This window comes from Paraburkholderia agricolaris, from assembly GCF_009455635.1.
Lineage (GTDB): Bacteria > Pseudomonadota > Gammaproteobacteria > Burkholderiales > Burkholderiaceae > Paraburkholderia > Paraburkholderia agricolaris.
The window spans coordinates 3,616,166-3,673,836 of record NZ_QPER01000002.1 but is presented as its reverse complement, the minus strand read 5'-3'; the positions used below and the strand labels follow the sequence as shown (position 1 = coordinate 3,673,836).

At 63.5% G+C, this 57,671-nt stretch carries 50 protein-coding genes (2 of these 50 running past the window's edge); 27 read left to right on the top strand and 23 right to left on the bottom strand.

The features are described 5' to 3' along the window. On the bottom strand, window positions 1–82 hold the beginning of the coding sequence (locus tag GH665_RS37655; protein WP_028196163.1) for a hypothetical protein. Its footprint begins 314 nt before the window's first position; only the first 82 of its 396 coding nucleotides appear in the window; it begins with the start codon at window positions 80–82; its stop codon lies beyond the left edge, outside the window. 200 nt (window positions 83–282) lie between these two features. On the opposite strand from GH665_RS37655, the gene GH665_RS37650 reads away from it, so the two are divergent. Beyond that, a complete protein-coding gene (locus GH665_RS37650; RefSeq protein ID WP_153142063.1) occupies window positions 283–1,809 on the top strand; it encodes an AMP nucleosidase in 1,527 nt (508 codons plus the stop codon). Between the two features lie 62 nt (window positions 1,810–1,871). Here GH665_RS37650 and GH665_RS37645 read toward each other — a convergent pair whose 3' ends face one another. Both GH665_RS37645 and GH665_RS37640 read right to left on the bottom strand, forming a co-directional pair. After that, window positions 1,872–2,402: a chromate transporter gene (locus GH665_RS37645; RefSeq protein ID WP_153142062.1), complete on the bottom strand. Its 531-nt coding sequence runs from the start codon at window positions 2,400–2,402 to the stop codon at window positions 1,872–1,874. After that, window positions 2,399–2,968, bottom strand: a complete 570-nt coding sequence (locus tag GH665_RS37640) for a chromate transporter (RefSeq protein WP_153142061.1) — start codon at window positions 2,966–2,968, stop codon at window positions 2,399–2,401. Before GH665_RS37640 ends, GH665_RS37645 begins: the two co-directional genes overlap by 4 nt. Window positions 2,969–3,065: 97 nt before the next feature. Between GH665_RS37640 and GH665_RS37635 the strand changes: the two genes are divergently transcribed. Beyond that, window positions 3,066–3,983, top strand: a complete 918-nt coding sequence (locus tag GH665_RS37635) for a transcriptional regulator GcvA (protein WP_153142060.1) — start codon at window positions 3,066–3,068, stop codon at window positions 3,981–3,983. Window positions 3,984–4,082: 99 nt separating this feature from the next. Here the strand turns inward: GH665_RS37635 and GH665_RS37630 are convergent, their stop codons facing one another. Further along, window positions 4,083–4,826, bottom strand: coding sequence for an LOG family protein (locus GH665_RS37630; RefSeq protein WP_153142059.1), 744 nt, complete (start codon window positions 4,824–4,826; stop codon window positions 4,083–4,085). 1 nt (window position 4,827) lies between these two features. Between GH665_RS37630 and polA the strand changes: the two genes are divergently transcribed. From polA to GH665_RS37615, 3 genes are all read left to right on the top strand, one after another. Beyond that, on the top strand, window positions 4,828–7,569 hold the full coding sequence (polA, locus tag GH665_RS37625; protein ID WP_153142058.1) for a DNA polymerase I: 2,742 nt from the start codon (window positions 4,828–4,830) through the stop codon (window positions 7,567–7,569). A gap of 189 nt (window positions 7,570–7,758) precedes the next feature. Then, entirely contained in the window at window positions 7,759–9,108 is a 1,350-nt protein-coding gene (locus GH665_RS37620; protein WP_046571987.1) for an NAD(P)/FAD-dependent oxidoreductase, read from the top strand. Window positions 9,109–9,205: 97 nt separating this feature from the next. Then, window positions 9,206–10,078 (top strand): dienelactone hydrolase family protein, encoded by an 873-nt coding sequence (locus GH665_RS37615; protein ID WP_153142057.1) that lies wholly within the window; start codon window positions 9,206–9,208, stop codon window positions 10,076–10,078. A gap of 133 nt (window positions 10,079–10,211) precedes the next feature. Here GH665_RS37615 and GH665_RS37610 read toward each other — a convergent pair whose 3' ends face one another. Further along, complete coding sequence (locus GH665_RS37610) at window positions 10,212–11,081, bottom strand: sulfurtransferase (RefSeq protein WP_153142056.1); 870 nt, start codon at window positions 11,079–11,081, stop codon at window positions 10,212–10,214. Window positions 11,082–11,291: 210 nt separating this feature from the next. Then, window positions 11,292–12,398, bottom strand: coding sequence for an aromatic ring-hydroxylating oxygenase subunit alpha (locus tag GH665_RS37605; RefSeq protein WP_153142055.1), 1,107 nt, complete (start codon window positions 12,396–12,398; stop codon window positions 11,292–11,294). Window positions 12,399–12,685: 287 nt separating this feature from the next. On the opposite strand from GH665_RS37605, the gene GH665_RS37600 reads away from it, so the two are divergent. From GH665_RS37600 to folE2, 4 genes are all read left to right on the top strand, one after another. Further along, entirely contained in the window at window positions 12,686–12,994 is a 309-nt protein-coding gene (locus GH665_RS37600) for an exodeoxyribonuclease VII small subunit (protein ID WP_030102170.1), read from the top strand. After that, window positions 12,991–13,872 (top strand): polyprenyl synthetase family protein, encoded by an 882-nt coding sequence (locus tag GH665_RS37595; RefSeq protein WP_028196175.1) that lies wholly within the window; start codon window positions 12,991–12,993, stop codon window positions 13,870–13,872. The genes GH665_RS37600 and GH665_RS37595 overlap by 4 nt, the downstream gene beginning before the upstream one ends. A gap of 85 nt (window positions 13,873–13,957) precedes the next feature. Then, window positions 13,958–15,865 carry a 1-deoxy-D-xylulose-5-phosphate synthase gene (dxs, locus tag GH665_RS37590; protein WP_153142054.1) on the top strand — a complete coding sequence of 636 codons (1,908 nt, stop codon included), beginning with the start codon at window positions 13,958–13,960 and terminating at the stop codon, window positions 15,863–15,865. Window positions 15,866–16,218: 353 nt separating this feature from the next. Next, on the top strand, window positions 16,219–17,025 hold the full coding sequence (folE2, locus tag GH665_RS37585) for a GTP cyclohydrolase FolE2 (protein WP_153142053.1): 807 nt from the start codon (window positions 16,219–16,221) through the stop codon (window positions 17,023–17,025). 79 nt (window positions 17,026–17,104) lie between these two features. On the opposite strand, the gene tsaD is transcribed toward folE2, so the two are convergent. Continuing rightward, window positions 17,105–18,133 carry a tRNA (adenosine(37)-N6)-threonylcarbamoyltransferase complex transferase subunit TsaD gene (tsaD, locus tag GH665_RS37580; RefSeq protein WP_153142495.1) on the bottom strand — a complete coding sequence of 343 codons (1,029 nt, stop codon included), beginning with the start codon at window positions 18,131–18,133 and terminating at the stop codon, window positions 17,105–17,107. 121 nt (window positions 18,134–18,254) lie between these two features. On the opposite strand from tsaD, the gene GH665_RS37575 reads away from it, so the two are divergent. From GH665_RS37575 to GH665_RS37545, 7 genes are all read left to right on the top strand, one after another. Beyond that, window positions 18,255–19,472, top strand: a complete 1,218-nt coding sequence (locus GH665_RS37575; protein ID WP_028196179.1) for a BaiN/RdsA family NAD(P)/FAD-dependent oxidoreductase — start codon at window positions 18,255–18,257, stop codon at window positions 19,470–19,472. A 68-nt stretch (window positions 19,473–19,540) separates the two neighbouring features. Continuing rightward, entirely contained in the window at window positions 19,541–19,753 is a 213-nt protein-coding gene (rpsU, locus tag GH665_RS37570; RefSeq protein ID WP_028196180.1) for a 30S ribosomal protein S21, read from the top strand. Window positions 19,754–20,001: 248 nt separating this feature from the next. Continuing rightward, on the top strand, window positions 20,002–20,448 hold the full coding sequence (locus GH665_RS37565; protein ID WP_028196181.1) for a GatB/YqeY domain-containing protein: 447 nt from the start codon (window positions 20,002–20,004) through the stop codon (window positions 20,446–20,448). A 78-nt stretch (window positions 20,449–20,526) separates the two neighbouring features. Continuing rightward, on the top strand, window positions 20,527–22,395 hold the full coding sequence (dnaG, locus tag GH665_RS37560; protein ID WP_153142052.1) for a DNA primase: 1,869 nt from the start codon (window positions 20,527–20,529) through the stop codon (window positions 22,393–22,395). Between the two features lie 93 nt (window positions 22,396–22,488). Then, window positions 22,489–24,879 carry an RNA polymerase sigma factor RpoD gene (gene rpoD / locus GH665_RS37555; RefSeq protein ID WP_153142051.1) on the top strand — a complete coding sequence of 797 codons (2,391 nt, stop codon included), beginning with the start codon at window positions 22,489–22,491 and terminating at the stop codon, window positions 24,877–24,879. Window positions 24,880–25,746: 867 nt separating this feature from the next. Then, a complete protein-coding gene (locus tag GH665_RS37550) occupies window positions 25,747–28,062 on the top strand; it encodes a hypothetical protein (RefSeq protein WP_153142050.1) in 2,316 nt (771 codons plus the stop codon). A 211-nt stretch (window positions 28,063–28,273) separates the two neighbouring features. After that, on the top strand, window positions 28,274–29,308 hold the full coding sequence (locus GH665_RS37545) for a J domain-containing protein (RefSeq protein WP_153142049.1): 1,035 nt from the start codon (window positions 28,274–28,276) through the stop codon (window positions 29,306–29,308). A gap of 48 nt (window positions 29,309–29,356) precedes the next feature. Here GH665_RS37545 and GH665_RS37540 read toward each other — a convergent pair whose 3' ends face one another. The 4 genes from GH665_RS37540 to GH665_RS37525 form a co-directional block, all read right to left on the bottom strand. Further along, window positions 29,357–29,710 (bottom strand): hypothetical protein, encoded by a 354-nt coding sequence (locus GH665_RS37540; RefSeq protein ID WP_153142048.1) that lies wholly within the window; start codon window positions 29,708–29,710, stop codon window positions 29,357–29,359. 150 nt (window positions 29,711–29,860) lie between these two features. Next, the gene (locus GH665_RS37535) at window positions 29,861–33,172 is read right to left on the bottom strand and encodes an autotransporter (RefSeq protein ID WP_246216505.1); all 3,312 of its coding nucleotides are present in this window, start codon (window positions 33,170–33,172) and stop codon (window positions 29,861–29,863) included. Between the two features lie 110 nt (window positions 33,173–33,282). Further along, a complete protein-coding gene (locus GH665_RS37530) occupies window positions 33,283–35,397 on the bottom strand; it encodes an ATP-binding protein (RefSeq protein ID WP_167531064.1) in 2,115 nt (704 codons plus the stop codon). 224 nt (window positions 35,398–35,621) lie between these two features. Beyond that, on the bottom strand, window positions 35,622–36,236 hold the full coding sequence (locus GH665_RS37525) for a GNAT family N-acetyltransferase (RefSeq protein ID WP_153142046.1): 615 nt from the start codon (window positions 36,234–36,236) through the stop codon (window positions 35,622–35,624). Window positions 36,237–36,549: 313 nt separating this feature from the next. Between GH665_RS37525 and GH665_RS37520 the strand changes: the two genes are divergently transcribed. Continuing rightward, window positions 36,550–36,891, top strand: a complete 342-nt coding sequence (locus GH665_RS37520) for a hypothetical protein (protein WP_153142045.1) — start codon at window positions 36,550–36,552, stop codon at window positions 36,889–36,891. Window positions 36,892–36,936: 45 nt separating this feature from the next. Here the strand turns inward: GH665_RS37520 and GH665_RS37515 are convergent, their stop codons facing one another. The 11 genes from GH665_RS37515 to sctU form a co-directional block, all read right to left on the bottom strand. Then, window positions 36,937–37,404: a CesT family type III secretion system chaperone gene (locus tag GH665_RS37515; protein ID WP_153142044.1), complete on the bottom strand. Its 468-nt coding sequence runs from the start codon at window positions 37,402–37,404 to the stop codon at window positions 36,937–36,939. Window positions 37,405–37,562: 158 nt separating this feature from the next. Next, window positions 37,563–37,715, bottom strand: a complete 153-nt coding sequence (locus GH665_RS37510) for a hypothetical protein (RefSeq protein WP_217361938.1) — start codon at window positions 37,713–37,715, stop codon at window positions 37,563–37,565. Window positions 37,716–37,846: 131 nt separating this feature from the next. Next, window positions 37,847–38,089 (bottom strand): type III secretion protein, encoded by a 243-nt coding sequence (locus tag GH665_RS37505; RefSeq protein WP_167531063.1) that lies wholly within the window; start codon window positions 38,087–38,089, stop codon window positions 37,847–37,849. Window positions 38,090–38,108: 19 nt separating this feature from the next. After that, window positions 38,109–39,362, bottom strand: a complete 1,254-nt coding sequence (locus tag GH665_RS37500) for a secretion protein (protein WP_153142041.1) — start codon at window positions 39,360–39,362, stop codon at window positions 38,109–38,111. A gap of 155 nt (window positions 39,363–39,517) precedes the next feature. Next, window positions 39,518–40,450, bottom strand: coding sequence for a hypothetical protein (locus GH665_RS37495; protein ID WP_153142040.1), 933 nt, complete (start codon window positions 40,448–40,450; stop codon window positions 39,518–39,520). Further along, window positions 40,447–40,710, bottom strand: coding sequence for a type III secretion system export apparatus subunit SctS (gene sctS, locus GH665_RS37490; RefSeq protein WP_064266295.1), 264 nt, complete (start codon window positions 40,708–40,710; stop codon window positions 40,447–40,449). Before sctS ends, GH665_RS37495 begins: the two co-directional genes overlap by 4 nt. Window positions 40,711–40,741: 31 nt before the next feature. Beyond that, window positions 40,742–41,392 carry a type III secretion system export apparatus subunit SctR gene (sctR, locus tag GH665_RS37485; RefSeq protein WP_153142039.1) on the bottom strand — a complete coding sequence of 217 codons (651 nt, stop codon included), beginning with the start codon at window positions 41,390–41,392 and terminating at the stop codon, window positions 40,742–40,744. Then, entirely contained in the window at window positions 41,376–42,683 is a 1,308-nt protein-coding gene (sctQ, locus tag GH665_RS37480) for a type III secretion system cytoplasmic ring protein SctQ (RefSeq protein WP_246216504.1), read from the bottom strand. Before sctQ ends, sctR begins: the two co-directional genes overlap by 17 nt. Before the next feature lie 22 nt (window positions 42,684–42,705). Next, window positions 42,706–43,356, bottom strand: coding sequence for a type III secretion system protein SctP (gene sctP, locus GH665_RS37475; protein WP_153142038.1), 651 nt, complete (start codon window positions 43,354–43,356; stop codon window positions 42,706–42,708). A 29-nt stretch (window positions 43,357–43,385) separates the two neighbouring features. Next, entirely contained in the window at window positions 43,386–45,470 is a 2,085-nt protein-coding gene (sctV, locus tag GH665_RS37470) for a type III secretion system export apparatus subunit SctV (protein ID WP_153142037.1), read from the bottom strand. Between the two features lie 26 nt (window positions 45,471–45,496). Next, entirely contained in the window at window positions 45,497–46,585 is a 1,089-nt protein-coding gene (gene sctU, locus GH665_RS37465) for a type III secretion system export apparatus subunit SctU (protein ID WP_153142036.1), read from the bottom strand. A 428-nt stretch (window positions 46,586–47,013) separates the two neighbouring features. On the opposite strand from sctU, the gene GH665_RS37460 reads away from it, so the two are divergent. The 10 genes from GH665_RS37460 (at window position 47,014) to sctC (ending at window position 56,723) form a co-directional block, all read left to right on the top strand. After that, complete coding sequence (locus tag GH665_RS37460) at window positions 47,014–47,595, top strand: HrpB1 family type III secretion system apparatus protein (RefSeq protein ID WP_153142035.1); 582 nt, start codon at window positions 47,014–47,016, stop codon at window positions 47,593–47,595. Between the two features lie 29 nt (window positions 47,596–47,624). Further along, window positions 47,625–48,014: a type III secretion protein HrpB2 gene (locus GH665_RS37455; RefSeq protein WP_153142034.1), complete on the top strand. Its 390-nt coding sequence runs from the start codon at window positions 47,625–47,627 to the stop codon at window positions 48,012–48,014. Window positions 48,015–48,050: 36 nt separating this feature from the next. Then, on the top strand, window positions 48,051–48,842 hold the full coding sequence (gene sctJ / locus GH665_RS37450) for a type III secretion system inner membrane ring lipoprotein SctJ (RefSeq protein WP_246216545.1): 792 nt from the start codon (window positions 48,051–48,053) through the stop codon (window positions 48,840–48,842). Further along, complete coding sequence (locus GH665_RS37445) at window positions 48,842–49,555, top strand: type III secretion protein HrpB4 (RefSeq protein ID WP_153142033.1); 714 nt, start codon at window positions 48,842–48,844, stop codon at window positions 49,553–49,555. The genes sctJ and GH665_RS37445 overlap by 1 nt, the downstream gene beginning before the upstream one ends. Next, the gene (gene sctL, locus GH665_RS37440) at window positions 49,540–50,313 is read left to right on the top strand and encodes a type III secretion system stator protein SctL (RefSeq protein ID WP_153142032.1); all 774 of its coding nucleotides are present in this window, start codon (window positions 49,540–49,542) and stop codon (window positions 50,311–50,313) included. The genes GH665_RS37445 and sctL overlap by 16 nt, the downstream gene beginning before the upstream one ends. Before the next feature lie 7 nt (window positions 50,314–50,320). Continuing rightward, a complete protein-coding gene (sctN, locus tag GH665_RS37435) occupies window positions 50,321–51,700 on the top strand; it encodes a type III secretion system ATPase SctN (protein WP_153142031.1) in 1,380 nt (459 codons plus the stop codon). Window positions 51,701–51,711: 11 nt separating this feature from the next. Further along, a complete protein-coding gene (locus tag GH665_RS37430) occupies window positions 51,712–52,224 on the top strand; it encodes a type III secretion protein SctO (protein ID WP_153142030.1) in 513 nt (170 codons plus the stop codon). A gap of 19 nt (window positions 52,225–52,243) precedes the next feature. Next, a complete protein-coding gene (gene sctT, locus GH665_RS37425) occupies window positions 52,244–53,059 on the top strand; it encodes a type III secretion system export apparatus subunit SctT (RefSeq protein WP_153142029.1) in 816 nt (271 codons plus the stop codon). A gap of 289 nt (window positions 53,060–53,348) precedes the next feature. Beyond that, a complete protein-coding gene (locus GH665_RS37420; RefSeq protein ID WP_153142028.1) occupies window positions 53,349–54,803 on the top strand; it encodes a helix-turn-helix transcriptional regulator in 1,455 nt (484 codons plus the stop codon). Between the two features lie 75 nt (window positions 54,804–54,878). Beyond that, window positions 54,879–56,723, top strand: coding sequence for a type III secretion system outer membrane ring subunit SctC (sctC, locus tag GH665_RS37415; protein WP_153142027.1), 1,845 nt, complete (start codon window positions 54,879–54,881; stop codon window positions 56,721–56,723). Here the strand turns inward: sctC and GH665_RS37410 are convergent. Then, window positions 56,710–57,671: the 3' portion of a response regulator transcription factor gene (locus GH665_RS37410; RefSeq protein ID WP_153142026.1), read on the bottom strand. Its footprint extends 70 nt past the window's final position; only the last 962 of its 1,032 coding nucleotides appear in the window; the start codon falls outside the window, past its right edge — the gene reads right to left on this strand; its stop codon occupies window positions 56,710–56,712. The genes sctC and GH665_RS37410 overlap by 14 nt on opposite strands.

Below are 57,671 nucleotides of genomic sequence, written 5' to 3'. Positions count from 1 at the left end.
TGTCATCGACAGGCTGGGCAGCCATCGCGGCGTTGCCAAAGGCGAGGGCCAGTGCAACGGCGACGGGAAGGAACGGCTTCATGGTGATTCTCCAATATGGTGCCCCGATTCTAGCAAATCCAGCCTTGCCCCCGGGCGCGATCACCTTATTTTGCGCCGCTTTCGCGCGGCGTGCGCGCAATCTTGCGGTCGCCGCGGCGGCAGTTACGGTAGGTGCCGCGAGGTCATTTGGCGATCACGGGTTCCGTGGTAATGTCATCTCATCAATCGAGGTGAATGAAGATGAACAACGATACCAATCAACGCGCGGTGCAGACTCCCGCCAACAGCTTCCCAACCGAATCCTTTGACGACGCGACCGAGGCCGTCACGCGCCTGTCGGCGATCTACGAAGCGAACACCTCGTTCCTGCGCGACGTCTTCGCGCGCTATCGCCGCAACGAACTGTTCGAACGCCGCGTGCGGGCCTGCTACCCGTTCGTCAGGGTACGCACCGAAGTCAACACGCATATAGACTCGCGCCGCTCGTATGGGTTCGTCGCGGGTCCGGGTGTGTTCGAGACGACTGTCACCCGGCCCGATCTGTTCGGCAATTACTATCGCGAGCAATTGCGCCTGCTGGCGAAGAACCATCACGTGAAGATCGAAGTCGGCGTGTCCGATCAGCCGATTCCGATTCACTTTGCCTTTTCCGAAGGCATCCATCTCGAGGGCGATCTGGATCGCGAACGCCTGTTCCTGATGCGCGATGTATTCGATACGCCGGACCTCGCGCTGCTCGACGACCGCATCGTCAACGGCACGTATGAACCTCTGCCGGGCGAGCCGCATCCGCTAGCGCTATTCACGGCGGCGCGGGTGGATTTCTCGCTGCATCGGCTGAAGCATTACACGGCGACTTCGCCCACGCATTTCCAGAATTACGTGCTGTACACGAACTACCAGTTCTATATCGACGAGTTCGTCAAACTCGGCCGCACGATGATGGCGCATACCGACGACGAAGAGTTGCGCGCTTATCGCAGCGAATACACCTCGTTCGTCGAGCCGGGCGACGTGATCACGTACAACGAGAATCTCGGCGAGCAGGCGCAGGAAGGCACGGCGCCGCCGCGTCTGCCGCAGATGCCCGCGTATCACCTGAAGCGGGCCGATGGCAGCGGCATCACGATGGTCAACATCGGCGTCGGGCCGTCGAACGCGAAGACGATCACGGACCACATCGCCGTGCTGCGCCCGCATGCGTGGGTCATGCTCGGCCATTGCGCGGGTCTGCGCAATACGCAGCGGTTGGGCGACTACGTGCTGGCGCACGGTTATGTGCGCGAGGATCACGTGCTCGACGACGATTTGCCGCTGTGGGTGCCGATTCCCGCCCTGGCCGAAGTGCAGGTGGCGTTGGAGCGTGCGGTCGCGCAGGTCACGCAACTGGATGGCGTCGAATTGAAGCGTGTGATGCGCACGGGCACGGTGGCGAGCGTGGATAACCGCAACTGGGAGTTGCGCGATCATCGTGAACCGGTGCAGCGGCTGTCGCAAAGCCGCGCGGTCGCGCTCGATATGGAAAGTGCGACGATCGCCGCGAACGGATTCCGTTTCCGCGTGCCTTACGGCACCTTGCTATGCGTGTCGGACAAACCTTTGCATGGCGAATTGAAACTGCCGGGCATGGCGGATCAGTTCTATCGCGCACAAGTCGATCAGCATCTGCAGATCGGTGTGAAGGCGATGGAGTTGTTGCGGATGAATGGCCTGCATCGCTTGCATAGCCGGAAGTTGCGCAGCTTTGCGGAAGTGGCGTTTCAGTAAGCGCCGGTAAGGGACGATGAGGCCAGGGCGAGCATCTGCTCCGCTCGCCCTGGTCTCAAGACTCAAAACTGCCCAAACCCCGTCAGCCCGATCAAACTCCCCGCCGCCAGCAGCCACAGCGGATGAATCCGCGTTTTCAGCGCCAGCACAGCGGTAAAAGCGCAGATTGCCCACGCAATCGCCGTCGGGTTCGACGCCTCGGCGATCAGCGCGGCGCTCGCCGCGACGATGCCAGCCGTCACCGGCACCAGACCCATTTGCGCGTAACGTCGCCACGGGCGGTCCTTGAATCGATCCCACGCATGCAGCGCGAGAATCGTGACGAGCGACGATGGCCCGAACTTCGCCACCGAAGTCACCAGCATGCCCGCCCAACCCGCCACATGCCAGCCGATCAGCGTGACGATCATGAGATTCGGCCCCGGCGCCGCTTGCGCGAGCGCGAACAGCGCGCTGAACTCGCTGGCCGGCATCCAGTGATGCACATCCACCACCTGACGCTGCATCTCCGGAAGAATCGTATTGCCGCCGCCGAACGCCAGCAACGAAAGCTGGCTGAAAATGATGGCAAGCGAAATGAGCGTGTCGTTCATCGTGCGGCCCTCGATGCGATGTAGATGCTAAGCGGCGTGAGCACCAGCATCGTAGGCAGAAGCGGCAGACGCATGATGGCAATCGCGATGAATCCGAGCGCCGCGATAAGCGCGGCCATGGGTTTATTCCGCAGTGGCAGCAGGATCTTCACGGCCATCGAGATCAGCAGGCCGGACGCCGCCGCCGCGAGACCGGCAAACAGGTGGCGAACGTGCGGGTCGTTTTGCGTGTGTTCGTACAGCACGCCAAGGCCGATTACCACTAGCGACGGCCCCGCGATCAAGCCGAGCAAACCCGCCAGCGCCCCCGGCACGCCGCGAAAGCGCATCCCGATCGCCACTGAAAGATTGATGACGTTGCCGCCCGGCAAGAATTGGCATAAACCGAGCAAATCGGTGAATTCCGCGCCGGTCAGCCAGCGCCGTTGCTCGACCAAGGCGCGCCGCGCGAGCGGCAGCGCACCGCCAAACGAGATCAGCCCGAGGCCGAGAAAGCCGCCAAAGATCTCCCGCAATGTGGGCGTGGGCGCGAGATCCATCTCGGCCGAGGTGAGTTCATGATCCATTTCGCTACGCTTCCAGTTCAAGCTCAGGAGATTAGCGCCGAACCGGTTCCGGGCAAAACGATTTTTGAGCGCGCCTTTGTGATCTAGAATCACAAGCATGGCCCGTAATCTCCCTCCTTTTCCGGCGCTCCGCGCGTTCGAAGCCGCGGCGCGGCATGAAAGCTTCACTGCCGCGGCGAACGAATTGCATGTGACGCACGGTGCAATTAGCCGGCAGGTTGCTGCTTTCGAAACCTGGCTCGGCGTGCAGGTGTTCCATCGCCGCGGCAAACGCGTGCGTCTGACCGACGACGGTCGCCGCTATCTGGCCACCGTCCAGGCCGCGTTCGACAGCATCGCGCTCGCTACCGACCAACTGCGCGATACGGGCGTCGTTCACGTTTTAAGGGTGAATGCGTTGCCGACTTTCGCAATGAAATGGCTGCTGCCACGGCTCCATCAGTTCCAGCGCAAGGTGCCGAATGTGGAACTGCGCTTGTCGACCTCAAACGCCCCGGTCGAAACCCTGGATAGCTTCGACGTCGCGGTGCGGCGCGGTCCGGCGCATTGGGCGAACTGCGTAAGCGGTCATTTCCTGGGTGAGAGCGAGATTCCGGTGTGCAGCCCCGCGCTCCTGCAACGCTCGCCGATCGGCGTAGCCGACGATCTTGCGAGGCACGTGCTGCTGCACTCGGACACGCGGCCCGATGCGTGGGGTATCTGGTTATCGGCAGCAGGCGTCACGGCGAAATGCCGGAAGAAGCAGTCGTTCGATCACTTCTATCTGGCTTTGCAGGCTGCGGTGGATGGCCTCGGCGTGGCGCTCGGTCCATTGCCTTTGCTGGCGGATGAGCTGGCATCGGGACGGCTTGTCGTGCCGTTGGCCGGCCCACGTATCGATGCACGCGGCTATTGGTGGGTGGCGAGGCGGGAAGTCGCGCAGGCGCCGCTCGTGGCGCAGTTCTGCGAATGGCTGCAAGCGCAGGGGGATCAGACCGATATGGCGGAAGCGAGCGACCTGGAGGCCGCCCGCTAGGACCTGCGTGGGCTGCTCGACGCACCTGGAGCAGCCCGCGGCCGGTCCGCACGCGCATTTGATGCACCTACTTCGCGCACGGAGCGCGAAGATCCGGCATCACAGATAGAACATCCGGTCTTCATCCGACTTGGCCGGATGCGGTTCGGCTTCTTCGCGATCTTCGTAGAACTTCAGCACCGCTTCGAGCACCTGATCCGGATCGTCGATCACCTGCATCAAGTCCATGTCCGCCGGATTGATCAGGCCCATCGGCGTGAGCGAGTTCCTGAACCACGCAAGCAGGCCTTCCCAGAACTCGCCGCCCACCAGAATGATCGGCACGTGGCGCGACTTCTTGGTTTGAATCAGCGTGAGAACTTCGGCGAGCTCGTCCAGCGTGCCGAAGCCGCCCGGCATGACGATCACCGCATCCGAGTTCTTCACGAACGTGACTTTGCGCGTGAAGAAATGGCGGAAACGCAGCGAAATGTCCTGCCACTGATTGCCCGATTGCTCGTGCGGCAGTTCAATGTTCAGGCCGACCGACGGGGCCTTGCCGGCATGCGCGCCCTTGTTGGCCGCTTCCATGATGCCGGGGCCGCCGCCCGAGATGACCGCGAAGCCGGCGTCCGACAGTTTGCGCGCAATTTGCGTGGCGAGTTTGTAATAGGGCGAGTTCGGTTTCAGGCGCGCTGAACCGTAGATGCTGACAGCCGGGCGAATCTCCGAGAGGTACTCGGTCGCCTCGATAAACTCTGCCATAATCGTGAACATCTGCCACGATGCGCGGGCCTTCTTAGCCGTAGCGCGCTCTTGATCTGCGAGTGATCGCAGACTCGGAATCACTTTTCTCTTAGTCATAATGCCTGAAGAACGAAGCCTTGAAGGTAAGACCCTGCTATTGGTCGACGGTTCGAGTTATCTGTACCGGGCCTACCATGCGATGCCTGATCTGCGCGGACCCGAAGGTGGTCCGACGGGGGCGCTCTATGGAATGATCAACATGCTGCGGCGCATGCGCAAGGAAGTCACCGCAGAGTATAGCGCGTGCGTGTTCGACGCCAAGGGCAAAACGTTCCGCGACGACTGGTATGCCGACTATAAGGCGAACCGCCCGTCGATGCCGGAAGATCTCGCTCGCCAGATCGAGCCGATTCACGTCGCCGTGCGCGCGCTCGGCTGGCCGCTGCTGATGATCGAAGGCGTCGAAGCGGACGACGTGATCGGCACGCTCAGCACCGCAGCCGAAAAACGCGGCATGAATGTGATCGTGTCGACTGGGGACAAGGATCTGGCGCAGCTCGTGTCGGATCATGTCACCCTCATCAATACGATGACGAACGAGAAGCTCGACCGCGAAGGCGTGATCGCCAAATTCGGCGTGCCGCCGGAACGCATCATCGACTACCTGTCGTTGATCGGCGATACCGTCGACAACGTGCCAGGCGTCGAGAAATGCGGCCCGAAAACGGCCATCAAATGGCTCACGCAGTACGAGACACTCGACGGCATCGTCGCACATGCGGACGAAATCAAAGGTGCGGTAGGAGACAATCTGCGACGTGCACTCGATTTTCTGCCGATGGCGAAGAAACTCGTCACCGTCGAGCGGCAATGCGATCTGACCGGCCACATCGTGTCGATCGAAGAGAGCCTGCAAAGCCGGCCGGAATCGCGCGAGGAACTGCGCGACGTGTTCACGCGCAACGGTTTCAAGACCTGGCTGCGCGAAGTGGAAGTCGCCGAGGCTGTGGAAGGGCCCGAGACCGACGTGCCGCCGGCGCTCACCGTGGATCACGAACGTCACTACGACACCGTGCAGAGCTGGGAGCAGTTCGACGCGTGGCTTGAGAAAATCAACGCCGCCGAATTGACGGCGTTCGATACCGAAACCACCTCGCTCGATCCGATGACCGCGCAAATCGTGGGCTTGTCGTTGTCGGTCGAAGCTGGCCGCGCGGCTTATGTACCGCTCGCGCACCGCGGCCCGGACGCGCCCGTGCAACTGCCGCGCGACGAAGTGCTGGCGAAGCTCAAGCCGTGGCTGGAAAGCGCTGAGCACAAGAAAGTCGGCCAGCACATGAAGTACGACGAGCAGGTGCTGGCGAACTACGGCATCGAAATGCGCGGCGTCGAACACGACACGCTGCTGGAGTCGTACGTGCTCGAATCGCACCGCACACACGACATGGACAGCCTCGCGCTGCGCCATCTCGGCATCAAGACGATCAAGTACGAAGAGGTCGCGGGCAAGGGTGCGTCGCAAATCGGCTTCGACGAAGTCGCGTTGGAACAGGCCGCCGAATACGCAGCGGAAGACGCCGACATCACCTTGCGTCTGCATCAGGCTTTGTATCCGCAGGTGGCCGCGGAGAAAACGCTCGACTACGTATATCGCGATATCGAAGTACCCACCTCGCGTGTCTTGCGCAAGATGGAGCGCACCGGCGTGCTGATCGACGCCGAAAAACTGCGCGCGCAAAGCAGCGAAATCGCCACGCGTCTGATTCAACTGGAAAGCGAGGCGTACGTGCTGGCCGGCGGCGAATTCAATCTGGGTTCACCCAAGCAGATCGGCCAGATCTTCTTTGAGAAGCTCGAATTGCCGGTGGTCAAAAAGACCCCGAGCGGCGCGCCGTCCACCGACGAAGAAGTGCTGCAAAAACTCGCTGAAGACTATCCGCTGCCGAAGATCCTGCTCGAACACCGCGGCCTGTCGAAGCTGAAATCGACCTACACCGACAAGCTGCCGCGCATGGTCAACGCCACCACCGGCCGTGTGCATACGAACTATGCGCAGGCGGTGGCGGTCACGGGCCGGCTGGCGTCGAACGATCCGAACCTGCAGAACATTCCCGTGCGCACCGCCGAAGGGCGCCGGATTCGCGAGGCGTTCATTGCGCCGCCGGGCCATAAGCTCGTCTCCGCCGATTATTCGCAGATCGAATTGCGCATCATGGCGCACATTTCCGGCGACGAATCGTTGCTGCGTGCGTTCTCGCAGGGCGAAGACATTCACCGTGCCACCGCGGCGGAAATTTTCAGCGTGACGCCGCTCGAAGTGTCGAGCGATCAGCGGCGTGTCGCGAAGGTCATCAACTTCGGCCTGATCTACGGCATGAGCGCGTTCGGTCTTGCCGCGAACCTCGGCATTACGCGCGACGCGGCCAAGCTGTATATCGACCGCTACTTCGCGCGTTATCCGGGCGTCGCGCGGTATATGGACGAAACCCGTCTGAGCGCGAAGTCCAAGGGCTACGTGGAGACGGCTTTCGGCCGCCGCTTGTGGCTGCCCGAGATCAATGGCGGCAATGGTCCGCGCCGTCAGGCCGCGGAGCGCGCGGCCATTAACGCGCCGATGCAGGGCACCGCCGCCGATCTGATCAAGCTCTCGATGATCGCGGTGCAGAACTGGATCGAAGAGTCGAAAGTCGGTACGCGCATGATCATGCAGGTGCACGACGAACTGATTCTCGAAGTGCCGGACGCGGAATTGTCCGATGTACGTAAGCGTTTGCCGGAACTGATGTGCGGTGTCGCCGCGCTGAAAGTGCCGCTGGTCGCCGAAGTGGGCGCCGGTCTGAACTGGGAGGAAGCGCATTGACGTGCATGTGACGGGGCGCCTGAAAGGCGATAACGTCGTGCACATGTCACATATGCGTATTGATAGCTTGTGACAACCCGTGCCGCTCGCGGACAATCGGTCAAGACAGGCGGCGCGCCCTTGAAGCCTGGGTGAGGCTTGAGGCGCGCCGTCGCGACGCATAACCCATCGGCAAATACGGAGAGTTCAATGCATCGTTTTATCGTCGTTGGCGGAGGCGCGGGGGGGCTGGAACTGGCGACGCGCTTAGGCGACCGCTATGCGCCCCACAAGAACAAAGGCGGCGTGCGCGCGCAAGTGACGCTCGTCGACCGCAATCCAACCCATATCTGGAAGCCGCTGCTGCATGAAGTGGCAGCCGGCAGCATGGACCCGTTCACCCAGGAGCTCGAATATGCGGCGCAAGCGCGCTGGCACGGCTTCGAGTTTCAGCAGGGTGATCTGACGGGTCTGGACCGTGCGAACAAACGTCTGACGCTCGGCACCGTGCTCGACGACGACGGCGCCGAACTGCTGCCCGCACGCGAACTCGAATACGACACGCTGATCATCGCGATCGGCAGCACTACGGCGTTCTTCGGCGTGAAGGGCGCGCCCGAGTTCTCGCTCGCGCTCGATACGGTCGCCCAGGCGGAGCGCTTTCGCAAGCGCCTGATCGCGGCCTGCATGCGCGCGGAGCATCAGGCGCATGAACCCGTTGAATCGACCCCGGGCACGGCGGTTTCTTCCGAGCCGCGCATCCAGGTGGCGATCGTCGGCGGCGGCGCGACGGGCGTCGAACTCTCGGCTGAGTTGCGCAATACGGCCCAGGTGCTGTCCGCTTACGGCTTGCATAAGCTCGATCCGCGGCACGACGTCGGCATTGTGCTGATCGAGGCGGGGCCGCGCATTTTGCCGGCTTTGCAGGAGCGTGTATCGACCGCCACCGCCGAATTGCTTACCAAGCTCGGCGTGAAGCTGATGATCGGCGAGACCGTGGCGGAAGTTGCGCCCGGCATGATCCGCACGGCGAGCGGTAAGACCGTGCGCGCCGATCTGACGGTGTGGGCGGCGGGCATCAAGGCACCGGCCATCCTGAGCGAACTCGACGGCCTGCCGGTCAATCGTCTGGGGCAACTCATCGTGCGCCGTACGCTGCAAACCGAAATCGACGACAACATCTTTGCGCTTGGCGATTGCGCGGCTTGCCCATGGCCGGGCAACGAGCGCAACGTGCCGCCGCGTGCGCAAGCGGCTCACCAGCAGGCAAGCTTCCTGATGAAAGCGCTGGCGGCCCGGCTCGAGAACAAACCGCTGCCGGAGTTCACCTACCGCGACTTCGGCTCGCTGGTGTCGCTCGGGCATTTCAGCGCGGTCGGCAATCTGATGGGCGGCGTGATCGGCGGCAATATGCTGATCGAAGGGCTGTTTGCGCGCTTCATGTACATGTCGCTGTACCGGCTGCATATCGCGGCGCTGCATGGCTACGCGCGGATGGTGCTCGATACCTTCGCGCACTGGCTGCGGCGCACCACGCTGCCGCGGGTCAAGCTGCACTGAAGGCTAAACGCTGAACGCGCTGGGAAAGGATGCATCTGCAACAGGATGCGGGTGAAGCGTATCCTGTTGCATCCAACCTTCCCCCGAGGAGCGCCGCATGCTGAAACCCGAAATCGACAGCCTGATCCCGCACGTTCCTTTCAATCGGCGTACCTTCATCAAGGCTGCGCTCGGCACTGGTTTCGCCGCTGCTGTGCTGCCGGTGTCGGCGCAAACCATCCATACCGATAGCGAAGGCCTTGAGGCCGGTGAGGTCGCGGTGCATTCAGGCGACACGCTGGTGCCGGCTTATCGCGCGCAGCCAAAGGGCAAGACGCATTTGCCGGTAATCATTGTCGTGCACGAGATTTTCGGCGTGCACGAGCATATCGCCGACGTGTGCCGGCGTTTCGCCAAACTGGGTTACCTGGCGATCGCGCCGAATCTGTACGAGCGGCAGGGTGATCCGGGCGTCTACACGAGCATGCAGCAGCTCAACGAGCAACTGGTCAGCAAGGTGCCGGACGACCAGGTCATGGGCGATCTCGATGCAACCGTCGCGTGGGCGGGTGAACACGGTGGCGATCTGAACCGGCTGGGTGTGAACGGTTTCTGCTGGGGCGGGCGGATTGCGTGGTTATATGCCGAGCACAATCCGCGGCTGAAGGCGGGCGTGGCCTGGTATGGGCGCGTAACGGGCCAGAAAACCGCGATGACTCCGGCCAACCCACTCGATGAAGTGGCGCAGTTGCACGCGCCGGTTCTGGGTTTATACGGCCGCCAGGATCAGAGCATTCCGCAAGACACGCTTGAACAGATGAAGCAGGCCATCGCGCAGGGTCCGCAGGCGGGGCGCGGCTCGCAATTCGTCGTGTACGACGACGCTGGCCACGCGTTTTTCGCAGATTACCGGCCGAGTTATAAGAAGGCTGATGCCGAGGACGGCTGGCGACGTGCGCTGGTGTGGTTCAAGCAGCATGGCGTCGCCTGACGGGGCGCGTTCGATACCTTCGTTTGACGTGCCGTAGCGGCGTGCCGATGCGCTCGGCTGGAAGAATGTGAAAGGCCGTGGCCGCTGGAAAGCGGCCACGGCCTTTTGCGAATCGTCCTGCTTGACGGACCGCTTAAGGATTCGGACCCGTTGCAACCGGCCGCTTCGGGTCAGAACTCCACTCGCTCCATGATCCCGCATACAGCGCCGCGCCGTGCATGCCGGCGACTTCCATGGCGAGCGCGTTCACACATGCCGTCACGCCCGAGCCGCATTGCAGCACGACGTGTTCCGGCGACGTATCGCCCAGCAACGCATGGAATTCCTCACGCAGCGTGTGGGCCGGTTTGTAGCGGCCGTCGGCGGTGAGGTTGTCCTTGAAGAACCGGTTGAGCGCGCCAGGAATATGGCCACCGACGCGATCCAGCGTCTCGTTCTCGCCGCGATAGCGATCGTTCGCGCGCGCATCGACCACCACGCGTTCTTTCGTGTTGAGATTGCGCTCGACAGTCTGCGCGTCGACGGTGACAGAAAGCGGTGCGCCGGCTTTGAAGTCGCCCGTGTTCTGCGCCGGCGCATCCTGCGTCAGCGCATGGCCGGCGGCCTGCCAGGCTTGCAAGCCACCGTCGAGCAACGCGACCGCGTCGTGGCCAAGCCAGCGCAGCAGCCACCATGCGCGCGCGGCGTACATGCCGCCCTGCGCGTCATATGCGACCACCTGTTGACCCTGCTTGAGCCCGCGGGACTCCAGCGTCTCCACCAGCCGTGCGCGATCCGGCAGCGGATGGCGGCCATTGGTGCCGTTCTTCGGCCCCGACAGATCGCGATCGAGGTTCAGATAATGCGCGCCGGGCAAATGTCCGGCCAGATAGGCTTTCTCGCCCGCCTCGGTGTCGGCCAGATCGAAACGGCAATCGATGACGAACACGCTGCCTGGCGCGGCGGCCAGCCGTTCCGCGAGATTGGCCGCGGAAATGAGGGTGGTGTAGTGAGTGTGCGGCATGACGTCTCCGGTCCCATGCAAGATGGTTGTAAAGCGGGCGATTGTGGCGCTCGCCCGGCGGCTTGGCGCCGTTAGCGAATGGCCGAACGATACTGATAGTCTAAACAAAAAAAGACGGGCCGAAGCCCGTCTTTCCATGCTTTGATGCAGCTCGCGCAAGGATCGGTTCAAACGCCGATGCATGCGGAGCACGCGCAGAGCGTGCGCGAATCAGATTGTGCCGAGTTCGCGCCGCAAGAACTCGTGGAAGTGCTGCATGCCGTCTTCCATCGGGCTCTGATACGGGCCGACCTGCGATTCGCCGCGTTCCATCAGCGCGCGCCGGCCTGCGTCCATGCGCTCGGCGATCTCGTCGTCTTCGCGGGCCGTTTCCATGTAGGCGGCGCGCTCGGCTTCGACGAATTCGCGTTCGAACAGCGCGATTTCCTCAGGGTAATAGAACTCCACCACATTCGTGGTTTTCTGCGGACCGCGCGGAATCAGCCACGACACGACCAGCACGTGCGGATACCACTCGATCATGATGCCGGGGTAGTACACCATCCAGATCGCGCCGAATTCAGGCGGATTGCCGCCACGGAAACGCAGCACCTCGTCGTGCCATTTACGGTAGGTAGGACTGCCCGGCTGCTCCAGATCCTTGTGGACGCCGACCGTCTGCACGCTGTACCACTCGCCGAATTCCCAGGTCAGGTCGTCGCAATTGACGAAGCTGCCGAGGCCCGGATGGAACGGCGCGACGTGGTAGTCCTCCAGGTAGACCTCGATGAAGGTCTTCCAGTTGTAATTGCACTCGTGCACTTCGACGTGATCGAACATGAAGCCCGAAAAGTCGAAATGTTGCTTGGTGCCGAGGCGCGCCAGATCCCGCGCGACGTCGCGCCCCTGCGCTTCGAACAGCAGGCCTTGCCAGTTCTGCAGCGGCGTGGCGCCGAGATTCAGACAGGGATTGTCCGCAAAATGCGGTGCGCCGAGGAGCTGGCCGTTCAGATCGTACGTCCAGCGATGCAGGGGGCAGACGATGTTCTCCGCCTGGCCGCGGCCGTTGAGCATGATGGCTTGCCGGTGGCGGCACACGTTCGACAGCAGTTCGACTTGCGACTGCTGGTTACGGACGAGCACGCGCCCTTCGCTCTCGCTGGGCAAAGCAAAATAATTCCCCGCTTCGGGCACCATGAGATCGTGGCCGATGTAGCGAGGACCTTTCTTGAAAAGGGTTTCGATTTCGCGCGTTAGAAGCGCTTCGTCAAAGTAAGCCGTGACTGGCAGTTGGCTGTGGACAGACCGCAACTGCAATGCATTGCTCAGATTGGACATTCCCACTCCCGTGAAGACGTGAAAGCAGTGAACAACCCAACCATCGATGGATTCGATTTAGGGAGCCCGCGATTATACCCGATTCCCCTTGTCGGGGGCGCTTAAGTGCCTGATTTGGGTCAAAAATGTCGGGGAAGTTCACGGTTTTCGCCGCAGACCAATCGATTTTTTTCTGCGAGACTGGGGGGCGGATACGGGGGGTAATGGCGGGGCGCGGGCGGGCGATGGGATCGGAAATGTCGCTTTTGCCGTAGAATGTCCGACTTGTTTTAATTTTGCGACTATTCATGGCGAAGACCGCGTCGAAAGATACTGCTGCCGCGTCGGCTGAAGGCGTCGACACCACGCCGCTGCCCGAGAATTACGAGGCGGCCCAGGCTGAGCTGGAGGGGCTGGTTGCGCGCATGGAAAGCGGCAATCTCAGCCTCGAGGAGTCGCTCGCCGCTTACCGGCGCGGTGCGGCTCTCGTCGCATTTTGCCAGCAGCAGCTCGAGAAGGTCGAGCAGCAGGTGCGCGTGCTCGATGGCGAGACGCTCAAGCCGCTGCCCATGAATACCGCAGGCACAGCCGCTACTGAAAGCGGGGACGACCTATGACATTCGAACAATGGACTCGCGCGGTACTCGAACGCGTTGAATCGGCACTGGAACACTATCTGCCCACGCAGGCGACCGAGCCGGCCAAACTGCATGAGGCCATGCGCTATGCGGTGCTGGGCGGCGGCAAGCGGGTGCGCCCGCTGCTATGCCACGCGGCCGGCGAACTGACTGGCGCGCGCGCCGAGTGCCTGGATGCGGCAGCGGCGGCGCTGGAAATGATCCACGTGTACTCGCTCGTGCACGACGACATGCCCTGCATGGACGACGACGCGCTGCGTCGCGGCAAGCCCACGGTACACGTCAAATATGACGAAGCCACGGCGCTGCTGGTCGGCGACGCGTTGCAGGCACAGGCCTTTGTCGCGCTGACGTCGGACGTGCTGGCGCCGGCGCAGCAGGCGTCGCTCGTGCGTGAACTGGCATTGGCGAGCGGCTCGATCGGCATGTGCGGCGGTCAGGCGATCGACCTGGCGAGCGTCGGCCATACGCTGACGCGCGCTCAACTGGAAACCATGCACCGGATGAAAACCGGCGCCTTGCTGCGCGCCGCGGTGCGCATGGGCGCGCTGGCGGGCGAAACGCCGAATGCGGACGCCATGCGTTCACTCGACGCGTATGCGGCCGCTGTCGGCCTCGCGTTTCAGGTTGTCGACGATATTCTCGACGTCACGACCGATTCCGCGACGCTTGGCAAGACGGCAGGTAAAGACGCGAAGGACGGCAAGCCGACCTACGTGTCGATTATTGGGCTAGATGCGTCGCGTGCGCTTGCCGCGCAACTGCGCAGCGACGCTCACGCTGCGATTGCGCCGTTTGGCGCACGCGCGCAGCGTCTGGCCGAATTGGCCGACCTGGTGGTGAACCGGGTTAGCTGAACGCGAAAGCCCGCCGCCGCGCACCTTCGCTACGAGGTGCATGTATGAAGTGCGGGCGCGTAAGTTTTCCTACAATGGAACGACGATGTACGACTTGCTGAAAACCATCGACGACCCGGCAGCTTTGCGCCGCCTTGATCGCCGCCAATTGCAACCGCTTGCCGACGAGTTGCGTGCTTTTGTGCTCGACAGCGTATCGCAGACGGGCGGCCATCTTTCGTCCAATCTCGGCACGGTCGAGTTGACCATTGCTCTGCACTATGTGTTCGACACGCCACGTGACCGGATCGTGTGGGACGTCGGCCATCAAACCTATCCGCACAAGATTCTGACGGGCCGCCGCGAGCAGATGCACACGCTGCGCCAGCTCGGCGGCATCTCGGGCTTCCCGAAGCGCGACGAGTCGGAATACGACACCTTCGGCACCGCACACTCCAGCACGTCGATCTCGGCCGCGCTCGGCATGGCCGTTGCCAGCAAGCTGCAGGGCGAGAACCGCATGGGCATTGCCGTGATCGGCGACGGCGCGATGACGGCCGGCATGGCTTTCGAGGCGATGAACAACGCCGGCGTCGAAGACGACGTGCCGCTGCTGGTCATCCTGAACGACAACGACATGTCGATTTCGCCGCCGGTCGGCGCGCTGAATCGCCATCTGGCGCGCCTGATGTCGGGCCGCTTCTACGCCGCCGCGCGTGCGGGTGTCGAACGCGTGCTGCGTGTCGCGCCGCCCATGCTCGATCTCGCGCGCAAGCTCGAAGAGCACGCGAAGGGCATGATCGTGCCGGCCACGCTCTTCGAAGAGTTCGGTTTCAACTACATCGGCCCGATCGACGGTCACGATCTCGATTCGCTGATCCCGACGCTGCAGAACATCAAGGAGTTGCGTGGTCCGCAATTCCTGCACGTCGTGACGAAAAAGGGTCAGGGCTACAAGCTGGCCGAAGCCGATCCAGTGCTGTACCACGGTCCGGGCAAGTTCAATCCGGCTGAAGGCATCAAGCCGGCCACCACGCCGTCGAAGAAGACCTATACGCAGGTGTTCGGCGAATGGCTGTGCGACGCGGCCGAGCTGGACGCGCGCGTGGTCGGCATCACCCCGGCCATGCGTGAGGGCTCGGGCATGGTCGAGTTCGAGAAGCGCTTCCCGGATCGCTACTTCGACGTCGGTATTGCCGAGCAGCACGCGGTGACGTTCGCCGGCGGTCTGGCCGCTGACGGCATGAAGCCGGTGGTCGCGATCTACTCGACCTTCCTGCAACGCGCGTATGACCAGTTGATCCACGACGTCGCGTTGCAAAACCTGCCGGTGGTGTTCGCCATCGACCGCGCGGGTCTGGTCGGCGCGGACGGCGCGACGCACGCTGGCGCTTACGATCTGGCGTTCATGCGCTGCATCCCGAACATGACGGTGATGGCGGCATCGGACGAAAACGAATGCCGCCAGATGCTGTACACGGCGTTGCAGCAGCCGAACCCGACGGCGGTGCGCTATCCGCGCGGTGCCGGCACGGGCGTGGCAACCGTCAAGCAGATGACGGCGCTGCCGCTCGGCAAGGGCGAGATCCGTCGCGAAACGTCGCAACCGGCCGGCAAGCGGATCGCGATTCTGGCGTTCGGCACGATGGTTGCACCTTCGCTCGCGGCGGCTGAGCAACTGGACGCCACGGTGGCGAACATGCGCTTCGTGAAGCCGCTAGACGCCGAGCTGGTTCGCCAGCTCGCCGAAACGCATGACGCCATCGTCACGGTCGAAGAAGGCTGCGTGATGGGCGGCGCGGGCTCAGCCTGCGTCGAAGCCCTGCTTGAGAGTGGGGTTATGCGACCCGTACTACAATTGGGCCTTCCGGATCGCTTCATCGATCATGGGGATCCAGCCAAGCTGCTCGCCGCGTGCGGTCTCGACGCCACGGGCATCGCAAAGTCGATTCGCGAACGCTTTCTTTCCAGCGGCGCGGTCGCCGGCCAGTCTTCGGTGAAGCGGGTTGCTTAACTGCGGCGCTTAGTTAAGTTGCTTAGTTAGGTCACTGAGTTAGGTCACTGAGTTGCGTTACTTAACTGTGTCGTCGATTGCCTGAGTCGTTCAGCCGCCCTGCCGTGTGCTATGCCGCGGCTATGGCGACCATAGCAATCTCCAAATGAGTCGATGGGCCTTCGGGTCCATCATCCAACGCCGGCAGGGGCCGGCGTTCGCCATTGTGCGACCTGACTTGCACGGTCGCTGACAGCGCCCAAACCTGTCGCTTCGCGACAACCCCTAATGGGGCAATCCGCTAATCTTCCTTGGGGACTTTCCTCGGAGCGGAAACTTGGGACGGCCCGGCGTTTTCTTGAAAGGACAAGAATATGAACCAGATGAACCCCGCCTTTGTGATGCCCGACGTGCAAAGCACGCCCGATACGCGTCAGATTCCGATTCAACGAGTCGGTGTCAAGGCAGTGCGTCATCCGTTGACGGTGCGCACGCAAGGCGGCGACGTACAGCCCTCGGTCGGCACGTGGAATCTCGACGTGCATCTGCCGGCCGATCAGAAAGGCACGCACATGTCGCGTTTTGTCGCGCTGCTTGAAGAGAACAAGGCTCCGCTCGAGGCTGCCACGTTCCGCACCATGCTCGCCGCGATGCTCGAAAAACTCGAGGCCGAGGCCGGTCGTATCGAAGTGTCGTTCCCGTACTTCGTGAATAAAACCGCGCCGGTGTCGGGCGTGCAAAGTCTGCTCGACTATGAAGTGACGTTGACGGGCGAGACTCGCAACGGCGCAACGCGTCTGTTCCTGAAGGTACTGGTGCCGGTCACGAGTCTGTGCCCGTGCTCGAAGAAGATCTCGCAGTACGGCGCGCACAACCAGCGTTCGCACGTCACGATCAATGCCGAGTTGGCGGGCGACGTGGCCGTGGAAGAACTGGTTCGCATCGCTGAAGAAGAAGCCTCGTGCGAGCTGTGGGGCTTGCTCAAGCGTCCGGACGAAAAGTTCGTCACCGAGCGTGCCTACGAAAATCCGAAGTTCGTCGAAGACCTCGTGCGTGATGTCGCGCAACGTCTGAATGCGGACGAGCGCATCGTCGCGTATGTGCTCGAAGCTGAGAACTTCGAATCGATTCACAATCACAGCGCGTACGCCGTGATCGAGCGGGATAAGCGGGTAGCGTGATTCGCGCGGGCTCGACACGCTGCTCAAATAAAAAGCCGCTCAAAAGAGCGGCTTTTTTTACGCCATCAGGTTGCGACGTTCAGCGTGCGAGCGAGGTCAAATCCCAGCGCGGCTTCACGGTGAACGCGTAGTCTTTAGCCGATTGGTCGGGCCAGCGCTGCAATCGCAATGCGCCGGCCAGCGCGATCATCGCGCCGTTGTCCGTGCACAGCGACAGGTCGGGATAGTGCACGAAGAAGTTACGCTTCTTCGCCGCCGCGGAAAGAGCTTCGCGCAGTTGGCGGTTCGCGCCGACCCCGCCCGCGACCACCAGCCGATTGAGCTTGGTCCGTTTGAGCGCGGCCAGCGATTTCGCCGCCAGCACTTCCACGGCCGCGTCGACGAAACCGCGCGCCAGATCGGCTTTCGCCTGCTCGCAGATATTCGCGCCACCGAGCTTCTTGGCGTGCGTGAGGACGGCGGTTTTCAGCCCGCTAAAGCTGAAATCGAGGTCGCCGGAATGCAGCATCGGGCGCGGCAGCACGACTGCGCCGGGCGTGCCGAATTCAGCCATTCGCGATACTTCCGGGCCGCCCGGATAGCCGAGGCCCAGCAGCTTGGCGGTTTTGTCGAAGGCTTCACCGGCTGCGTCGTCCAGCGTTTCGCCGAGTGTTTCGTAGACGCCCACGTCCGTCACGCGCATCAATTGCGTATGGCCGCCCGACACCAGCAGCGCGACGAACGGAAACGGCGGCGGCTCGTCCACCAGCAGCGGCGACAGCAAATGCCCTTCGAGATGGTGGATGCCGATGGTCGGCTTGTCCCAGGCCATGGCCAGCGAATTCGCGACGCTCGCGCCGACCAGCAGCGCGCCCGCGAGGCCAGGCCCCTGCGTATAGGCGATTGCGTCGATGTCGCTGCGTACCGCGCCGGCGCGTTCCATCACCTCTTCGAGCAGCGGCAGCGCGCGCCGGATATGGTCGCGCGACGCCAGCTCCGGGACCACGCCGCCATACTCCCGATGCATCGCAATTTGCGAATGCAGCGCGTGCGCGAGCAGCCCGCGCTCTGTGTCGTAGAGCGCGAGACCGGTTTCGTCGCAGGAGCTTTCGATGCCGAGAACGAGCATGTTGGTGGGTTTGAGCGGGCGCGCGAGTGAATCCACCCCGGCGTCCAAATATGAAAAGGCAAGCCTGAAAGTATAGCAGCGCGGGCGAGGGGCCGCAGACGCGCGGGTACAATGCGGCCCCATGGAATCCTTCGATATCGCAGTGATCGGCGCGGGCGCGGCCGGCATGATGTGCGCGGCCGTGGCCGGGCAACTCGGTCGTCGCGTGGTGCTGATCGACCACTCGCAGCGCCTCGCGGAGAAAATCCGCATTTCCGGCGGCGGCCGGTGCAACTTCACGAATCTGTACGCCGGGCCGGCCAATTACCTGTCGGCCAACCCCCATTTCTGCCGCTCGGCGCTGGCGCGCTACACGCCGCGCGACTTCATGGCGCTCCTCAAGCGCCATCACGTGACATGGCACGAGAAGCACAAGGGGCAGTTGTTCTGCGATCAGTCGAGCGACGCGGTCATCAACGTACTGAAGAGCGAGTGTGACGCGGGCCGCATTGCGTGGCGCACGCCGCTCGCGGTCGAGCAGGTGCGGCATGACGCCGAAGGGCGCTTCACGCTGGATACCCACTCGGGCCCGATCACGGCCCGCGCGCTCGTGGTGGCGACCGGCGGCCTGTCGATTCCCAAGATCGGCGCCACGGATTTTGCTTACCGCGTTGCGAAGCAATTCGGCCACAAGCTGATCGACACCCGCCCCGCGCTGGTCCCGCTGACCTTCGCACCAGCCGACTGGGAGCCGTTCGCGGCGCTTTCCGGCGTGTCGCTCGAGGTGCAACTGGCGACCGGTAATAAGAAGACCGGCGCCGAATTCAACGAAGACCTGCTGCTCACCCACCGCGGACTGTCGGGTCCGGGCGTTCTGCAGATTTCGAGCTACTGGCAGCCCGGCGAGCCGATTCACATTAATCTGCTGCCCGAGCAGGATGCCACGACCGCATTGCTGGAAGCCAAAACCGGCACGAAGCGCCAGATCGCCAATCTGCTCTCCGAATGGGTGCCGCAACGGCTTGCCCACGTCTGGCTGGAAACCCACCAGATTCCCGCCGAAGCGCGTGTGGCCGACTTGCCGGACAAGACCCTGCGCCGTGTCGGTGAGGCTTTGTCGCGCTGGACGCTCACCCCGAACGGCACGGAAGGCTATCGCAAGGCCGAAGTCACGCGCGGCGGGATCGACACGCGCGACCTGTCGTCGGCAACGATGATGAGCGCCCGCACGCCGGGTTTGTACTTCATCGGCGAGGCTGTCGACGTGACCGGCTGGCTCGGCGGCTACAACTTCCAATGGGCGTGGGCCTCCGGCGTGGCGGCCGGCCAGGCGGCCGCGGAGTACGTTCTGGGGGCTTGACGGCGCATTAGCTTTGTGAGAAAGCTCTGCTATACTCCTGAACCTTTACAAAGTTCCGTTATTGAAAAATGACGACCATCCGCGTAAAAGACAACGAGCCCTTTGAAGTTGCCATGCGGCGCTTCAAGCGCACGATGGAAAAAAACGGGTTGCTAACGGAACTACGCGCCCGCGAGTTTTACGAAAAGCCTACGGCCGAGCGCAAGCGCAAGAAGGCGGCTGCGGTTAAGCGTCATTTCAAGCGTCTGCGGGGCCAGATGCTGCCAAAGAAGTTCTACTGATTCTGGCGTTGCCGCGGTTCCTGTCGAACGGGGCGGCGACATCCAACGGTGGCGGCACAGCAGGTGCCGTCGCGGAAAACACGGCCCTTCGGGCCAGCCGGCAGGGTCGCATCCACTACGCAAAATCGCGCCAACCCGCTTGAGGAAGCTGTCCCAAGCGGGCGTTTGTGTTGGATACGGCGTGTCGATGCGGGGCAGGTTGGGGCTAGCCGGCCGGTTTTTAAATTTTCAACGCATTCAGGTGAGTGATGAGTCTCAAGGACCAGATCAACGACGATATGAAGGCTGCCATGCGGGCGCGCGAGACCGAGCGTCTCGGCACGATCCGCTTGCTGCTCGCGGCGGTCAAGCAGCGCGAAGTCGACGAACGCGTCACCCTTGACGACGCGGCGATCACCGCCGTCATCGACAAGATGATCAAGCAGCGCAAAGACTCGATCAGCCAGTTCGAAGCCGCGGGCCGTACGGATCTCGCCGACAAGGAAAAGGCCGAACTGGCCATCCTGTCCGCCTATATGCCGGCGCAGATGTCCGAAGCGGAGATCGTTGCCGAAGTTCAGGCCGCGGTCGCGCAAACCGGCGCTGCCGGCCCGCAGGACATGGGCAAGGTGATGGGCGTGCTCAAGCCGAAGCTGGCCGGCCGCGCCGACATGACCGCCGTCTCGGCGCAAGTCAAAGCCGCGCTCGCGAAGTAATTCCTGTATTTCCGGTCTGCACGCGCCGTTGTTCGACGGCACGCGCAGCCTTGAGCTTTTTAGGTAGCGTCATTCACTGTGATTCCACCGTCATTCCTGCAGGACCTGCTCAACCGCGTCGATATTGTCGACGTGGTCGGCCGGTATGTGCAGTTGAAAAAGGGCGGCGCGAACTTCATGGGGCTATGTCCGTTTCACAACGAGAAAAGCCCCTCGTTTACGGTTAGTCCGACTAAACAGTTCTATCACTGCTTCGGTTGCGGCGCGCATGGTACGGCGATCGGCTTCCTGATGGAGCACGTCGGTTCCACCTTCCCGGAGGCGGTCAACGAACTCGCGCAATCGGTTGGCTTGACCGTGCCGAACGAGCCGTCGCCGGGCTATGGCGGTGGGGGCGGAGGTGGGTATGCGCCCGGCGCGTCCAAGGCTGTCACCACGGCGCTGTCCGATGTCATGCAAACCGCCTGCGATTTCTACCGCAAGCAGTTGCGCAGCGCGCCGAACGCGATCCAGTATCTGAAGAAACGTGGCCTGACCGGCGAGATCGCCGCCCGCTTCGGCCTCGGCTATGCACCGGACGGCTGGCAGAACCTCGAACCCGCGTTCCCCAACTATCGGGACGATTCACTGGTCGAATCGGGTCTTGTGATCGTCAGCGAAAAGTCGGATGCACAAGGCCAGAACCGCCGGTATGACCGCTTTCGCGAGCGGATCATGTTCCCGATACGCAACGTGAAAGGGCAGGTAATCGGCTTCGGCGGGCGCGTGCTGGACGGCGGCGAGCCGAAGTATTTGAATTCGCCCGAAACGCCTCTATTTAACAAAGGCAGCGAGCTGTATGGGCTGTTCGAGGCACGTCTGGCGATTCGCGAGCAGCATTACGTGCTGGTGGTCGAAGGCTACATGGACGTGGTCGCGCTGGCCCAATTGGGGTTCCAGAACGCGGTGGCCACGCTCGGCACGGCCTGCACGCCGATTCATGTGCAGAAACTGATGCGCCAGACCGATACGGTCATTTTCAGCTTCGACGGCGATTCGGCCGGGCGCCGCGCCGCGCGCCGGGCGCTGGATGCCTGCCTGCCGCACGCGGCGGACAACCGAACCATCCGGTTCCTGTTTTTGCCGTCCGAGCACGATCCGGACAGCTATGTGCGCGAATTCGGCACCGAAGCGTTCGCCGAGCAGGTCGAGCGCGCCATGCCGCTGTCGCAGTTCATGCTGAACGAGGTGCTGACCGGCAAGGAGCTGGACCAGCCGGAAGGCCGCGCCCGCGCGCTGTTCGACGCGAAACCGTTGCTCCAGCAACTGCCGGCGAATGCGCTGCGCGCGCAGATCATGCATATGTTTGCCGACCGGCTCGACGTGCCGTTCGAAGAAGTGGCCGCCTTATGCGAGGTCGACGCCCGGATCGCGGCGGCCGCCCGATCGGCGCCGGCCCGCAAAGACCGGCGCAGTGTGACCGGGATCGAAGAAAAGACGCTGCGCAATCTGGTGATGTATCCGCGCACGGTCGCGGTGCTCGACGAGGAGGCCGAGCAGGCGCTCCTGAGCGTCACGCGGCATGGTGAACTGTTCGAAGAGGTGACGACGCATGCCCGCGCACTGGGCGATTCGGCGGAGTTTCAGTTGCTGTCCGACCTATTGCGAAACGGCGCAAATGCCCCAACTTTCGAGGAAATCTTTCGCAAAATTCTAGACTATGATGAAAACGTCCGGGATTTACTGCTGAAGGACCCGGAGGATGCGACCGTCATCGAGGAACGGCGCGAGCAGGAACGGATCGTCGGAGAGGAGCTGAAAGCGGCGATTCTGAAGATGCGATACGACGCTTACTGCGATCGCCTCGAGCAGCTTTCGCGGCAATCCCGGCACACGCCGGAGGAGTTTGCGGAGCTGACGGGCCTGAATCAGAAACGGGCTGAGATGAAGCGCCAGCTGGGGCTGTAAGCGAGGTGGCAGAAGGCTGGGTGGTATAATAAAAGGTTTCTAGCGGTTTGTTTTTTCAATGGTTTTCCTAGCAAAGGCGAAAAGGCGATTGCGATGGCAAAGACACCAGGCGGAAAAAAAGCAACAGGCACGGGCTCGAACGAGTCGACCAGAAAGGTCACTGAGGCCAAGTTAGCTTCTTCCCCTAAAAAAACGTCTGCCGCAAGCGTCACACCTGCTGCCGGGAAGAAATCCTCGACCAGTTCCGCTGCGCGCGCGGAGCCGGTCAGGGCGGCGAAAGCTGTACCACCACCGGCCGCAAAACGGCCGGGTGTCAGAAGCGCAAGGGAAGCGCCTGCCGCGCAGGACGATGCGGTAGAGCGCGAGATTCCAGTATCCACGGTTCAACCGGCTGTTGTCCAACAGCCGCGAGTCGAGACTACAGCCGGTACGACGAACTCCATGACGAAAAAGCTGAACGAAACACCCGTCGATGACGACGCAACCCAAAGCGAAGAAACCCCTGCGGCCGTTCCCGGCAAGGTGGAGAAGGTCAAGGCTCGCGATCGTCGTGCAAAGGAAAAAGCACTGCTGAAAGACGCGTTCGCGTCGTCGCAGCCGGGCACCGTCGAGGAACTCGAAGAGCGCCGCTCCAAACTGCGCGCGCTGATCAAGCTCGGCAAGGAGCGCGGCTTCCTCACGTACGCGGAAATCAACGACCACCTGCCGGACAACTTCACCGAGACCGAGGCGATCGAAGGCATCATCAGCACGTTCAACGACATGGGCGTGGCCGTGTATGAGCAGGCGCCGGATGCTGAAACGCTGCTGTTGAACGACAACGCGCCCGCCGCTTCGTCAGACGACGAAGTGGAAGAGGAAGCGGAAGTCGCGCTCTCCACGGTCGACTCCGAATTCGGCCGTACAACGGACCCGGTCCGCATGTACATGCGCGAAATGGGTACGGTCGAGCTGCTCACGCGCGAAGGCGAAATCGAAATCGCCAAGCGGATCGAAGACGGCCTCAAGCACATGGTGATGGCGATCTCCGCGTGCCCGACCACGATTGCCGACATTCTGGCGATGGCTGAACGCGTCGCGAACGAGGAAATCCGCATCGACGAACTGGTCGACGGCCTGATCGACGCCAACGCGGAAGATGCGGACGGCTTCTCGGTGCAGGAAGCGGAAGCGATCGAGAACGAAGACGAGGAAGCCGAGGAAGAAGAGTCGGACGACGAAGAAGAAGACGACGGTGCGGCGCAAGCCACCGCCAACGCGGCGCAGATGGAAGCGCTCAAGCGTGCATCCCTCGAGAAGTTTGCTCTCATCAGCGAATGGTTCGACAAGATGCGCCGCGCGTTCGAGAAGGAAGGCTACAAGTCCAAGTCGTATCTGAAGGCTCAGGAAACGATCCAGAACGAACTGATGACGATCCGCTTTACCGCGCGCACCGTCGAGCGTCTGTGCGACACCTTGCGTGCGCAGGTAGACGAAGTGCGTCAGGTCGAGCGTCAGATCCTGCATACGGTGGTCGACAAGTGCGGCATGCCGCGTGCGGAATTCATCGCGCGTTTCCCGGGCAGTGAAACCGATCTGGAATGGGCTGACAAGATCGTTGGCGAAGGTCACGCATATAGCGCGATCCTTACGCGTAACATTCCGGCCATTCGCGAACAGCAGCAACGTCTGCTCGATTTGCAGGCGCGTGTCGTACTGCCGCTGAAGGACCTGAAGGAAACCAACCGTCAGATGGCGGCGGGTGAGTTGAAGGCGCGTCAGGCGAAGCGCGAAATGACCGAGGCGAACTTGCGTCTCGTGATCTCGATCGCGAAGAAGTACACGAACCGTGGTTTGCAGTTCCTCGACCTGATTCAGGAAGGCAACATTGGCCTGATGAAGGCGGTGGACAAGTTCGAATATCGTCGCGGCTACAAGTTCTCCACGTATGCAACGTGGTGGATCCGTCAGGCCATTACGCGTTCGATTGCTGACCAGGCGCGCACGATCCGGATTCCGGTTCACATGATCGAAACGATCAACAAGATGAACCGCATCTCGCGTCAGATTTTGCAGGAAACCGGTCTCGAGCCGGATCCGGCAACGCTGGCTGAAAAGATGGAAATGCCGGAAGACAAGATCCGCAAGATCATGAAGATCGCGAAGGAACCGATCTCCATGGAAACGCCGATCGGTGACGACGACGATTCGCATCTGGGCGACTTTATCGAAGATACGAACACGGTCGCGCCGGCCGACGCTGCGTTGCATGCCAGCATGCGCGATGTCGTGAAAGACGTGCTCGACTCGCTGACGCCGCGTGAAGCCAAGGTGTTGCGCATGCGTTTCGGTATTGAGATGAGCACCGATCACACGCTCGAAGAAGTCGGTAAGCAGTTCGACGTGACGCGTGAACGGATCCGTCAGATCGAGGCGAAGGCGCTGCGCAAATTGCGTCACCCGAGCCGCTCGGACAAGCTGAAGTCGTTCCTCGAAGGGAATTGATCGAAGTTGGCGGGAGGTAGGAAATTCAGGGGCTTCCGGGTTGTTTCGCGAGAGCGAAGCGGTCACGGAGGCCCCTTTTTCGTGTAGTATGTCGGCCAATCGGAATGGGCCCGGCCTTCATGACCGGGTCTTTTTCTTTGGTTGCGTCTGGTAGTCGTCGGATACAGTAAAATCATTAGTTCTCAGGGCCTCTAGCTCATGCTTGGTTAGAGCAGCGGACTTAGCAAAGGCTCACCTAAACCGTGCAGCACGGCATGGTGAGTCATGAATGGGTTGCCTTGGGGTAAGTTAGCTCTGCCCCTTGGTAGAACTGCTCAAATTCGGGGAACCCTCTGTTGCCTTGGCAGCGTGGAAATCCCGAGCGAAGCTCTCTTGTAGAGAACGTGTAGAGACTGAACGGGCAGGTCGTAAAGACAAGAGACAGTCCAGACCACAAACCCGAAAGGGGCGGTGAAAACCGTAGCTGGTAAGCATAATCCGTTGGTGCCGTGTTCGACTCACGGGAGGCCCACCAAATACCTGAAAGCCACTCTTCATGAGTGGCTTTTTCTTTTTGCGCGCTCAGCCTGCTTCGGCTTTCAACCACTGACTTCGCCTCTTCATCCCATCCTCGTTCTGACACGATTACCCTGAAAACCCCCTTGGCTTAGGCTTGGTAAGTCAATCGGTATCTGGCATTCCGGGAGTCGTTCGATGTTTTCGAAAATCAATGCAGGCCTCCGAAATCCGTTTTCCACTTCCGCTGATCCGAAAGACATTAATAAGGATTCCATCGGAAAGGGCAAACAAAAAGCTACCGGAACATGGACCAGCATCGCGTTAAATGACCTCAAGCGCGACACATCCAACAATGCAAACGGCGCCGCCTTGTCGCCGACGCATGCCTTCGATGTGCTGGGCTTTACGATGCCCGATCGCCACGCGACGCAGAACATGTCGTCGTCCGCGGCGGGCGCGGGTACTGGTACCGGTACATCCGGCACGACGCCCCAAACCGGACAGATCGCGCAGGTTTCTTCCAGCAATCGCATGCAGCAGCATGAGGCGTTTGCTCAACCCAACACCCGTTTTCGCGAGTTTCTCAAGGACCACGGATTGCAGGTCGTCCCCAATCCGGGAAGAGGAAACAATTGCTCGATCTATGCGCTCGTGCAACATGCATCGCCCTCCCTGCGGGGACCCGCACTCGACCGTGAAGTGGCTGAAATCCGTCAGCAGTTCGACCAGCGCCATCCCGACGAGCAGGGCAACATGCTCCTGCTCGATGGACAACAGGGCGGCCATGCGTCCGACCTGATCTCGCTGGTCAATCAGCGGTACAACGTCGATATGGCCGTAGGTGTGGTCCAGGCCGGTATCGAGTCGTCACATCCTGTCACGCAGCTTGGCGTGTATGAGGGCAGCAGCGCCAGACCGCCTGGCAGCGAGCCGACCCATCGGGTGGTGGTTTGGGACGAGGGCGGTCACTTCGAAGCGATCAAGCCCTTGTCGCAGACCGGGCACAGCTTTGGAGTGTCGACGCCCACCAGTACGCGGCCACCGGCCACACCGCATGTCAAGTTCACACCCGACACAAAATTGCCGGTATCGCCTCCCGTTGCCAGCCAGCAATCCACAGCCGCAACGAACGTGGTCAAGGGCGCGGTCAAGAGTGCGGTCGAAAGCACCGGCAACCCCTTCGACAAGCTCCTTTCGATCGGGTCCAGGCGCCTGCCGTCACGAGCGCAGCAGACTTCGTTGTCCACTTCGCCGGAGAAGGTCGAGTTCAAGCCGCTGTCCTTTACGCCAGACGGATCGGACTGGCTCAACGGCATTCCTCACGTCGATCCCACCGCGCTGGCGCAGCCCGCCGCGAAGCCTGAGGGAGGCATCGATCCCGGTTTCATCGTGCCGTCGACAAAGTCGCAGCCCGGTCAGGCATTCGATCGAAGCAAGCCGGGTTTCACCGCGGTCGAAGTCAACGGTATCAGGCCGTACGGCAATCTCTTCAACGCCTTTGCTGCCAATTCGCACGGCGAAGAAAGCACCAATCTTGCACTCACCGGGATCTCCGTTGGCGGAGCGCATGAACTGGTGGCCGGCGGCTTCAACAGTCACGCACTGTTCGCCTCGGGAAGAAAGCGTGCACGTTATGGCAATCAGCTTGCGTCTATGCTGCAGAAAGACGTACAGCGTTTCAGGAGCAATCCGAATCAGGAAACGATGATTGTCACCAAAGACAAGAAGGGGCAGTTTACCTACGACCTGCCCAAGGTCGCGAAGCTGGCCGCGAGCGTCAACCCCAAGTATGCGGACGAAATTGCCCATGCAAAAAACGTCCTGCTGACGGCCTATATCAAGGACGAAGTGGCGGGCAAACGCCAGAATCGCGCTATCTACGAGCTCGGGCGCAACACCTTGGGCGTGACGTCCGCGGCGCTGCTGGTGGCCGGAACGCACGGTCTCGCGGCCGCTGCGGCCAGTGCGCCGGCGATTGCGACCAAGCAGGCCGGACTCGGCATCGGCATGGCGAATGCGCTGGATGTAGGCAAGGGTGTGCGAGGCGTCAAACAGCGTATCCGCGATAGCAAGCAGCAGGAGATCGACGGCAACTTCCTCAGACAACGCCTGAATCTGCAGCGCGGCGCCATACCGGAGGACACGCCCGACGAAGCCATCGACGGCGTTCATGCCGCCATGCGCGACAACGCAACTGTCGAGGCCGACGCAAAAGTGTTCGGCAAGATTTTTCCGGGCAGCATCATCAACGAGCAGAAATCCTCGGCGAAGAAGAGCGAACTCGGCGATCAGGTAGCGGCTCACGCGTTGACCGTGATCGACTATCACGTCGACCAGTTCGCCGCCCGTGGCTTCGGCAATCTCGAGGAGTTTCACCGCACGGTGCATCGCCCGGGGGCTTCGTTGCGCGAAAAGAAGAAGGTGCTTACCGCGTCGGTCAAAGGCGACACTAACCTTCGCACGGCCTACGACCTGTTGCGCGATCTCGGCATGCGGCGCAGCGAAGCGACGGCGGCCATCCAGAGCGTCGTCGTGCGCAAGATCGAAAGCAAGCTGGCGACCGATCCCGCCAAACCGATCGGCAGCGCGACGACTGCCGCAAAGAACAAGGCCAGCGAGCCCCAAACGAACGAGCCGGATCGCGGCGACGTGGCCGCCATGAAAACGGTGATGACGCGCAGATAGCATGCGCCGCGCATGTCCGTCTCTGCCGGCTCCCTGCTTCGTGCCGGCAGCGCTCCCTTCGCACTGAGCGCGGCGCGATAGGGCGACCGGCGAATAATGGCCGAGGGCCTTCATAGGCCCCTTTCCGTTTGACGTCTGACGTTCGACGTGATTGACATGTTTAGCGCGTTTTCACGTTTGCCTCGTTCACGTTTTGCCGAGGAGCAGGTTTATGTCCATGAGAATTCCGGAGAACCCTGCGGCTGGTTCTGCCGCTGGGCCACAGTCTGACGATGCAGGCGGCAGGGCTAATGCGTCGCAAGCGGATACCCCACGCGGCGGAGTGCGCGGCGCGGTCATGGCGGGTCTGTCCGGTCTCGCCGGGGTGCAGCAGCGGATGGCAGGCGGGCTGCGCCAGGCGGATGTAAAACTGCGCGACACGTTTCGCAGTGCGCGAGTCCAGGCAAAAGCCGGGATGGCGAGCGCACGCACGGCCGGTCAGCGCTTTTTCGGTTTTCCACGGCCGCTAGGCGGGCGTTTCGATGCCGGCTGGCCACGCCAGGGCAGCGGTTACGGCCCGTCTTACTCCGCCTTTACCCAGCCGATGTCCGGCAAGATGCGCTATGGCGCACCGCTTCTGAGCGGGCTCGGCGGTGGCCTCGCCATGCTGGCGGGTTATGGGGTGGGCATGCTGGGCGTTGGCGCGCTGGGCATGGGCGGGGTCGGCATGCTGCCCTTGCTGGTGGGCGCGGCGGCGTTTTCCGCCATGCGGCGCGCCAGTCTGGTGAGAGCCGCTCAGTACGGCTGTGCGTACAACGGCAATGCTGTGCCGTCGAACGGTCAGTACGGGCCTCGCCCGAGCACCTGGGGGCCGTCGTGGGGTATGCCGCCACCCGATGCACCGCAGACGCGACGGGCGACGCGCGGCACACCGCCTTCGGGCGATTCGGCGGGCGCACGCCGCCAGTCTTCACGCGGCGCAAGCAGTTGGTCGAATCGCGGCGGTGCCACCGGCCGTACAGCGGCTCCGCAACCCGAACAGCGCCGGGAGGTGCCCGCGTGGGCGGCCGTCCTCGGCGTATCGCCAGATGCCGGCGAGCGCGAGATACAGGCGGCCCATAGGGCGCTCTCAAAGGAGCACCATCCGGACCTGGGGGGCGACGGACACGGGATGGCAGACATCAACGTGGCGCGAGACGATGCTTTGAAAGACATCAGGGCACGCAAGGCGGCGGGCGGCAGCGAGGACTACGATCTGGCAGCCTGACGCCGGAATTCTCCCTTCTCCGCGGATAAAAGGGAGCCACGGGCATGCCTACTGCCCGCGCCCCTTGGCAAGTTGCCCGCGGCAATAGGCGAGATACTTCGGGTAGACGTCGGCGGCCGGCACATTGGCGTATTTGCCGTACAGGCCGTTGACGAAGGCAGGCAACTCGGCCCGCGCTCGCATCGCCGTCTCGTAGGGCATCTGTTCGCTCTGCAGCATGATCTTGCGCAGTTCGCTTTCCTTCGGGACACCTGCATCGCGATCCCGCGCGATGGCTTGCGCCGAATGGGCTTCGGCCTGGCAGGCCATGTCCGAATAGTCCGGTGCAGCTTGCGCCGACGTCGCGACGACGAGGGCAACTCCGAACGGGAAGAAAGCGTTTTTGATCGACTGTCGCTGCACTGTGTCTACCGGCTTGAGGTCATCGATCGTCTGATCTTAGGCAATCCGCACGGCGATTGGCAAACTGGAAACTTCGTAAATTGCGGGGCCAGTTCGCTTGCGGCGCGAGGCATGCCGCATTGGAGCGCGCGTGGCGCGTCGTGTGTCACGCTACGTGCCGCGTTCGTCGAGTTCCTCCAGCACCTCGAACGGCACACTTTCGGTCACGATTTCACGGTCACCGGTCGCGCTGGTTCGGGTACTCAGCTGGAACATCATGTTGGGCCCGAAGCTCTGCGTGTAGGTGTTGCGCTCCTTGACCTTCAACTCGATCGGCATCCACGACGACGGCGCGCCGAGAATCTCCGCGTTACGCGCGTCGACCGTCTCCCTCACGTGCGGATCGTTGCCCGATTGCGCGAGCCAGGCCGCGTTCGCATCGAGCCGCAGCGCCGCGTCGCGATGCAAGCGATAGCGATACATGTAGGTCAGATTGGGCCGCTGGTTCTTGCGCACCGTCGCCAGATGCTGGTCGATGCGCTGGCTGGCGAGCACCCGCGGATCCTCCTGCGGTGCCTGGCCGCCCGCAGGTGCCTGCCCGCCCTCGCGCTGCCGCTGAGCGATGATCTTGGCGGCGAAGAGCTCGATCAGCTCCGGACGGGCAGCGTCGACGGCACGGGTGTACATGCGGGCGTCGAGAAATTCGACGTCGAGCATGCTCGCGCGGTAGTTCAGCTTGCCGTCTTCGCGCACCAGTTGCAGCTTGGCTGAGCGGTTCCGGTCACTGAGGGTCATCGTGGCGGCCGGCGTATCGACCGAAAACAGGCCGACACTGGTTTTGCCGGCCGCATCGAGCGCATGCGAGAAACCAGGTGCGATGCCGCCGCGCATCTGCCACAGGCTGCCCAATCCCACACGATGCTGTTCGACCTGGAGGCGGCCGGTGCGCTCGGCGGAATCGACCGTCTGCTTCGACTTTTCCCACCCTACCCCGAGTGATGGGCCAACCCGGACCGACATGCGCTCCGTACCGTGGCCGAAGGCCGGCAGCTTGACCGTTGCAGTCGCATCGACCGTGACGCCGCGCCGCGTATTGCTGGCTTGCCCGGCGGTCCAACTGATCGACACGTCGGGATCGTCGAAGAAGCGCTCTGCAAGACGGTTCCAGACGCCGTTCGAACCGTCGCCATGGGCCTCCGTGGCTTCGTTGAACACGTGGTCGACAATCTCGTTCAGCTTGTCGCGCATCGCCTTGTCGTCATACCCGGAGCCATCGGCCTTGACGCGCCGAGCGACGCGCAACGACACGCCGCGCGGCTGCGTGAGTTCCCGCGAGTGGAGAATCACGTTGGTGACCAGCCCCGCCCGTACGGCGGTGATCCCTGCTTCGAGGTCGTAACCGACCATCAGCCCGGCACCCGCGTGACGAACCGTGCTCTCCGCGGTGCCGACGAACATCTCGACCCCGTGCGTCGCACGGCTCACTTCGACGACGGACTCACGCGTGCGCGACGCCCGCAGGTCGAGGCGTGGCGAAACCGGAATGCCATGAGCCTGCATCAGCGTCGCGTTGAGGCCGCGCGTGCTGACACCCTGGCGGCTGCCATCGGTCAGCCGCAGGCGTGCGCCTGACGGCAATCCGTCGATCACGTCCTTGAGCGTCGCGCGCACGTCGTCGGCATTGTCGGCGGCACGCGCCGGTGTTGCGGGCTCGGCGAGCGTGCGCAGGGTGTCGACCGAGGCCCAGAACGGGGCGTCGTCGGGCACGCGCGCGACCTTGCCCCAGACCGCCAGCCGTTCGATCGTGAACGGCTGTTTCGCGATCGCGTTGAACGGCCGTGTTTTGGCGAGCTGCTGCGGCGTCATCGCGCTCCAGCGCGTGGTCTGCTGCCGGACGTGGGCGAGCAGGTGTGCCGAGGGCGCGTCCCCTGGTTGCAGTGCCGCGCTCATCTGCTGGGCGCGCTGCGCGGTCGCGACAATCGCGTCTTCGTCCATCCGGCCATGTGGAAAACCACCGCGTTCGAGCCACGTATGCAGCGCTGCCAGTTCGACCAGCGAGCGTTCCGGCCGCGCATGAGCGAGCGCTGCCGCGGGCTGCAACGCGGCGCTCTGGTCGAATGTCAGGCGGGCTTCGCGCAGGCCCCTTTGCAGCGCGGCACGCTCTTCTGCGACGGTCTTGCGCGGCACGCCCTGGGTGCCGTAACGCAGCGCGGACAGCGGCGATTTGTGCTTGCCGCGGAACATGCGTGGCAGCAGCGTTTTCCAGCGGTTTTCGCCGACCCGGCCGATCGTCTTCGCGGAGAATTTGTTCAGACGCTCGCGGGCCTGCGATAGATCGCTATGCCGTTCGTCTTCGCTGAACGACTGGCGCCACGCGAAGAACGCGCCTCGCTGATCGGGCGTCAGTGCGTCGCGGCCGTGTTCGAGGAGGGTCGCTGCGGCATCGAAGGCACGTTTGGCGAGCGCGTTCGGCCCCGGTTCGTCAGCGCTGAGTGGTCCGTTGCCGAGCCCGGTTTGTTGTGCGATCGCGCCGGGGGCACGATCCTGTCCGGGAGGGTACGGCGTGCCTGGCGGCGTTGGGTCGAGTGCATCGGCACTCTCCAGCAGGACTTTGACCGCGAGCCGCTGGTTGGCGTCGGCGAACGGCTGCATGACGGACGTGCGCAGCGCGTCGAGGGTCTCGAAGCCTTCGCTCGAACGCGACAACACACGCGCGATCTGCCACGCCTCGCGTTCGGCGGGGCTGGTGGAGTGGCTCGTGTGCGGCGCGCGGAAGTCGAGCATGCCGACTCGTTCGAGCGCCAACTGCGCGTGCTGGACGTCCGTGATGCCGGCCTGTTTGACGGCTTGCGCAAGCAGCGCGCCGCGCGTAGCGGCGGTGGCCGGCGGCGTGGGCGTCGCGGCGTCTGGCGGCGTGAGATGGTAGAGCCGGGACGCGAACGCGCTGACATCGAGCAGGCGCCCGGGCGGGCAGATGAATTGCTGTTGCACGTACGCGAGCAGATCTTCGCGTGTGGCAACCGCATCGAGTGGCGCAGGGTGCGGCTGTCCTGTGGGGGTCGCGACGGACGTCGTCTGCGATGCCGTTTGTGCGACAGCCTGTGACACCAGTTCGTCGGTGATCTCGAGTGCCGAGCCGGCGACTTGCGCCTGCCTTGGCGGCTGTTGCGGCGCGTAGCGCTTGTTGCCTTCGACATAGTTCTCCGGCCCCGATGTTCTGCCGTGCGTGCTGTGCTGATTGACCAGCGTGCTGAGATCGAAGCGGCGCGCACGGAAGGTATCCGCCGAGCGCGACAACGACGCCTTGAGCCGCCCAAACACCCCGTGCGGGACCGCCGGCTGAGGCGTGTTCACGTGATGCGACGGCGCCGTACCGGGCGGCTGCGTCGCGGCGGCCGCGTTGGCGGCGTGCGCGTCAGGGCCGGTTTCGATGAATTGCGAGGCGGCAGGGGCCGGAAGGTTGATCCGGTTGCGATCGGACATGGCAGCGCGGCAGCGTGGGACCGGCTTGCACTATGGCCGTCGAATGTGACACGCGAGTCCGCGGGAAAAGCCGTGAAGCGAACCTATGACCGGAAATGCGAAGCAGCGGACTAGGTTTCCCCAGCCCGCTGCGCGGTCTTCCAGTTGGCCTGCGCGATACGGTCGTAGGAGGCCTGCAGGTCGATCGCGCGTTCGAGTTCCCCAGCCCTTGCCGAACACACGATCAGACCGATCAACGCATGCTGCCGGTATGCGTTGTCGGCGCAGGCATTGGCCAGTTCATAGGCTTCCTGCCAGGCGTTCGTCACCTCGTCGAGCGGTACCTGGGTCATGGCCAACGCATGCGCCAGTGCCACGCGCAGACGCATTTCGTCGCGTATGCGGCGCGGCGTGCCGGCTTCCACGCGCGCGAGCGCGGCACGGATCGTGCGCAGGTACTCGTGGGTCAGCGACAATGCGCGCCATAGCGCGGTGGACGATTCGAGCAAGGCAATCGCACCTTCGAATCTGTCATTGCGCAAGGACCAGTCGAGTGCGGCGCGCAGGTCCTCGATATCGGCGCGATCCAGCACCTCGTTAGGCGTGCGGTCGTTGCGTGAGCGGCCGGCAGCCAGACGCGGCGCGAGCGATTGCGCATGGGCCGCCGCAGCGAGGTCGGACTCGCCCGCCTGCGCGAGCGCGTCGCGGGCGAACAACTGCACCGCGCGGGGCAGGCGCAGCGTGGACTGCCCGTCTCCCTCGACCTGTTCGACGAGTCCGGCGTCGAGCAGATCATCGAGAGACGCCTCGATACCGCGTTCTGCGTTGACGGCGTGCACGTCGCCGCTGTCTTGCGACGGCGAGCATTCCGCCAGCATGCGGACCGCCGAGCAACGGGTAAATTCGCCGTTGAAAACGCTGAGCCGCCGGAAGAGCGCTCGGGTTACCTCGGAGAATTCCGCGGTGTACAACTGCAGTGTGGCGGCAACCGGCGCGAGTCGGGACAGCGGCAGGTTGGGCGCGCCGACGCTTCGCACCATCAGGTCGTCCAGATCGCGAGCGAATGCGAACAACGCGGCGTCGAGCGGGAGCCGCGCGCGCATGCGCCGCTCAATGGCCGACGCGGCCAGTTCGAGCGCGAGCGGTACGCCATCGAGGCGCCGTGCAATCAGCGCCGCCATCGCGAGCGTGTTCGGGGCAAGCCGTCCGGTGTCGAAGTCCGATAGTGGCTGCAGGTCGGCCGCCGTACGCTGGCGCACCGTGCGTTGCTCGTGCGCATGCAGCAGCAACGCGAGCCGGGCGAACAGCAGGCGCAGTGCGTCGAATTCGCGCGCCTCGCCGGCGCTTACCTTGACATGCTCAGGGGTGCGTAGCGGTCCGAGCGCCACGACGTGCTCGCTCGCCATGAATAGAGGCGCGGTCCCCGTGACGATCACCCGCAACCCCGGGGTTGCCGAAATGAACCTGTCGAGCAGGTGCGCCGTGGGCTCGCGCAGCGGTTCACTGCAATCGACGATCAACAGCATCCGGCGAGCGCCGATTGTCGCAAGCACGCGTTCGAACGCCGGCATACCCTGCTTCGGCGCGATTCGCATGGCGAGCGCCCAGGTGTCGATCAGGTTGTCGGCCGGCACATGTGGCGGCAGCGTGATGATGAACACACCGTCGGGTACATACGCGGCCAGCCGTCGTGCGGTTTCGTGTGCGAGGCGCGTCTTGCCGAGCCCAGGCGTGCCGGTCAGCGTGACGACACGGGCGGTGGACATGAGCCCGAGCAGTTCGGACAGTTCGGCGTGCCTGCCGATAAACGTTGTGAGACGCACCGGCATGCGTAGTGGGGGCGGCTCCAGCAACGCCAGTGCGGAAGGGTTTGTGCCCGCAACTGCCGGGCCGTCCGTTCCAGACGCAGCGGCTTCGGCATCGAGCGTTTGTGCGCGGCCGGCGAAGCGGTAGCCGTATCCCGGCACGGTTGTGACCAGATCGCGATCGTTGCCCAGCGCACGGCGCAGCGCGGATACCTGGGCCTGCACGGTATTGGCTTCGACGTTCACGCGCGGCCATGCCCGCTGGCCGAGTTCGGCGAGCGGAACCGGCCGCCCTTCGGCTTCGACGAGCGCGAACAGGAGTTCGAGAGCACGGCCGCTGATCTCGACGGTTACGCCGTCGACGGTGAGTCGCGGCGGGTTCTGCGACAACCGGTAGCGGCCGAAGGCAATGACCGGCCCCGTAGGCCGCGTTAACGACATCGTGGGTCTCCAGCAGGGATAAGCAGAGCGGTACGGCGGGCGGCGCATGCACAGAACGCGGTCGCGCCGTGCTGCCCCCGGCTTCGGCCAGCACGCACGTGCCGCCTCGGCGCGAGGAGCGCGCAATGAAATGCCGCAAGCTTATGGCGTGTCGAGCGGATGAGCAAGGAGAGCTTTATCAAATCCTTAGGCTGTGCGGTAGTGTGCGAGCCGCGTTTGCCGGATCACGCCGGCTCCCATTCGACGTGCTCGGTCAACCACGCCGCCGCCGCTGTCGCGGGCGGCGCGACCAGTGGACGGGTCATCGCGTACAGATAGCTATCGCCGGCAAGGAGCCCCAGATTCGGCCGGCATTCGTGATTGATCAGCTTTGCCTCAAGGGTAAAACCAAGCCGCTCCATGCTGCTGTGCGCATCGCCATCGACGGCGCAGTACGCGTAGATACGGAAAATAGGTGGTTGGGCCAGCAGCCATTTGAGCAGCTTGCGCAACGCATAGAGTCCGGCGCGCCGCCGTCGCGCACCGCCGCGGCGGCTAATGACGACGCCCAGTTCGGCGCGCGGCGGCCGCGGGCGCAACTCGATCAGCGCGGTGAGACGGCCGCTTGCCTTGTCCTCGAGTACCCAGCGAACCAGCGTGCCGTCCTGCCAGCCTCGCTGCGATTCGTCGATGAAAGTCAGGGTTTCGTCGAGCGACGCGTGGCAGCGAAAGCCCAGATAACGCGTCGTTTCGGGATCGCCGAGCATTTCGTCGAAGAGCATTGTTGCGTCGCGTGGTTCCGGCGGACGCAGCAGCAGTTCGTCGGACTCGATCAATTCAGGAGGACGAAACTGGGACATCGGGTAACTCCGCGCACAGTGGGTGGATCGATTGTGTCGGATTCGTGGCATGGTCCACCAGCGGATCGCGAAGCAGCACGCACAAGCGCGAACGTATGGTAGCGATGCCACAACGCTTGCCGGCGCCCGGAGCATGGTTCGTTTTTTCCATTTTATGGCACAACGCACAAAATCATGCGCAATGAACGGCTTCGGGTGACGCACGCTTCCTTCGCATGACAGACCATGTGCATGGCGGCGTTTCGCTATAAATGGCGGACCCGTGCGCGGGTTGGACAAAGGCCGCGCGGTTTCCCTCGAGAGGTTCAGCGCAATGACGAAGATCGATAGCTTGTCTGTTGGTGGTGCATCGGGCGCTACCTCGGAAAAGGGTATGCCGCTCGCGCCGAGCGGGAAAGCAGCCGTTGCGGTACCCACGCAAACGAAGCCCGGCGCGGAGCTCGTCGCGCTGCAGAACCGGGTCGCGCAGCGCGCCAACGCATCGTTCCGTCAGTCTGGCGCACCAGACGTGCCGCAGCATCAACCACACAATCCCGCGGGATTGGCTCAGCTCGCAAACGGCGTAATTCAGCACGCCGGGAGGGAGGCTGAGAAGGTCGCGGGTGTCGCGAAACTAATGGCCGAAGTCACGCTCGAAGCTTCGCGCAAGGTCTGATCAGCGGGCAATGCGCGGGGGGCGCCGCGAGCCTAAGCCCGGCGCTCACGCGCGCAACCAGACATAGTCGCCCGCGGCCACGCCCTCGAACATCTCGTCGGTCGATTCAATGATGTTCTGCCGCCAGTAGCGTCCATGCTCCGCGTAATGCGCGAGCAGATCGGCAAGCACGGCGCCGTCCACGTCGTAAGTCATCGGCACGCGCAGCACCAGCACGATACCGCCCGTATCGGTGTCGAGACCGAGTTGCGCCTGGTCCTGCGCGTAAATCAGCAGATTCGCTTCGAGCATCAGCCGGAACACGGTGAGCGTGCGTCCGGTGGTGACCGCGCCATAGTGAAAATTGGCGTAGATCGCCTCGAGGTCGTTTTCGAAGTGTTCGAGTTGAACGTCGAAGCCCTCGACTTCGATCGCGCGCGTGCGCAACACGTGCTCGGCGTCGGCGAGCCCTACCGTATTGCAGAGGTCGCGGACCAGTTGCACGTAGCGCTCGGAGCTGTCGTTGGTGTCCAACTGTGGTGTCCAGGAGATTCAGGCCGCCGGGATCGAGCAGGCGAAAAAGAGCGAGCGGTATGTGCGTAACGCGCAAACCGCCCGGTGTTGCGAAGGGCAGCAGGCAGCCGTCGGGAAGAACCGTTGTGCGGCCTGCTGCGGGTCGTAGCCGGTCGGCGTCAACCCTGGTGCTGGGATGCCTGGCTCAAATTGCTGCCAAGCGTCTTCATGATGTTGCCGACCGCGCCGGCCTCGGACAGCTCCTGCTGATCCTTGGCCGAATCCAGGGTGGTTGCAATCCCCTGGGCCGTCATGCCATCCATCGCACCCATTGCTGCTCCGCTCAAAGCCATAAAACCTCCTCGGTCTAGATGAAAAGTTTGCCGTCTTGCACCTTCTCTCGAAGCACGTGCCGTGCAAAACCAGCCTGGTGCCCGGCGCGGCGCGCCGGTAGCGAGCGCCCTTAAGCCGCGCCGCGTTTGTCCTGCAGGTGCGACACGATCCGGCTGGCGGCGAGCAGGCCCCGATACAGTTTCGCGAGATTGTTGCGATCGACCTCAGTCGCGCCGGTCGCCTCACTGATGTTTTTAGCCGTGGCCTCCAGAGCCGTGCGAATCGCGGCGAGCCGTGGACCGCCCGCCGGATCGTCGAGCGTCTTCTGCAAATTGTTGAAGTCGGCGGCACAGGTTTCGAGTGGTTCGTACATGTCCATCATCTCCAGAGTTTCACTTCGTCGGCAACGGCGTGGGCGCCGCGGCGGAAGCGGGGGCGGCCCCATCGACCGGCTGCATCACGCCGGTCGCGGCGCCTGATTTGACGGTGGCGGGCAGCGCATCCGAGGTGCCGTCCGCGCTGGCCAGCGTGGCGTCGCTGGCGGCCGCCGCTGACGATGCCGGCGTCTCCGGCATCGCGTAGATATGCTTCACGCCGTCCGGCGTTTCCGCGTAGCGCACATCGTCGGACGACATCAGTTCCGAAAACGAAGGCGGCAGCGGTGCGCCTTCGTTCGATTGCGCGACCCGCATGCGCAAGGTTTTCACGTTGTCGCTGAGGTCGCGGCGGATACGCACGAGTGCAGCATCGACGTCGGACGGATTGGCCGCCTTGCCTGTGACGTCGAATACGCCGTGGCCTGCATATTCCACATGAACGCCCTGTATGCCGAGCGAATCCTCGATGTTGCGCGTGTCGTTTTGCGCGATATCGTAGTGACGCAGAATCGGGGTCGACGACACGCGTGCGAGCAGCTTGCGCACCGTGGCGTCGTCTTCAGGACTGGCCACCATGCCGTTCACCGCGACGCTCGAGCCGTGCGCCTGCGCATGCAATTCGTTCATATGCGCGGTAGTAAGGGCAGTGTTGACCCGCTGTGCCAGATCGCCCGCATCGTGCGGCAATGCCGCGCGGCTGACGATCGTCGTCATCAACACCGAGCCGATCACGATTACCGCACCCAGCATCGCGCAGCCCAGCACGATGCCGACGACCTTGCGCTGACGCGAACGCTCTGCTTCGCGGCGCGCCTGCGCGGGCTTGATGAGCAGCGTCGACAGCAAGTCGAGGTCGCTCGGCCATGCGGTGTCAGGCCAGCCGATGCAGATCACCGTATCGCCGAACTGCATCGGCACGTAGTCGACAAGCAGCACCGTGCTGGTGTCGGGTGGTTCGGGTCTTGCCGCCGCTCCCACCGGCTCCATCGCTATTGCTGCCGCATGCCCGTCCGCTTCCAGTGCATTTGCCGCCATGCCGCCGCCGGTGCTCAACGGCAGTTCGTCGTCCGACACCATTTTGGGTTCCGGCATAACCGACTGCGCGCTTACCGTGCCGCTGTCGTCGACTGTCAGCAGCATGTCGGCGCCGCGCCAGTCGGAGATGCGGATATCAGCGTCGTCGTCCGCGCCGATCCGATGCGCACCCGCCGTCAGACGCAGTTCCGCGCCTGCGTGCACGCCAGTCAGGATCCGAAGCAGTTTCATCATGTGGCGATTGGTTGGTCGAACGACAGCAGCGCGCGGGCATATCCCGCAAGCTTTACGCGCTTACTCTAGCCCGTCCGTATGGCATCCCCGCACGCAATGCGAAGCGGCTAGCGCGTATGCGAATTTATGCGCCGCGATGTGCGCACGCGGTGGCGTCAGCGGCGCCCGCTGCCGCGTGCGAGCGCGCCGGTGCGCAGCAAACTCAGCGTATTGACCGGGCCATCGCGCTGCGCAGGCGGCACAGGGGTTTCGGCACTCAGCAGGAACAGGTATTCGAGGAGGTTGAGCCGTTGCACGCGGTTCAACTGCGGTTGGGGCGTGCTCGACGCCGAATGGCCGGGCGAAGTCGACTCAGCGGTGGCGGGGCGCGCGGGCGCTTTGGACTCGGCCCGCCGGCCGCCGCTGCGGTCGATCATCAACTGACGCAATTCGGCGGGATTCGCAGGTTTAAAGGGGGCGTGGCGCAGGGCCGCACGCGCATCGGCCATGAGTTCGTAGAGACGCGCGTCGAACCCGGCGTCCGGACGATTCGCCATATCGTCACGCACGTTCAGCAGCCCGTCGCACAGACCGCCACGCACCGCGTCGGCCCGCTCGGCGTCGTTCGAACAGGTTGCCGCGAGCGTCTGCAAGGCGCCCGGCATGGGAGGTGGCGCGGGGGCGCCGACGCGAGCACGGACGTTCGGCGGCAGGGCGCCCTCGCTGTCATGCTGGTCGTCGTGCGACTGGTCGCCCTGATCGCCGCCGCCGTGACCTCCACCACCGCCACCCCCGTCGCGCGTCACGCGGCGACTCTCTTCGTGCGCGCCGCTTTCGCCGTCCCCGTCGTCGTCCACGCTGCCGCCGCCGTTCATGCGGGTTCGGCGCAAGGCTGCGCGCCGCCGCCTTGCCTGCAGTTCGGCGAGCTTGCGGGTGCGCAGCGAGCCGCGCGCGCCTGGCTGTGGCTTTGGCGTGTAAGCGAAGCGGGTCGTGCCGCGATAAAGGGCGGCATGCCGCGCGACGTCCTGCTCGTTGCCGGCTCGCCCCGTTTCATGCGTGCGCGCGAGGTTCGCGGTCTCGGCTTGCGAGGGTTGCGAAATGCGCGTCATTGCGGCACCGCTGCCTGCATCACTTCGTTGGCGAAATGCAGGATTGCCGCGGCCGAAAACGGCGCGGCGATCACGATGGCGACCGTCACGGCGATCAGCTTTACGCCATGCGACAGCGTTTGATCCTGCATCGAAGTGATGGCCTGTAGAAACGAGACCGCGAGCCCCACGACGGCGGCGACGATCACGATCGGCAGCGATACGAACATGCACAGCAGCATGCCCTGTGTGGTGAAACGAACGAGTGTGTCGATATCCATGCGCTCAGTTCCTGCGTGGCGTGCTTACCGTCTACCGGTAAGTCATGACGAGGCCGTGGATCAGGGTCGACCAGCCGTCCATCACGACGAACAGCAGCAGCTTGAACGGAATCGCGACGTTGGTGGGTGTCACCTGGTTCAACCCCATTGCGAGCAGCACGTTGGCGATGATCAGATCGATCACGATGAACGCGATGTACAGCAGGAAGCCGATCTTGAACGCATCGGTGAGCTCGCTCAGCGTGAAGGCCGGCGCCAGTACGATCAGGTCGTTTTCATGCAGGCTGTTAGCCGCCTCCTTCGGCCACACGACATTCGCCGAGCGGATAAAGAAACGCTTTTCGCGCTCGTTCGCGTGTTTTTCGAGGAAGGTCCGGAACGGCTCGCGCGCGGCGCTGAACACCTGGATCAGTGCCTGAGTCGGCTGGCCAGCGATTTGCTGGTTCTGCAGCGATTGCGCGGCACGCATGCCGACCGGCGCCATCACATACAGCGACACCAGAATCGCAATGCCGTTGAGCACCATATTGGGCGGCACCTGCTGGACGCCTAGCGCGTTGCGCAGCAGGCCGAGCACGACCACGATCTTCGCGTACGAGGTCACGACCATCGCGACAAACGGCACGAGGCTGATCGCGATGACGACGAGCAGTAAGCCGGTAACGTCACTGAACTGGACCATCGCCGTGCGCCATCCGCAAGATTCGTACGCCAAGATGTTCGCCGACCGTCACGAGTTCGCCGTAGCCGATGGTCTGGCCATGCGTGACGAGCTTCAACTGAGCCTCGGCAACCGGGGTCGGCAACTCCAGCACGTAGCCGGGACGCAGCGCATAGAGTTGCGATAACGGCAGCGCAACCGTGTCGACTTCGAACTGAACCGGCAGATCCAGTTCGCCGATCTCGATGGGATTCTCCGGTTGATCGGGGACGAGCGAATCGTCGAGGCGAACTGGATCCAGTTCATCGGTCATGGTCGGCTCCTTCGTGATGGAAAGCATGCGCCCGTCGATCGTCACGGGCGCGTGCAATCGGATCAGGCCGGGCGTGCCCCACGCGGCGATCGCGGTGGCCCCGGCTGGCTGCGCGGTATCGGCGGCGAGCGGCAGCAGGCGGCTGGCGAGCGCGCGCAGCAGAACATCGCCTGGCACGAGTGCGCGCAGCGTCTCGACCGGCAGGCGACGCGATCCGAGTACGGCACGCCCCGGGACGAGGCAATCCGCCAGGCGGGCGTGCCCGGCGGCTGCGTGGCCCGCGTGCGTCAAGGCTGTGTGGGCGAAGCGTGTCGATTGCGCCGCGAGCAGGTTTTCGAATGCGCCCAGCAGTGCCGGGGGAACGGTAACTTCGGCGGCAAAACGGCGTCCTTCGAACGTGAATGACAGCGCAACCGGTGCGGCGTCGGCGGGGATCAGGCGGGCCGGTACGCTGCGCAGCAGTCGCGCGATACGCAGTTCGAGCCCGAGCGCCGCCAGCCGTTGTAGCAGTGGTTCGAGCAATACGCCCGCCACCGCGAGGCGCAATGCGCGTTGCGCGTCCGGCAGCGGCACCGCGCCGTTCTCTGCCGGCCATGCCGCGATATCGAGCGAGGGATGTTCGGCCAGATCGAACGTCACGTAGACGGGGCCCGCGCGATGCAGGAGTTCGAGCACGCCCGGCTGAACGAAGCGCTCGCTTGCCGGCGCGGATACGTCGCGCAGCGCCGCTTGCCATCCGTCGATACCTGGCAGGTGCTGCACGGCCCACGCCGTACGCGCATCGCAGACGAACCGCGCAGTACGCGCGGCAACCGGCGACACTGCGCGCAGCGGCAGACGCGGCGCGGGTACATCGTGAGGCTGGACGCGTGCCGCATGCGCGTCATCCTGCCGGGCGTGCGTATCTGGCCGCCTGTCGGCGCGTTCGACACTCCCCGGCATTTCAGCGATCGGATAGCCCATGCGATGGCGGTAGAAATAGGATTGGTGCGTCTGCACGAGCACCGGGGCATGGCGGATATCACCAGACCGTCAACTCGATATCACGCGGTGCGCCCCATGCTTTCAACAGCGAATCGATCTCGCGTTCGAGCATGGTGCTGTGGTTCAACAGTAACTGCTTTGTTTCCGTGCTCGACGTGTCGAACCGAAGCGAAAGCCTGAAACACGAAAGTGACAGATACAGCGTGGTGTCGGGCAGCACGGCCTTGTCGAGCGGCATCTGGACTTCCCAGTTGCCGGCGTTGCCGATGGCCGGGTCGGAGCAGAACGCGGTGACTTCGCTGGCAAGCGAGGTCGCCAGTTCGAGGAATTGACCCTGCGTGCGAAACAGGGCGTCGACCACCGGCAGCGTCGCGCCGCAGACGCGTTGCGTGACCGCTTCGCGCTGGCTTGCCGCCGCCTGGTCGCCGATGTCGCCTGATTGATCGGCATAGCCATCGCGTTCCTCTTCATCGCGCGACTCGAACATTCGCGGCCGGCCGCCGCCGGATTCGTCTTTGCCGCCTGTCACCCGTGCGTTATCGGCGTCGTGCGAGCGCGCGGCCAGACGCTGCATGCGTGTCCTGCGCGCGAGGCCCGCGTAGTCGAAGGCGCGCACCCGCGCCTCGTCGGCCTTCTGTTCGGCAGCCAGGTCGCCGGGGATGATGCGCAGTGAGCGGGATTCGATCATGAGCGTGACAAGATGCGGGAGGCGGGCGTTCAGATCGTCACGCGGCCGAGCGGCTGCAATTCGACGTGCTCGCCGAGTTCCTGATAGGAATAGACCGACAGCCAGCCAAGCCGCGCCTCGATCATGCGCCGCACGTAGCGGCGAATATCCATCGACGTGACGAGGGCCACGCCTTCGCGCGGCACCTGGCCGACGAACGACTGGATCTTGTCGACGAGGAAATTGGCTTCATCAGGCGGGAGTGCCAGGAAGTTGCCGGTCGGTGTCTGTTTGATCGCCGCGCGGATATGCTGTTCGACCGGCAGGTCGAATAGCACGGCGGGGAGTTGCCGCGTGCCGCCGGCCGCGCGATGGGCGAGAAAGCGCGCGAGATCGCCGCGTACATACTCGGTGAGCATCAGCATGTCTTTTTCTTTCGCACCCCAGACGATCAGGCTCTCGAGAATATTGCGCAGATTGCGGATCGGAATCTGTTCTTCGAGCAGCCGCCGCAGCACGTCGGCGATTCGCTGAGGCGGCAGGACTTTTTGCACCTCGGCGACCAGACCGGGATACTCCGCATTCTGCTGATCGAGAATCCACTGCACTTCCTGAATGCCGAGGAACAGCGACGCATGACGGCGCAACATGGCAACGGAAGCATGGGCGATCACCTGCTCCGCGCGCCATGCGGGTATTTTGGGCGGGAGCGATTTTTCGTCGAGCCACCAGGTCGGACCTGGGCCGCCGTCGAGTCCGCGGCGCTGCTCGCCGCGCTGGGTCAATGCCGCGATCTCCGTCTGCAAGGCCTCGTTTTTACCGAGCGATATCGCATCGGGCAGCATCACTTTGCCGGGCGGCAATTCGATCGCACAGTACGGCACGTCGTGCATCAGCAGTTCGCAACTGGACGGAGGCAGGCTGTCGCTCGTCCACATCGTGATGCCTGGGAAGGGCAGGCCGAGGTATTCCTGCAAACGCGTCCGTTCGGTTTCGAACGATTTGTCGAGCGCGACGGTGGACAGGCGCGGCACCAGGTCCGGCGAGATTCTCACGCCGAGCGGACACGCGAACTGCGGCGGCCGCATCAGAATGGCGGGCACATCGATCTTCGAGCCCGAGCGCTGCATGGCGGTGACGGTCTCGCCGGCATGCGTGCTCGAAGCCGGCGAGCGCTTGCTCAGGCGGTAGCCGCAGAACGCCAGTGTGCTGGACAGCAGCAGGAAGAGCATGGTCGGAAAACCGGGTACCGCTGCGAAGCCGAGCAACAGGAGGCTTGCGAAGTAGAGCGCCCGGTAGCTGGTGGAGAGCTGACGGCCGATCTCGTCGCCGAGCGAAAGCGGCTTGGCGTCGCGCTCATCGGCCACCCGTGTGATCATCACGCCTGCTGCGACAGATAGCAGCAGCGACGGAATCTGCGAGACCATCGCATCGCCCACGGAGAGCACCGAGAACCGGTTGGCCGCTTCGCCCGCCGACATGTCGTGATACGCGACACCCACCGCAATGCCGGCCACGATATTGATCATCGTGATGATCAGCCCCGCGATGGCGTCGCCTTTGACGAATTTCATCGCGCCGTCCATGCCGCCGTGCAACTGGCTCTCGACCGCCAGGGTGGCGCGTTTGCGGCGCGCTTCTTCGGGCGAGATGATGTTGGCGCGCAGATCGGCGTCGATACTCATCTGCTTGCCCGGCAACGCATCGAGCGTAAAGCGCGCACCCACTTCCGCGACCCGTTCCGAACCTTTGGCGATCACGATGAACTGCACCGTGGTAATGATCACAAAGACCACGAGTCCGACCACCAGATTGCCGCCCACGACCAGTTCGCCGAAGCTTTCGATGATATGGCCCGCGTCGGCGTGCAGCAGGATCGACTTGGTCGACGCGATGTTGAGGGAGAGGCGATAGAGCGTGGTGAACAGCAGCAGCGAAGGAAACACTGACAGCGAAACAACGCTGGGCACGTACATCGTAATCATCAGCAACGTGACGCTGATGGTGATGTTGATGGCCAGCAGAATGTCGATCAGCGCCGGCGGCAGCGGCAGGATCATCAGCGAGATGATCGCCACGACGAGCAGCGCGATGCCGATTTCCCCGCCTGCCGGAAATTTCAGTGACTTGAACATCTCGAACCTCTTGGTGTTGCGTAGCGTCAGTGCAGCGAGGAGGCCGGGTCTTCAGCAGAGGCAGCCTGTTTTTTCGCGCCGATCGCATCGACCCAGCGCAGGATCGCAGCAACCGTTTCAAAGAGTTCCTCGGGGATCGGTTCGTCGAGGCCGACCTTGTAAAGCGCCCGCGCGACCGGCGGATTGCCGATGATCGGCACGTTTGCCTGCTGGGCGAAGCTGCGCAGTTGCGCGGCGCTCTCGTCCATCCCCTTGGCGGTCACGAGCGGCAGCGGGTGCTCGCCGGGCGCATAGCGGATCGCCACCGCGTAGTGCGTCGGGTTGACGATGAGCGCGTTGGCAAAACCGACTCGCTGCTGGGGCGCTGCAGAATTCGCGAACTCGCGCGCGAGCCGTTTGCGTTCTCCCTTGATCTTCGGATCGCCTTCCTGCTGCTTGTGCTCGCGCTTGACCTCGTCTTTCGACATGCGCATCTTGCGGATGAACATGACTTGCTGCAGCTTGACGTCGGCGCTGCCGATCACCACGAACACCGCTGCCGCGATCGAGCACAGCTTGAGAATCAGGTCCCAGAACATTTTCGACAACTGCGGCAGCGGCTGATACAGGGAGCCGACGATGAGCGGCAGCATCCATCTGATCGTCCACCACATAACGACGCCGATGATGACCGCCTTGACGATCATCTTGATCAGCTCGATCACCGTGCGCCACGAGAAAATCCGCTTGAAGCCGTTGATCGGACTGGCATTCATCGGATTGGGCACGACCGGTTTGGTGGCGACCTTGAAGCCGACCTGGGGGATCAGGATGGCCATCGCCGCCACCGCCCCGATCAGGACGCACGGCACCACCACCAGCAAACCCTGGCCGCCGAGGCTATACAGCTTGCCGAACAGATTGGGCAGCGAGTGATCGCCGGAGACGAAGCCGAGCGCGGTGACGATGATCGCGCGAAACGCGCCCGCGAACGTGCCCGACGCGAGAAGCAGCACGCCGATTACCGCGGACATCGTGACGGCGTCGGTCAGATCGGTGCTCTTCGATACCTGGCCTTCCTTGCGCGCGTCCCGGAGCCGCTTCTCGGTGGGCTGTTCGGTCTTTTCTTCACTCATCGGACATCTCTGTGAACGGGCGGAGGGGCCTGGGGCGAATGCTGCGGGTACGCGCTTGCAGGCGCGATGTCCGATCCACCTCGACAAACGATGGTATCGGCACGCTTGCGCAATTCGTGCGCGGGACGCGAAGCGGCCACGTCGCAAGCGAAGCGCTACGCGGACCCTGCGGGCGGCGCCGGTGCAGACACGCATAGGCACGACCTATGCGGTGCGGTGGGGCCTGTGCGAAGCAGACACGTGCGCTTCGCCCACGTTGCGCTTGCTTCGCGTCACCCCGGCAGCGGCGCCGCCCCGGTGGGTATCTTCCGCATATCGACAGATCGGGGTATTGGCGTGAGCGGCGTCCGTGGGGCAGGGCGCGAGCGCATCGCGATGCATCGGTCTTCTGTAATCGGTCGGCATTCACCTTGCGGGAGCTCTGCGCCATGAGTGTTACTTCGACGAACTATCTGAACTGCAGTCAGGACATCGTGAGCGGCCTGATCGAAACGGTCTCCGCAGTGCTGCTCAACAATTTCCCGGTGCTCGAAGTCGATCCTTACGACATCGAGCTGGTGCTCGATGCGCTGCGGGTACTGCGTCCGAAGATGGCGGAACTGGAAACGGTCGATGCCGTCCTGCATATGCAGCGCGGCAATTGGGACGATGCGATCCAGGTTTTCTACCGCGTCATTGCCGACGCGCCGCGCTTTGCCTACGCCAAGGCGCTGCTGGCCTTCTGTCTGTCGGCCAAGGGCGATCCGAACTGGAAGCGCAGTGCGGGCGAGGCGATGGAAGAAAATCCGGACCGCAATACCCGCCGGCTGGTGCGTGCGCTCGAGGCGCGCGACGATCTGCGCGCGGCGGTGCGCACCTATCGCAACGGCGGCAAGTTCGAGGTGCCGATGTCGATCGCGACGCTCAGCGATGAAAACGACGAAAGCGCCGACGAACCCGTCAAGGTAGGCACAAAGCCTGCCGCGGCGACGGCGGAGGCGATTCCCCAGCATCACTATCTGCGGATCTGAGCCACGGTTCGTATCGCGGGAGATTGGTTATGAGCGTGTCCGTAACGTCAAAGCAGATCGCGGCTGCACTTGAGAAGAGCGCGGCGCAGTCCGCAGCGGATCCCTCCATGCAGCAACTCGGCGACAAGTTCAAGTCGCTGATGCAGCAGCCGCGCATGGAAGCGCCGTCGCACGGTCAGAACGACGGCACGAATGTGGTCTCGAAGCTGGTCGCGTCGCAGGACGCGGAATTGCAGCGCTCCGTCAACGACGTGGTCTCACTGTCCGACCACGCTGAAGGCATGTCGATGCAGGAGATGACGGCCGCCACGATGAAGGTGACACTCGAACTGGCGAGCACGCAGCTCGACATGGAAGCGAAGATGAGTGTCGTCGATTCGTCGAAATCGTCGCTCGAAACCCTGATGAAGAATCAATAGCGCATGTCCGCAACGAATCTCGATACGGTGAGCGCGATGCGGCGCTGGACGCGGCGCGGCGCCATGTGCACGATGCTCGTGCTATGCGTGGCGCTCGCCGGATGCCAGAAGGAGCTGTACGGCAATCTGTCGGAGCAGGACGTCAACGAGATGGTCGTCGCGCTGCTTGAACAGGGCGTCAATGCGACGAAAGCGACCTCGGACGACGGCAAGACCTGGGCGCTCGACGTCGACCAGAGCCAGATGGTCCGTGCGATGGAAGTGCTGCGGGCGCGCGGTCTGCCGCACAGCAAGTACGACGATCTCGGCAGCCTCTTCAAGAAGGACGGCCTCGTGTCGACACCGACCGAGGAGCGCGTGCGTTTCATCTACGGTTTATCTCAGGAGCTGTCGTCGACATTGTCGAAAATCGACGGCGTGATCGTCGCGCGGGTCCAGATCGTGTTGCCGAATAACGATCCGCTGGCGCAGCAGATCAAACCGTCGTCGGCGTCCGTCTTCATCAAATACCGGCCCGATTCCGATGCCAGCACACTGGTGCCGCAGATCAAGACCCTCGTGATGCACAGCGTCGAAGGGCTCACTTACGACGCGGTAAGCGTCACCGCGGTGCCGGCCGACCCGGTCGACCTGTCCCGTCTGCCGCAAGCGCAGTCACCGTTGCCGATGATCGTCGCGGCCGCGTTGGTGTTCCTCGTGTGCGCAGCGGCACTCTTCGTATGGATGAAGCGTGGCGTACCGGCGAAGTTCACCGCGAGCGGCTTTGGTGCGCGGCTTAACGCGCTGCTCGCACGGCTGCGGCGTGTCAAACCGACCACCTCCGCCTGATGACCGCCTCGATTGCGTTTCCCTTTGCGCGGGCAGCGGCTGCGTTTGCCGCGTACGAGCGCAATGCCCGTGACGCGGTGCACTGGGTCCATCCGTCATGGCTTGCTGCTGCGCTGGGTGTCGACGCCGGCGCGCTTGACGGCTTGCGTGCCGCGCTTGCAACGGCGGCACGTGCGCAGGTTGAAGCGTGTTCGCTGGCGCTGCTGCGCACACTCGGCGTGCCGGCCCCGTCCTTCGACGCCTTGCGCGCCCCTAACCTTGCCGTGCTCGACGCGTTGCCGCCGCAGTGGGGGCTGCGGGTATTGCGGATGCGCTCGCTTGCCCTACGCCGTGCCGATGTGCGGCGTCTGATTGACAAGCGCAACCGCATGCAATTGTCGGAATACGTGGGCGTGTCGCTCGACCGGCTGACCGGCGGCGCATCTGGTGCGGCAAATGCACCGGATACGACGCGGCTGACCGCGCGCGGGCTGCTGCCCGCATTGGACCGTCTCGACGCCGACACGCTCGCGTGCGAGGGCTACGCATTGATGGCACGCGATGCATGCAGCGTCGCGGCACCGTTTGGGTTGCTGCGTCTCGCGTTGCCGCGCAATCTTCCGGTGCCGCCCTGGCTCGATGATGGCGGCCGCGAACTCGACGCGGGTGGTACGGCGCGGCTCGTCGCGCGCTTGCCGGAACTGCTTCCGGAGTGGGCATGGTTATTTGGTTGAGATCGGATCGGGAGATGCCGGATGCGGCCGGTGCGCGCGTCGGAGCCCACTCGGACGTGATTCCGCGCGCCACCTTCGGCGCGCTGCTGGAGATCGATCAAGCGTATGCGCAACTCGCGGCCGATTGCGCAACCGCACTCGCGCAGGCCCGCGACGAAGCAGCGGCTATCGTCGATGCGGCGCGTCTCGAGGCGCAGGAGATTCTCGCGGCGGCGCGCCGCGAATACGACGCCGCGGCCGAACATGGCTACCGTGACGGCGAACAGCAGGCTCTGGCGGACTGGGTCGAACGGCTCGCCGATGCGGGTGCCGAACAGCGGCGCACGCAAGTGAGAATGCGCGAGCGCCTCGCGGAGATCGTTACTGTCGCGGTCGAGCAGATCGTCAATGTGCAGGAATCGGATCTGCTGTTCGAACGGGCGCTGACGACGGTCGACAGGATCGTCGAAGGGGCGACCTATCTCAGGGTCGCTGTCAGCCCGGGTGACTACGACAAGGCCTGCGTCGCCTTCGAGCGTTTATCGGCGCGCTGGCGCGAACTGGGCCGGCCGTTTCCTCTTTCCGTGGTGGCGGACAAGCGGCTTGAAGCGGGTAGCTGCATTTGCGAATCCGACTTCGGCGCGATCGACGCGAGCCTTGCCACCCAGTTACGCGCAATGCGTTCCGCGGTAGCGCGTGCGCTCAAACAATCGGCGAGCGAGGCCCGCGACGATCCCGAAGCCGCGGAGCTCGATGATGAGCCCGCTGACGGTTACTGACCGCACGATGAACTCCCCACACCCTATTCCCGACGAACGGCCCGACGGCACGCGCGCGCGGCGGCTGCTCGATGTCGAGCGTCTGACCGACGCGATCGAGCAGGAGATTCTCTCGACCCGCAACATTGCCCGCAGCGGCAAAGTGCTCGAGGTGATCGGCACGCTGGTGAAAGTCGCCGGACTCGATGTGACGCTGGGCGAACTGTGCGAGTTGCGCTCGGCGAGCGGCGCGCTATTGCAGCATGCCGAGGTGATCGGTTTTACGCGCGACGTCGCGTTGCTCTCGCCGTTCTCACGGCTAGCCGATATTTCGCGATCCACTCAGGTCATCGGGCTCGGCCGGCCGCTCTCGGTGCGCGTTGGCGATGCGCTTCTGGGCCGCGTGATCGACAGCCTGGGTCAGCCGATCGACGGGCTGGGGCCGATCGACGCCGAGGATGAACGGCCGATCTTCGCGAATCCGCCTGACCCGATGAGCCGCCAGATGATCGAAGCGCCGCTTGCGACCGGCGTGCGTATCGTGGACGGCATGATGACGCTGGCCGAAGGGCAGCGTATGGGCATTTTCGCGCCGGCCGGCGTCGGGAAGAGCACCTTGCTTGGCATGTTCGCGCGCGGTGCGCAATGCGACGTGACGGTGATCGCGCTGATCGGCGAGCGCGGCCGGGAAGTGCGCGAGTTCGTCGAACTGATTCTCGGGCCTGAGGGCATGGAGCGTTCGATCGTGGTGTGCGCGACCTCGGACCGCTCGTCGATCGAACGTGCGAAGGCGGCGTACGTGGCTACCGCGATTGCCGAACATTTCCGCGACCAGGGGCGCCGCGTGCTGCTGATGATGGATTCGCTGACCCGCTTTGCCCGCGCGCAGCGCGAGATCGGGCTCGCGGCCGGCGAGCCGCCTGCGCGGCGCGGCTTTCCACCGTCGATCTTTGCCGAACTGCCGCGTTTGCTGGAACGGGCCGGGATGGGCGCGACCGGTTCGATCACCGCGCTCTACACCGTGCTGGCGGAAGACGATTCAGGCAGCGACCCGATTGCCGAAGAGGTGCGCGGCATTCTGGACGGCCACATGATTTTGTCGCGCGAGATCGCGGCGAAGAACCAGTACCCGGCCATCGATGTGCTCGCGAGCCTTTCGCGCGTGATGCCACAGGTGATGTCACGCGACTATGTGCAGGCCGCAGCGCGGGTGCGGGAGTTGCTGGCCAGCCATCGAGAGGTCGAGATGTTGCTGCAGATCGGCGAATACAAGCCAGGCGGCAACCTGCTCGCGGACGAAGCGATCGGCAAGATCGACGCAATCCGGGCGTTTTTTTCGCAGGCGACCGATGAATTCGCGGCACCCGAGGACACCGAGGCGCAGCTCTTCGCGCTCGCTGGCGGGTGACGCGGATGGGGATGAGCGTTGCCGACCGGCGCATTGCCGCGCTGCGCCGCACGACTGAGCGCCGCACCCGTCTCGAGAAAGAATTGCGGGCGACCCTGGCGACCCAGCGCGAGGCGCTCGCGCGCATCGAAGTGCAGCGTGACGACAAGCAGACTGCGGTGCAGCGCGAGCGCGATCTTCTGCAGTCATGCCACGAGCGTATCGCCCAACTGATGAGCGGCAGCAAGGCATTCGCGCTGGCCGAGATGAACGCCGGCATGCGCCATGCGGAGATCGTCGCGGACCGGCTGCGTGTCGTCGAAGGCGAACTCGCTGCGCTGGAGCAGGCCGTGCAGGCGAGCGCCGCCGAGGTCGCCGCGACCTTGCGCGCGATCGCGAACAACCGCGGCCGGATCGATATCTGTACCCAGCGCGTTGTGGAGATCGGGCGAACGGTGGCCAACACCGCGAGCGACGCCGCTGACGAAGAGGCTGAGGAAGCCGCGCTCGCCCGCATGCGGCTCAACGCGCGCTCCACCGTCTGACACGAAGCACAGGCCACGGATGAATGAAGCCCTAACGACACTTCCGCAATTCGGCACCACGCTGATGGATTACCTGATGGTGCTGGCCGTCTGTTCGGTGCGGCTCTTTGTGATGCTGTACATTTTTCCGCCTACGGCCGACGGCATTCTCCAGGGTGTCGTGCGCAACGGCATTGTGTTGCTGTTCAGTTCGTTCATCGCCTATGGACAACCCGCGTCGCTCGTCACCTCACTGACGGGCGTGACGCTGATCGAAATCGGCCTGCGCGAGGCCATTATCGGACTCGTGCTGGGCTTTGCCGCCTCGACCGTATTCTGGGTTGCTGAAGCCGCGGGCACCTATGTCGACGATCTGACCGGATACAACAATGTGCAGATCACGAATCCGTTGCGCCAGGATCAGTCGACGCCGACCGCGACGCTGCTTTCGCAGGTGGCGAGCGTCGCCTTCTGGACCTTCGGGGGCATGACGTTTCTGCTCGGTGTGCTCTACGAGTCTTATCACTGGTGGCCTCTGACGTCGAACACGCCGGTGGCGGCGAATGTTCTCGAGAGCTTTGTGCTGACGCAAACCGATACGTTGATGCAGACGACGGCCAAACTCGCGGCGCCCATGATGTTCGTTCTGCTGCTGGTCGACCTTGCTTTCGGTTTCGGCGCGAAGTCTGCGCAAAAACTTGATCTCGTGACCTTGGCCCAGCCCGTCAAGGGTGCGTTGACCGTGTTGATTCTGGCGCTGTTCGTGGGGGTTTTTGTCGATCAGGTCAAGGACCAACTGGTTTTGACGAGCCTTGGCGAACAATTGCGCTCTATCGCCGGCGAGATGAAAAAATAGCCTATTTTTCGTAGGATTCCGGTCATCAGAAATTAATCCAATACGTGCCGGGCCATCACAGATAGCGTCCAACGCTCGCGCAAATCTCAACAGCTCTCAAATCCTCAAGCGCGATCAGATTTGTTGAAAATTCGCGTGACCCATTTCTATACATTGGGGCATCGCGGTCGCCGGTCACATCGTCATTCACGTCGCTGCATCTGTGGATTCCTGTCCAGGCATCAGTACCGCATGTCATGCATCCATGCCGGGACTCGCCTGCATGCACGCATCTACGAGGAGTCGAACGATGTTTCTGACGCTTTATTTTCCACTGGCTGCGGCACTTAGCGTGCGGCGCCTGCCGGAAGGATTTCTCGACAAACTGCTGGAAGGCAATCTCAACGCGGCGCGTGCTCAGGCAAACCGCTGGGCCGAAGAGACGCATCAGCGCACCGACATGCCTTGGCTCCTGCAGATCTACGCCGACATGCAGATGACACTCGGCATTGGCGACGAAGCGGAGGAACAGTATCGCCGAGCGCAGAAAGCGATTCGCTCGCCACGTGAGGCGATCCGCGCGGCTTCGTGCCGCAACGTCGGCTGGCAAGCGTTGTTTCGCCATCGCTTTGCGACGTCGTTGTCGTGCTTCGCGCGCGTGGTCGACGAAACCGGCATCGAACCGGTGCAGCGGCTCGAAGCGCGTTTCGGCATTGCCTGCGCACTGTACGAACTCGGGCAGTCGCGCGATGCATTCGATGCACTCGACGAACTCACGGCAATGGCCGCGTCGGCGAATGAAGGCGGCTCGGCGGCTTGGCGCGACGTCCTCACGACGTTGCGCTTCGATGTCGCCGTGCAACGCGAACTGCGTTCCTCCGTGCTGCTGAGCGATCACGTGTATTGGCAATCCGGCATGGCCGACGAACGCGTGGCGGGCAGCGGCGACGCCGGCGTGGCCGCCGATGTTCAAGAAGCCGAGGCATTGCGCGTACAGGCGCCGCTGCTGCGGGAGCGGATCGTTTATCTGCAGCAGTTGCGTGCGCTGATGAAGGGCGAGCGTGACGCGATGGACGGCATCGGCATGCATCTGAACTGGGCCCAGAACGCCGGGCTGCACGAGTATCTGCGCACGACACGCTTTGAAATCGTCCTCGCGGCGCTTGCCTCGGATGCACCGCAACTCGCGGAAGCCATGCTGGAACCGCTGCATCGAACCGACTATGCGGCCGCGACGGGGCACCGTCAGCTCGAGTATCTGTACTGCGTCGCCAAGGTGCGCCAGGTGCAGGGGCGCACGCTCGAATCGATGCAGCTATACAGCCGCTACGCCCTGATTACGACGCAATGCCTGCGCGACGATGCGCCGGCCATCGCGCCGTTCGCGAACCGGGCGGCGCGACATGGGGCGCAACTCGACGATGTGGGCGCGCGTTTGCCCGCGAAGTACCGGCGCGCCTATCGTTACCTGCTGGAGAATCTCGATCGCCACGACCTCTCGGTGCGTGAAGTGGCGGCCGAAGTGGGGGTGACGGAGCGCGCGCTGCAAAGCGCATTCAAGAACTTCCTTGGCCTGTCGCCGACCGAACTGATCCGGCGGCAGCGCATGGAGCGCATCCGCGCCGAACTGCTGCAAGACTCGTTCACGAGCGATCGCAGCGTGCTGTGCGCAGCCAACAAATGGGGCGTGCAAAACCGTTCGACGCTCGTCAGCGGCTATCGCAAGCAGTTTCACGAAGCGCCTTCAGAAACGCTGGGACGATAGACCCAGGGCTTTTGCGCCGGCGGCGCCGGTCGCGCCGGCTGCTGCGACCAACCTACAATAAGCGTGGATCCCTCGATGAACAAGAAACGGCTCATCTGCGCCGCCTTGCTGGCGGCGTCTCTGGCAATCGCGACGGGCGGCCATGTGGCCGACGCGGCGACGATTCACTGGCGCGGTTCAATGGTCCATATTTCGGCCGAAGGCAAGGACCTCAAGGACGTCCTGCGCGATTTCACCGCGGGCCAGGGTGTGCCGGCCACCATTTCGGACGACGTGCATGGCACGGTGACGGGGCAGTTCGATATGTCGCCGCAGCGCTTTCTCGACACCCTCGCATCGACCTTCGGTTTCGTCTGGTTCTATGACGGCAACGTGCTGTCGATCAGCGACGTCAATACCGTGACGCGTCAGGTCGTCAAGCTCGATTACGCGAGTACCGCCGATCTGCGCGCCGCGCTCGACCAGTTGCACGTCGCGAATCCGCGTTTTCCGATCATGTACGACGCGAGCCAGGGCACGGCGCTCGTCAGCGGGCCTGTGCCGTATGTGCAACTGGTGGCGGAGGTCGCACGCCGGCTCGACGACAATGCCGGGCAGCGTACCGGCTCGGAGGTGCGGGTGTTCTCGCTGCATCATGCGTGGGCGGCCGACCACAACGTCGAGATCGACGGCAACTCAGTGACAGTGCCCGGCGTCGCCAACGTGCTGGCGGGCATGTATCACCCGCAAGACAAGAGCGGTAGCAGTAGCAACGGCGGCCAGCGCAATGCCATCGTGCCGACCATGCGCCGTCTGCAACCGATGCAGGATGTGACCGGCGGCATGAATGGCGGCGGACTTCAGAACGGTGTCACGCCACCGCCATTGCCGGCCGGCATGACGGGCGCCGGCGGCTCCGCGGGGCCCGGCCTCGGCGGTTTGCTGAACGGGATGGGCGCGGGCGGTGGCACGGCGTCGGGCATGCCGACACTGCCGGGCTACGGCGGCACGGCGAGCGGTTCGAGCAACTCGGGAGGTGGCGGCGACTTTGCCGCGGCACCCGGCGGCGGCACACAGTCGTTGCCGGTGATCGAAGCCGATCCACGCACGAACTCGGTACTGATCCGCGATTTGCCGCAACGCCTTGCGCAGTACCAGACACTGATCGACCAACTCGACGTGAAGCCGAAGCTGGTCGAAATTGAAGCGCACATCATCGAGATCGACGACAACGCGCTCAAGCAGATCGGCGTCGACTGGCGCGCTCACAACAGCCATGTGGACTTCCAGACAGGCAATGGCAATACACAGCAGAACGGCTACAACGGCAACATCGACCCGATCTTCGGCACCTCGACACTGGCCGACGGGTCCACGGTCATCAATACGTCACCGGCGGGCGCGTCGTTGACGGCAGTGCTCGGCAATGCCGGGCGTTACCTGCTCGCACGCGTGAACGCATTGCAGCAGACCAATCTCGCGAAGATCGACGCGAGTCCGAAGGTCGCGACCCTGAACAACGTCGAGGCCGTGATGGACCAGAAGACCCGTTTCTTCGTGCGGGTGTCGGGCTACACGTCAGCTGATCTTTACAGCGTTTCCACCGGTGTCTCGCTGCGCGTGCTGCCGCTTGTCGTCGACGAGAACGGTGCGACGCAAATCAAGCTCAATGTGCATATCGAAGACGGTTCCGTGACCAACCAGAAGGTCGACAACATCCCGATCATCACCACGAGCACGATCAATACCGAGTCGTTCGTGGGGCAAGGTGAGAGTCTGCTGATTGCGGGCTACCGCGTCGACAGTTCGACCAACGCCGAAACCGGTGTACCGTTGTTGTCGAAGATTCCGCTGGTCGGCGCGCTATTCCGCTATCGCGACGACGAGCGCAGTCACATGGAACGGCTGTTCCTGCTGTCGCCGCGCATCATCGAGTTCTGAATGCGGTAGTGAGTGGCAGCGGGTGCGCCTTGGGCGTGGTGGTGGCGCAGCCCGCGAAGGTCGCTTCGCAGGCCGGGTTGGACCAGGGCGGCGCGTTGCGTGCGGTCACGCTCTCCGGCGGATGGATTTCCGCATGCGGGGTTTCGTGGTGCTGACACACCTTCGCTTCGTCGCGGTTCACCGGTACGGCTCGCGGTGCAAGCGCCGCCAGCACGGAGAGGGCATGGGGTTGTGCTTCGATGCAGGCGGTCGTGCTCACGTCTTCGCCGACGATGCCTGGCGGCGAGGCAACCGCAGCAAGTGCCTGCTCGGCCAGATCGGCGGGTGCCGTGATCGCTTCGATGCGATAGCCATGCGCATACATGGTCCGCAGATAGACCCCGTGTGCGCCGTTGAGATCGAGTTTCTTGCGCAGTTTGTAGATATGTTGCTCCAGCGTCCGTCCCACGATGTCCTCGGAGCTGCTCCACACCGCGCCGGCAATCTGGCGGCGGCTCACATATTCGCCGGGACGCGAGAACAGCAGCCACGCAATCGCGAATTCGCGCGACGTCAGCCGCACCGGTTCGCCCTCGACGAGCACCTCGCAAGTGCGGCGCTCGAGCCGGTACGCGCCGCACTCGAGACGGTCGTCGGCGTCGGCGGCCTGGAGCGGCTGGAAACGCCGCAACGCGAGATGGACGCGCAACACCAGTTCCCGCGAATCGATCGGCGACAGCACGACATCGTCGGCGCCTGCATCGAACAGATGCGTGATCTGGGTACGGTCGTCACGGGCGCCGACCACGATCAGCGGCGCACGACGGTCGGCATAGCAGGCGCGCCGGGCTAACACCGGGCGCAGTGGATTGACACCCGTGTCGGCGTCGATGAGGATCGCGCTGTATTCTTCGCGATATACCGAACGCGCAAGCGCAACGTCATCGTCAAACTGCCGGCAGGTAGCGC

What these genes read in the sequence shown, in the direction of transcription:
- GH665_RS37610 (WP_153142056.1), bottom strand. Translation starts at nt 11,081, where the DNA reads ATGCCGCACACTCACTACACCACCCTCATTTCCGCGGCCAATCTCGCG.
- dxs (WP_153142054.1), top strand. Translation starts at nt 13,958, where the DNA reads ATGTACGACTTGCTGAAAACCATCGACGACCCGGCAGCTTTGCGCCGC.
- GH665_RS37600 (WP_030102170.1), top strand. Translation starts at nt 12,686, where the DNA reads ATGGCGAAGACCGCGTCGAAAGATACTGCTGCCGCGTCGGCTGAAGGC.
- sctL (WP_153142032.1), top strand. Translation starts at nt 49,540, where the DNA reads ATGGTTATTTGGTTGAGATCGGATCGGGAGATGCCGGATGCGGCCGGT.
- sctP (WP_153142038.1), bottom strand. Translation starts at nt 43,356, where the DNA reads ATGATCGAATCCCGCTCACTGCGCATCATCCCCGGCGACCTGGCTGCC.
- sctV (WP_153142037.1), bottom strand. Translation starts at nt 45,470, where the DNA reads ATGTTCAAGTCACTGAAATTTCCGGCAGGCGGGGAAATCGGCATCGCG.
- GH665_RS37505 (WP_167531063.1), bottom strand. Translation starts at nt 38,089, where the DNA reads ATGTACGAACCACTCGAAACCTGTGCCGCCGACTTCAACAATTTGCAG.
- GH665_RS37420 (WP_153142028.1), top strand. Translation starts at nt 53,349, where the DNA reads ATGTTTCTGACGCTTTATTTTCCACTGGCTGCGGCACTTAGCGTGCGG.
- sctS (WP_064266295.1), bottom strand. Translation starts at nt 40,710, where the DNA reads ATGGATATCGACACACTCGTTCGTTTCACCACACAGGGCATGCTGCTG.
- GH665_RS37635 (WP_153142060.1), top strand. Translation starts at nt 3,066, where the DNA reads ATGGCCCGTAATCTCCCTCCTTTTCCGGCGCTCCGCGCGTTCGAAGCC.
- GH665_RS37445 (WP_153142033.1), top strand. Translation starts at nt 48,842, where the DNA reads ATGACCGCCTCGATTGCGTTTCCCTTTGCGCGGGCAGCGGCTGCGTTT.
- polA (WP_153142058.1), top strand. Translation starts at nt 4,828, where the DNA reads ATGCCTGAAGAACGAAGCCTTGAAGGTAAGACCCTGCTATTGGTCGAC.
- GH665_RS37640 (WP_153142061.1), bottom strand. Translation starts at nt 2,968, where the DNA reads ATGGATCATGAACTCACCTCGGCCGAGATGGATCTCGCGCCCACGCCC.
- sctT (WP_153142029.1), top strand. Translation starts at nt 52,244, where the DNA reads ATGAATGAAGCCCTAACGACACTTCCGCAATTCGGCACCACGCTGATG.
- rpoD (WP_153142051.1), top strand. Translation starts at nt 22,489, where the DNA reads ATGGCAAAGACACCAGGCGGAAAAAAAGCAACAGGCACGGGCTCGAAC.
- tsaD (WP_153142495.1), bottom strand. Translation starts at nt 18,133, where the DNA reads ATGCTCGTTCTCGGCATCGAAAGCTCCTGCGACGAAACCGGTCTCGCG.
- sctN (WP_153142031.1), top strand. Translation starts at nt 50,321, where the DNA reads ATGAACTCCCCACACCCTATTCCCGACGAACGGCCCGACGGCACGCGC.
- GH665_RS37545 (WP_153142049.1), top strand. Translation starts at nt 28,274, where the DNA reads ATGTCCATGAGAATTCCGGAGAACCCTGCGGCTGGTTCTGCCGCTGGG.
- GH665_RS37615 (WP_153142057.1), top strand. Translation starts at nt 9,206, where the DNA reads ATGCTGAAACCCGAAATCGACAGCCTGATCCCGCACGTTCCTTTCAAT.
- GH665_RS37500 (WP_153142041.1), bottom strand. Translation starts at nt 39,362, where the DNA reads ATGATGAAACTGCTTCGGATCCTGACTGGCGTGCACGCAGGCGCGGAA.
- GH665_RS37565 (WP_028196181.1), top strand. Translation starts at nt 20,002, where the DNA reads ATGAGTCTCAAGGACCAGATCAACGACGATATGAAGGCTGCCATGCGG.
- sctU (WP_153142036.1), bottom strand. Translation starts at nt 46,585, where the DNA reads ATGAGTGAAGAAAAGACCGAACAGCCCACCGAGAAGCGGCTCCGGGAC.
- GH665_RS37495 (WP_153142040.1), bottom strand. Translation starts at nt 40,450, where the DNA reads ATGACGCGCATTTCGCAACCCTCGCAAGCCGAGACCGCGAACCTCGCG.
- GH665_RS37595 (WP_028196175.1), top strand. Translation starts at nt 12,991, where the DNA reads ATGACATTCGAACAATGGACTCGCGCGGTACTCGAACGCGTTGAATCG.
- GH665_RS37605 (WP_153142055.1), bottom strand. Translation starts at nt 12,398, where the DNA reads ATGTCCAATCTGAGCAATGCATTGCAGTTGCGGTCTGTCCACAGCCAA.
- GH665_RS37430 (WP_153142030.1), top strand. Translation starts at nt 51,712, where the DNA reads ATGAGCGTTGCCGACCGGCGCATTGCCGCGCTGCGCCGCACGACTGAG.
- GH665_RS37525 (WP_153142046.1), bottom strand. Translation starts at nt 36,236, where the DNA reads ATGTCCCAGTTTCGTCCTCCTGAATTGATCGAGTCCGACGAACTGCTG.
- GH665_RS37650 (WP_153142063.1), top strand. Translation starts at nt 283, where the DNA reads ATGAACAACGATACCAATCAACGCGCGGTGCAGACTCCCGCCAACAGC.
- GH665_RS37575 (WP_028196179.1), top strand. Translation starts at nt 18,255, where the DNA reads ATGGAATCCTTCGATATCGCAGTGATCGGCGCGGGCGCGGCCGGCATG.
- GH665_RS37460 (WP_153142035.1), top strand. Translation starts at nt 47,014, where the DNA reads ATGAGTGTTACTTCGACGAACTATCTGAACTGCAGTCAGGACATCGTG.
- GH665_RS37520 (WP_153142045.1), top strand. Translation starts at nt 36,550, where the DNA reads ATGACGAAGATCGATAGCTTGTCTGTTGGTGGTGCATCGGGCGCTACC.
- GH665_RS37620 (WP_046571987.1), top strand. Translation starts at nt 7,759, where the DNA reads ATGCATCGTTTTATCGTCGTTGGCGGAGGCGCGGGGGGGCTGGAACTG.
- rpsU (WP_028196180.1), top strand. Translation starts at nt 19,541, where the DNA reads ATGACGACCATCCGCGTAAAAGACAACGAGCCCTTTGAAGTTGCCATG.
- GH665_RS37510 (WP_217361938.1), bottom strand. Translation starts at nt 37,715, where the DNA reads ATGGGTGCGATGGATGGCATGACGGCCCAGGGGATTGCAACCACCCTG.
- GH665_RS37530 (WP_167531064.1), bottom strand. Translation starts at nt 35,397, where the DNA reads ATGTCGTTAACGCGGCCTACGGGGCCGGTCATTGCCTTCGGCCGCTAC.
- GH665_RS37645 (WP_153142062.1), bottom strand. Translation starts at nt 2,402, where the DNA reads ATGAACGACACGCTCATTTCGCTTGCCATCATTTTCAGCCAGCTTTCG.
- GH665_RS37535 (WP_246216505.1), bottom strand. Translation starts at nt 33,172, where the DNA reads ATGTCCGATCGCAACCGGATCAACCTTCCGGCCCCTGCCGCCTCGCAA.
- GH665_RS37630 (WP_153142059.1), bottom strand. Translation starts at nt 4,826, where the DNA reads ATGACTAAGAGAAAAGTGATTCCGAGTCTGCGATCACTCGCAGATCAA.
- sctC (WP_153142027.1), top strand. Translation starts at nt 54,879, where the DNA reads ATGAACAAGAAACGGCTCATCTGCGCCGCCTTGCTGGCGGCGTCTCTG.
- GH665_RS37455 (WP_153142034.1), top strand. Translation starts at nt 47,625, where the DNA reads ATGAGCGTGTCCGTAACGTCAAAGCAGATCGCGGCTGCACTTGAGAAG.
- folE2 (WP_153142053.1), top strand. Translation starts at nt 16,219, where the DNA reads ATGAACCAGATGAACCCCGCCTTTGTGATGCCCGACGTGCAAAGCACG.
- sctR (WP_153142039.1), bottom strand. Translation starts at nt 41,392, where the DNA reads ATGGTCCAGTTCAGTGACGTTACCGGCTTACTGCTCGTCGTCATCGCG.
- sctJ (WP_246216545.1), top strand. Translation starts at nt 48,051, where the DNA reads ATGCGGCGCTGGACGCGGCGCGGCGCCATGTGCACGATGCTCGTGCTA.